This window comes from Burkholderia sp. Ed8 (genome assembly GCF_040761425.1).
Taxonomy (GTDB): Bacteria; Pseudomonadota; Gammaproteobacteria; order Burkholderiales; family Burkholderiaceae; genus Burkholderia; species Burkholderia seminalis.
Window position 1 is genome coordinate 735205 of the sequence record NZ_CP142885.1, and the last position, 56334, is coordinate 791538.

Here is a 56334-nt window from a genome sequence, read left to right on the forward strand (position 1 = left end):
AGAGCATCCGGATGAAACGCACGATGCTGCCGCGCAGGCGCCGGAACGCGTCGACGACATCCGTGACCTGCCGCGCCCGGGTGTCGCTCGACAGCGGCTTGAGTGCGCTGATCTTGCGTGCGAGCGCCTGTTCCCGGGCGGTGCGCGGCGGGGTGCGATCCGTCGACGTGCGGGCCATGCTGCTTCTCCGGGTGGGCAAGGTTTCGATATATTCTACGGAATATATCGAGGACGCAAAAAAAGACGACACCGTGCCGCAAGGCAGGGTGTCGTCAACGGCCTGAACGGCCGCGCTCATCGGTTGACCGTCGCCGGCTGCGGCCGCGCGCGCGTCACGGGCGGACGGCAGGCACGATGCCGGGCGTCTCGCCGACGGTCGTGCGGCCACCGTCGCGAAAGAACGCCTGCTCGGCGGCATTGTTCATGACGAGGATGCTGATGCGGCGATTGGTCGGCTCGTCCGACACGTTCCGGTCGAGCGGCAGCACATCCGCGAGCCCGCGCACCTGCAGCAGCTTCGCTTCCCGCAACCCGCCGGCGACCAGCGCGCGCCGCGCGGCGTTCGCGCGATCGCTGGACAACTCCCAGTTCGAATAGCCGGTCGGGCCGCCGGGATAGGGCGTCGAATCGGTATGGCCGGCGATCGACACGCGGTTGTCGACCTCGTCGAGCGCCGCGCCGACTTGCGCGAGGATCGCGGTCGCATAGCTTTCGGGTTGCGAACTGCCCGACGCGAACATCGGCCGCTTGAGCGAATCGACGATCTCGATGCGCAGGCCCTCGTGGGTGATCGCGATCCGGATCTGGTCCTGGTAGGCGCGCAACGACGGACTCCGTGCGATCGCCGCGGTCAGCTTTGCCTTCAGGCGCTCGAGTTTTTGCGTATCGGCGTTGTCGGCGACGGCTGCGGGCGAGCTGGCCGGCACCGGTGGCGCTTTCGTGTCGATGGCCGGCGCGGGGTCCGACAGGTCGCGGCCGCCACCCTGCACGACGCTCGGGCGCGGCGCCTGGGCGTCTTTCCCGCCGGACAGGAGCGTCGACAGCGGCGTATTGAAGTAGTCCTCGATCCCTTGTTTGTCATACTTCGAGACGGAGCCGAGCAGCCACATCAGCAGGAAGAACGCCATCATCGCCGTGACGAAATCGGCGTACGCGATTTTCCATGCACCGCCGTGGTGGGCGTCATGGTCGCCGCCTTTCTTGCGGCGCACGACGACGCGCGATGCCGAGGCGGGCTGCTTCGACGAACTGGAGCGATGGTCGGCCATGGCGTGTTCCGTTTCCTCGCGTATCCGTTATGCAGCCTTGGGCGACTTGGTCGCGCGGACGGCGTCGTCGAGCTCCTTGAAGCTCGGGCGATCGGCGGTGAACAGCACCTTGCGGCCGAACTCCACCGCAACCGACGGCGCGTAGCCGCTCATCGACGCGAGCAACACGGCCTTCACGCACTGGAACGGCTTGGCCGCGGCACGGCCTTTCGCGTTGAGCAGATCCGCGAGCGGACCGATGAAGCCATAGGAGAGCAGGATGCCGAGGAAGGTGCCGACGAGCGCGCCGGCGATCATCTTGCCGAGCACGGCGGGCGGCGCGCCGACCGAGCCCATCGTATGCACGACACCCATCACCGCGGCGACGATGCCGAACGCCGGCAGGCCGTCGGCCATCTTCTGGATGGCGTTGGCAGCGACCGACGCCTCCGCATGATGCGTATGCAGCTCTTCATCCATCAGGTCCTGCATCTCCAGCACGTTCACGTTGCCGCTCGACATCATCCGCAGGTAATCGACGATGAAGTCGAGCAGGTGATGGTCGGCGAGCACATGCGAATATTTCTGGAACAGCGGGCTTTGTTCGGGCGCATCGACGTCGGCCTCGAGTGCCATCATGCCGTCCTTGCGCGCCTTGTGCAGCAGCTCGTACAGCAGCGCGATCAGTTCGACGTACTGCTGTTTCGTATAGCCGCCGCCCTTGAAGCAGGTCGGCAGGGTCTTGATGGTCTTCTTCAGCGTCGTGACGGGATTGCTGACGACGAACGCGCCCAGCGCGGCGCCGAAAATGCACAGCAGCTCGAACGGCTGCAGCAAGGCAGGCAAATGGCCGCCCACGCCGACAAAACTGCCGATCACCGACCCGATCACGACGATCCATCCGATGGCTACAAACATGATTACCTCGTCCGCGACGTGCGCTGCTGGTTCCGTTGTCGATAAGCGGGCGGGACAGCCCGGCTGTCTCGCTCCATGCCCGCGACGCGATGCCGGTCGGCGGGTGTTGATGCAATAACGGCGCGCGTCGCGGCGGCTGAACCCGTGATTCCACGCATTCCGCGCGATTCGTGCGTGGCACACGTTTGCGGGCGCCGAAGCGCGCGATTTTGTTGATCGAGGTCAAAAAGTACGTGGCGATCGCGCGAGTTTCCGAGTGGAGGCGACCCGGAAACGTCCGCAGCCGAACGGCCTGGCCCGCACGCCGGCAGGGTTTTCATCAGGACATCCAACGCGCTGCACGATCCATCATGGAGAAAGCGCTGTCGCAGCCAACCGCAGGAGGGTGCCCCGTGAATTCCGATTCCACGCCTTCGACCGCCTTCGTGTTCGCCGGCGGCGGCAGTCTGGGCGCGATCGAGGTCGGCATGCTCCGTGAGCTGATCGCGAGCGGCGAACGGCCCGATTGCGTCGTCGGCGCGTCGGCGGGCGCGATCAATGCCGCCTATTTCGCGGGCCGGCCAGACAGGGACGGCGTCGCGATGCTCACCGCGCTGTGGTGCAGCATCCGCCGCCAGGACATCATGCCGTTCTCGATGCGCGGCATCGTCGCGATGCTGCTGCGCAACCGGCCCCATCTGGTCGAGGCCGACGCGCTGCGCCTGCTGCTGGAAAAGAACCTGCCGTACCGGCGGATCGAGCAGGCCGCGCTGCCGCTGCACATCGTCGCGACCGACGTGCTGAGCGGTCGCGAAGTCGTGCTGTCCGCCGGCCCGGTCGTGGATGCCGTGCAGGCCAGCGCGGCGATTCCCGGCGTGTTTCCGTCGGTCCGCATCGGCGGCGTGGAATTGGTCGACGGCGGCGTCGCGAACAATACGCCGATCTCCGTCGCGATCGCGCTCGGCGTCAAGCGGATCGTCGTGCTGCCGGCCGGGTTCGCCTGTGCGTTGCGCGTGCCGCCGCGCAGCGCGATCGCGCATGCGACGCACGCGCTGACGCTCGTGATCGCGCGGCAACTGGTGCGCGATCTGGAGCTGTACGCGGCCCGCGCGCACATCCATGTCGTGCCGCCGCTCTGCCCGCTCGAGGTGTCGTCATACGATTACTCGAAGTGCGCGCAACTGATCGACGCGGCGGCGCAACGCACGCGCATGTGGATCGATGCCGGCGGGCTCGCGCAATGTGCGATTCCCGACCCGCTGCGCGAGCACGATCACGCCGCGGCGCTGTCGCATTGAGGCGCGCTCGCGCGCCGCTCGAACGCGTGACCGGCGCACGCGGGCCGCCGGTCCTCTGCCCGGAAATCCGACGTGTACCTGAAAAAAGCGGCACCGTGCCATCCGCTCCGGTGCCGCCAACGGCCTGAACGGCCGCACGGGTCAGTCGATCGCGCGCATCGCGTGGCGCGGTTCCTGATAGCTGCGCAGCCCGGTGACGCCGAGTTCGCGGCCGATCCCGCTGAGCCCGAAGCCGCCCCAGCACACGTGCGGGTAGATCAGCTGCGGCGCATTGATCCACACGAGCCCCGCCCGCACGCGCTGCTGGAATTGCTTCGCGACGTCGGCATCGCGCGTGACGACGGTCGCGACGAGCCCGTAACGCGTGTCGTTCGCGAGTGCGATCGCTTCGTCGTCGGTGCGGAACGATTTCACGCAGGCGACGGGGCCGAATATTTCGTCGGTCCACAACGGGTTGTCGGCGGCCGGCTCGGCGATCACGACGGGCGCCATGAAAAAGCCTTCGCCGCCGGCCTCCGCGACCCGTCCGCTGAACGCAATGCGTGCGCCCGCGTCGATGCCCTGCTGGAGCATCGCTTCGACGCGCGCACGCTGCGCGGCCGAGATCAGCGGCCCCATCGCGACCTGTTCGTCGGCCGGCGGCGCGACGACGAGTGCGCGCACGGCCGTCTCGAACGCGGTCATGAAGCGGCGGTAGAGGCTGTCGTGCACGAGAATGCGCGCGGTGGCCGAGCACATCTGGCCCGCGTTCGTGAACGCGCCCGCAATCGCGAGCGGTACCGCGACGTCGAGATCCGCATCGTCGCAGACGATCAGCGACGACTTGCCGCCGAGTTCGAGCGTCACGCGCTTCATGTCTTCGGCCGCGGCCCGCATCACCTTGCGGCCGGCCGCCGTGCTGCCGGTAAACGAGATCTTGTCGATCAGCGGATGCGCGGTCAGTGCCGCGCCGACCTCGGCGCCGCCGTTCACGACGTTGACGACGCCGGCCGGCACGCCGGCTTCGGCGACGATGTCGAGCAGCGCGTGCTCGGTCGGCGACGTGAGTTCGGACGGCTTCAGCACGACCGCGCAGCCGGCCGCGAGCGCGGGCGCGAGCTTCCACGCGGTCGTGACCATCGGGAAGTTCCACGGCATCACCAGGGCGGCGACGCCGACCGCGTCGTGGAACCGCTCGGCCGTGACGGCGTCGCTCGGCAGTGCGACGGGCTCGGCCGCGAACAGCGCTCGGTCTTCGCACAGCTTCGCGTAGTACGCGAACGTCGCGGCGACGTCGCCGACGTCGGCGTCGGCCTCGAACGGCGGCTTGCCGCTGACCTGCATCTGCAGCGCGGCCAGCCGGTCGCGTGCGGCTTCGACGCGCTCGGCGATCGTCGCGAGCACGCGGCCGCGCGCGGCGGGCGGCGTGTCGCGCCAGCCGGCGAAGGCGTCGCGCGCGGCGCGCACCGCGGCGTCGACGTGCGCGGGCGTCGCGAATTCCTGCCAGCCGATCGCGTCGCCGGTCGATGCGTTGAAGATCGGCGCGCCGGCCGTATCGGAATGCGTGCGGACCGGCTGGCCGGCGATGCGCGCGGCGGGCAGCACGAACGCGGTTGCGGAACGGGAAAGTTCGGCGATGGACATGGGCGTCATCCTGTCGGTCGGGTTAGCGGTAGGCGACGCCCGGCATCACGCAGAGCATCTCGAACGCGAGGTTCGCGCCCGTGAGCGCGGTGGTGCCGGCCGGATCGTACGGCGGCGACACTTCGACGAGGTCCGCGCCGACGATGTTCAGGCCCTTCATCCCGCGCACGATTTCGAGTCCCTGCTGAATGGTGAGGCCGCCGATTTCCGGCGTGCCGGTGCCGGGCGCGAACGACGGGTCGAGCCCGTCGATGTCGAAGCTCAGGTAGACCGGCGTGTCGCCGACGCGTTCGCGCACCTGCGCCATCAGCGGCACGAGCGACTTGTTCCAGCATTCTTCCGCCTGCACGACGGTGAAGCCCTGCTCGCGGCACCAGTCGAAATCGTCCGCGTGGTAGCCGGTGCCGCGCAGGCCGATCTGCGTGACCTTGTCGCATTGCAGCAGTCCGTCTTCCACCGCGCGGCGGAACGGCGTGCCGTGCGCGATCTTCTCGCCGAACATCGTGTCGTTCACGTCCGCATGCGCATCGATATGCACGACGGCAACCTTGCCGTACTTTTTATGCAGCGCGCGCAGGATCGGCCATGCGATCGTGTGGTCGCCGCCGAGCGTGATCGGCCGGCAGCCGTTCGCGACGATCTCGTCGTAGGCCTCCTCGATGCGGCGCACCGAGTCCTTCAGGTCGTACGGGTTGGTCGCGACGTCGCCGATGTCGGCCACCTGCAGCGAATCGAACGGCGCCGCGCGCGTGGCCATGTTGTACGGGCGCAGCAGCACGGATTCGGTGCGGATCTGGCGCGGGCCGAAGCGCGAGCCCGAGCGGTTCGACGTGCCGAGGTCGAGCGGCACGCCGACGAAGCACACGTCGAGGCCGTCGGTCGTCGCGGCCTGCGGCAGCCGCATCATCGTGGCGATGCCGCCAAAACGCGGCATGTCGTTGCCGCCCATCGGTTGATTGAGTTCGCGGGGCATGGGGCCGTCTCCTTTTTCCAGGGTAAAGCGATCGGCCGATGGTAGAGGAGAACGCCTGCGCGAAGATTTTGAAGTCGCAACGTTTACATCGACGGGTCTCGATGCGAGTGGCGCCGCCGCATCGACGCCGCGCAACCGAAGGCGGCCGCGCGGCCGGCGCGGGCGGCGGGCGGTCAGCGGGAGAGGACGGGCGGCGTGGCGGCGTCGTGCGATCCGGCGGAAGGGAACGCGGTGGTGGCCGAGCCCCACGCGGCGAGTTCGCGTTTGGTCCGCACGCCGAGCTTCGCGAACGCGCGCTTCACGTACGACTCGGCCGACGCGACGCGCACGCCGAGGATGCCGGCGGTCTCGGGCACGGTCTTGCCGGAGAGCAGGTGCTTGCAGGTTTCGTATTCGCGTTTCGACAGCTTCACGCCGTCGGCGGCGATGCGCGCGTCGAACTGCGCGAGCGGATGGATCTCCGGTGTCGGATGCGCGACGCGCCGCACGGCGGTGGTCGACGCGTGGAGTTCGAGCAGCGGGAACAGCACGTCGCTGATGCCGCGGAAGCGGTTCATCTCGGCGAGCGTGAACGGCGGCCGGTCGCGGCCGCGCTCCAGCGCGATCGAGTGCTGCGAATAGCGCGTGCCGCGCGCGAGCACGCATTCGTGGCCGATCTGCACGTCGTCGAACAGCCGCTGACGGAATTCGCCGGGCGGGATCGCCGCGATGTCGCGCACGACGAGCATCGTGCCCGTCTTGCCGCGCAACCCGGCGAACAGCGGGTCGCTGTCGAGAAAGCGCTCGTAGTAGAGCGTCATCACGTCGGAGATTTCATGAGGGGCGGTGCCGATGCCGCTGCTGCCGATCCATTCGCATCGGTAGCCGGTGGGCATCGTGCCGTCGACGCGCGAGCGTTCGACGTGCGCGACGTCGAGCGGCACGACGTCGTTCAGCAGTTGCGTGAGGCGCGGCACGAAGTGAGGCGTGCCGACCGTCTCGATCAGCTCGCCCAGCGCCTTGAACGACACGTTGAAGCGGTCGTTGTCGCGGTGGAAGGGGTTCACGTTGAGCAGCATGCGGTTCCCCGGTGAAAAGCGGCGCGATTGTAGCGTCGGCAACGGAAAACGTCATTAGGGGGAAACACCGTCGGTTGTCCTGCCGACCTGCGCGCCCCCGCAAAACATCGTTTGTCCCCCCTGAAGGGGGGCATACCGGGGCAGTGTAAATGAGTAACTTTGTCTCTGCTTTTTTCAATCAAGAGACGAAAGATTCCGATGACCAAACTGATCAAGGACATCCTGCCGCTGGGCGCAGGCGTGGGCGAATTCACGAAGCTCGACTTCGGGATGGACGAAAGCGACTGGCGCGCGGCCGAAGGCAAGAGCGGCAACTACATCGTCGGCTGGTGGGAAGGCAAGGCCGGCTCGGTGGAGTTTCCGGAAACCGCGGCCGACGAAGCGGTGTGGCTCGTCGAGGGCCGGATCGCGCTGACCGACGTCGAAGGCAACCGCAAGGAATTCACGCCGGGCCAGGGCTACCTGCTGCCGGCCGGCTTCGCGGGCCGCTGGGAGACGATCGAGGACGCGAAGAAGTTCTACGTGCTGCTCGAACAGTCGTGATGTCCGAAGCCGCCGCCGGGGTGTCGTCGTCCGTGTGACGCGCATCCGGCGGCGGTTTCGTTTTTCGCGTGTGATGGCTGAGATCATGGAAATGGAAGTCAACGAAGCAAAACAGACCGCGCCGGTGCAGGCGCCGCGTGGCACGCCGGTCGCACCGGTCGCGCTGGGCGTCGCGGCGGCGCTCGCGAATACCAGGCTGTTCCCGTACTGGCTCGACAACCCGGCCGCGCCGGCCACCGAGCCGGAACTCGTCGGCGACGTGACGGCCGACCTGCTGATCGTCGGCGGCGGCTTCACGGGGCTGTGGTCGGCCGTGCAGGCGAAGGAACAGATGCCGCACCTGAACGTGGTGCTGATCGAGGCGGGCAAGGTCGCGCACGGCGCATCGGGCCGAGCGGGCGGGATCATCTCGACGTCGGTGATGCACGGGCTGCCGAATGCGGTGCGCGTGTTCCCGAACGACATCGCGGAACTCGAGGCGTTCGGCCATCACAACCTCGATGGCTTCGAGGAAACGCTGAAGCGCTACGACATCGACGCCGACATCGAGTGGAACGGCGAGATGACGGTGGCGGTCGATCCCGAGCACCTCGCGCACCTGAAGGGCGACTACGACCTGCATCGCGAGTACGGCCACGACGTCGTGCTGCTGAACCGCGAGGAAACGCTCGAACAACTGAATTCGCCGCTGTTCGCGGGCGCGCTGTGGTCGCGCAACCGCAGCGGCATCGTGCATCCGGCGAAGCTCGCGTGGGGGCTGAAGCGCGCGGCGCTGTCGCTCGGCGTGAAACTGTACGAGCACACGCCGCTGACGACCGTGACCGACGAAGGCGGCACGGTGTTCGTGACGACGCCGAAGGGCAGCGTGCGCGCGCCGCGTGTCGTGTTCGGCAGCGGCACCGCGAAGGTCGGGATTCCGGACATCAACCGCCGCGTGATGCAAGTGCGCGATCACGTGCTCGCCACCGAGCCGCTGACCGACGAGCAGCTCGCGCGGATCGGCTGGAAGAATCGCCAGGGCGTGTACGACACGCGCACGCAGCTCAACTATTTCCGGCTGACGAAGCACAACAACATCATCTTCGGCGGCCTCGTCAGCTATCACTTCGACGGCGATCCGGAGCCGCACCAGGACGGCCGGCGCGAAACGTACTACCGGCTCGCGGAAGCGTTCTACCGCACGTTCCCGCAACTGAGCGACGTGCGTTTCTCGCACGCATGGGGCGGCCCGATCGATTATTGCTCGCGCGGCTCGGTGTTCGCGAAACGCTATCTCGGCGGCAAGGCCGTGTTCGTCGCCGGCTATACGGGTTTCGGCGTCGCGGCGAGCCGGTTCGGCGCGTTCATGGGGCTGAACATCCTGTTCGACCGCGACAGCCCCGAGCGCAAGCTCGACATCGCGAACCAGAGCCCGAGCTACATCCCGCCGGAGCCGATGCGCTGGGTCGCCGCGAAGATCACGTTCCACGCGTTCGACGGCGCGGATGCCGAAGGCGGCTGGAAGCGCGCGTGGATCAGCGGCCTCAAGGCGATGGGCTTCCCGATGTAAGCGACACGGCGGCCCGGGCCGGGCCGCCGCCATATCCAACTCCCCCGAGGAGACGGTCCGCACCGCGGACACGGAGAGAGACATCGCATGAACGTTGTGAATCTGCAGGATGAAGCGCGGCAGGAAAGCGCGTTGTTCGTCGTCGTGATGCTGCTGCTCGGCATCCTCGGACCGACGGTCTTTCTCGGACTGCCCGCGATCGTCGGGCAGGTCGAGCGCCATTGGGGCTTCGGCGAAGCGGCGCTCGGGCTGTCGAGCTTCATCGAGGTGCTCGGCGAATCGACGGGCACGCTGCTCGTCGCGTTCGTGCTCGGCCGCCAGCCGGTCCGGCTCGTGCTCGCGGGCGCGGTGACGCTCGCGGCCGGCGCGAATCTCGGCACGCTCGCGACGCACGGGCTCGCCGCCTATTCGACGCTGCAGTTCGTCGCGGGCGTCGGCTCGGGCGGGCTGAACGGGATCGCGCTGCGCTACCTGTCGTATTCGCGCGCGCCGGAACGCAATCTCGGGATCATGCTGATGGGGCAGGTGATGTGGAGCATGGTGCTGCTTGCGTATGTCTTCCCGATGCTGAGCGGCACGTGGGGCGCGCGCGGCGTGTTCGGTTTCGTCGCGTGCGTGCTCGGCATGTTCGTGCTCGCGACACCGCTGTTCCGCCGCGGCGAGACAATGGCCGCGCCGACGCCGGTCGGGGTTGCCGGCCGCATCGACCGCCAGGGCGCGATGCTCGTGCTGTGCGCGCAGCTCGCGCTGTACGGCGGCGTGGGCGTCGTATGGACCTTCCTCGAGAAGATCGGCACCGATGCGGGCCTGAGCGGCAAGTCGGTGTCGCTCGTGCTCGGCATCGCGAACGTCGCGAGCCTCGTGATCTGCGCGGCGATGCCGAAGCTCGGTGCGGGCGCGGGCCTGCGTCGCTGGACGCTCGTGAACCTCGGCGGCTGCGCGGTCGCGGCCGTGCTGCTCGCGATGCCGGCGTCGGTCGCGACGTTCACGCTCGGCGCGATCGTGTTCATCGGCTGCTGGACCGGCGGCGCGCTGCTGATCTACGCGACGATTCCGCAGTACGACCTGATCGGCCAGTCGGCCGCGCTGTCGCCGGGCTGCGTCGCGCTCGGCTATGGAGTGGGCTCGGTCGCGGGCGGGTCGCTGATCGAGCGCGCGGGCACGCAGTCGGCATTGATCGCGGCGATCGCGCTGTGCGCGGCGGCGTTCCTCTGCTACGGGCGGCTGCGGCCGGCCGTGTTCGGCATCGCGCGCCCGCTCGCGGCGGTATCGGAGTGACAGGGTTGCGACGCGCGCCGCTGCCGATGGCGGCGCGCGTCCCGTTCGGTTCATCGGCGAAGGCGGCGGGCGGGGCGCGCGAGGCGCGCCGTGCCGGCCTGGCAACGCGCGTACGCGCAGCGGCTTGACGCATGTTTTCGAATACCACCGATCTCGATCTCCGGCTCATCCGGGTCTTTCTGGCCGTCGTCGACGCACGCGGCATCACGGCTGCCGAGGCGTCGCTCGGCGTGCGGCAGTCGACCATCAGCACGCAGCTGTCGGCGCTCGAGGCGCGCGTCGGCTTCAAGCTGTGCGATCGCGGGCGCGGCGGCTTTCGGCTGACGTCGAAGGGCGAACGCTTCGCGGCCACGGCGCGTACGCTCGTCGCGGCGACCTCCGAATTCGTCGCGCGCGTGCGCGACATCGACCGCAAGCTGGTCGGTACGCTGTCGATCGGCCTGATCGGCCAGGCGCCGCTCGTCGAGAACGCGCGGGTGGCCGACGCGATCGGCGCGTTTCGCCAGCGCGACCAGGCCGTCACGTTCTCGATGAAGGTCGCCTCGCCGCAGGAGCTCGAGGAAAGCCTCGTCAACAACCAGCTCGATCTCGCGATCGGCTATTTCTGGCATCGCGTGCCGGGCCTGCTCTATACGCCGCTGTTCACCGAGCAGCAGGTGATCTATTGCGGGCGCGGGCATCCGCTGTTCCATGCGTCGCGGCCCGTGACGGCGGACGATCTGCAGCTTCACGACTGGGTGTGGCGTACCTACCCGGTGCCGGAGGAGCAGTATCCGTTGCCGGAGCGCCGCGTGACCGCGAGCGCGGACAGCATCGAGGCCGCGACCATCCTGATCCTGTCGGGCGGCCATCTCGGCTATCTGCCCGCGCATTACGCGGAGCCGTTCGAGCAGCGCGGGCTCGTGAAGGCCGTCGGCCGCGCGACGTTCAGCTTCGACGTGCCGCTGCATCTCGCGATGAAGCGCAGCACGAGCGACAAGCCGATCGTCGACGCGTTCTGCGAGGACTTGCTGCGCGCCTTCAACATCAAGGCGGCCGCGCTGGCCGCGTAAATCCGGGCCGCGCGCTCAGCAGTCGACGAGCGTCCAGTCGAACAGCTCGCGGCGCGTGCGCACGCCGAGCTTCGCGAACGCGCGCTTCACGTACGACTCGGCCGTCGACAGCTTCACGTCCAACTGCTGCGCGGCCTCGGGCACCGAGCGCCCGCACAGCATCAGCCGGCAGATCTCGTGCTCGCGGCGCGACAACTGCACGTCCTGGCGTTCGAGGCGCGCGTCGAAGCTCGCCTGCGATCCGACGTTCACCGATACCGTTGCCACGCGCCGCGCCGCGCAGGTACGCGCATGCAGCTCGAACATCGGGAACAGCAGATCGACCATCTGCCGGAAATGGAACAGCTCGTCCGTCGTGAACGCGGCCCGCCCGACGGCGCGCGCGAGCCCGAGCGCGTACTGCAGGTGCGCGGTGCCGTGCACGAGCAGGCATTCCTGCGCGATGCCGGGTTCGTCGAAGATGCGCCGGCGGAACTCGCCCTGCGCGATGCCGTCGACATGGCGCTGCACGAGCAGCGTGCCGGCCTTGCCGCGCAGCGGCGCGACCAGCGGGTCGGTCTGGCAATAGTGCTGGTAGTAAATGTCCATCACGCGCAGCGTATCGGCCGCGACACGCAGGCTGCCGCTGCCGAGCCATTCGACGACGAAGCCCGACGTGCTGCCCGCGTCCGCGCGCCAGCGTTCGAGGTGCACGGCGTCGGCGTGGATGCTGTCGTTGACGAACGCGGTGACCGCGCCGACGAAATCCGGCGTGCCGACCGCACGCAGCGTCGCGCCGAGCGTGTCGGGGCGCACGCCGATCAGGTAGTGGCCGCGGGCGGCGGGGTCGGGCTGGAGCAGTCGCATGGTCGGGTGCAGGCGGTCAGGGGACAGCGCGACGTTACGCGAACGCCGCGCGTGCGTCAGCCGGGTATTCACCGGTCAACCCCGCGGATTTCGCGCGTTGTCCCCAAAACGACGACAAGACCGGGTACGCGGTGGCGTGAATTCGCCGAAGCCCCCGCGGCGGGGGGGCATACCGGTGTGAATCGTCTGTCTATAGTGAAAGCACTTCGAAAACCTGATGACCACCGAGGACAGGCAATGCAGATTCAACCGACGCAGGTCGCCGCGACGCCGGCGGATTTCGTTCTGACCAACGCGAAGGTCTACACCGTCGATCCGCACCGGCCGTGGGCGCAGGCCGTTGCCGTGCGCGACGGCCGGATCGTCCACGTCGGCGACGTGGCGGCCGTGCAGGCGTACGTCGGTGCGCGGACGAAGGTCGTCGACGCGGCCGGCCGGCTCGTGCTGCCGGGCTTCGTCGAGTCGCACTGGCACTTCGAGACGACCGCGTTCGCGTTCCAGGCGTTCGTGAATCACGAGGATCCGCAGAAGGTGCTGGGCGCGCTGCGTGCCTACGTCGAATCGCATCCGGACGAGCCGGCGATCACCGGGATGGGCTGGGTGCAGGCGACGATCCCGCCAGCCATGCTGCGCAAGGAGACGCTCGACGCGATCTGCGCGGATCGCCCGGTGTGCCTGCTGTCGACGGATTTCCATTCGATGTGGGTGAACTCGAAGGCGCTGGAGATCGCCGGTATCGACGCGTCGACGCCGCCCGTGCAGGCAGGCGCGAGCTGGTTCGAGAAGGACGCGGTGACGGGCGAGCCGACCGGCCTGATCGTCGACGGCGCCGCGTATTCGTTGCTGATGCAGCGGATCAGCGCGGCCGGCCTGCTGCCGACCGGCATCGACCTGTACCTGAAATCGATTCCGCCGTGGCAGAAGAAGCTGTGCGCGGCCGGCGTGACGACCGTGTTCGATGCCGGCTTCTTCGACGCGAGCGGCGACCAGTCGCTGCTGTACGAGACGCTGCAGACGATGGAGCGCGCGGGCGACCTGAAGCTGCGCGTGGTGGGCAGCGTCGCGGTGATCGGCGAGATCGACGATCCGGTCGGCACGCTCGTCCGGTATCGCGAGCAGTACGATTCGCCGCTCGTGAAGGCGCGCGCGCTGAAGCTGTTCCTCGACGGCACCGAGGCGAACCACACCGCCTACCTGCTCGAACCGTACGCGGATCGCCCCGACACCTGCGGCGCGCCGACGATGCCGGCCGACACGTTCAACCGCTATCTGGTCGAAGCCGATCGCGCGAACGCGAACGTGATGGTCCATTGCGTCGGCGACGCGGCGGTGCGAATGGCGCTCGACGGCTTCGACGAGGTCAACCGCGCGAACCCGCCGCGCGACCGCCGCCACGTGATCACGCACGCGTTTCTCACGCATCCGGACGACATCCCGCGCTTTCGCCACGCGGGCGTGATGGCGAACACGCAGTTGCAGTGGGGCGTGGTCGACGCGTACACCGAGCAGCTGCGCGACCACTACGGCCACGCACGCTGGAGCAACATGTACAAGTTCCGCACGTTCCTCGACGCAGGCGTGACGGTGTCGATCGGCATGGACGGCCTCGCGTGCCAGTGCCGCTGCCAGCACAAGCCGCTCGAGCACATCGAGTCGGGCCACACGCGCCAGCTCGCGGGCGAACCCGATGCGCCGGTGTTTCCGGACATCGCCGAGCGCCTGAGCATTCCGCAGCTGATCGCCGCGTACACGATCCACGGCGCGTACCAGCTCGGGATGGAGCACGAGGTCGGCTCGCTGACACCCGGCAAGCGCGCGGATCTCGTCGTGCTCGAGAACGACCTGTTCGAGGTCGGCCAATACGACATCGGCCGCATCGACGTCGGGCTGACGATGATGGGCGGCCGCATCACGCACGTGGGCAACGATTTCGGGGCACGCACGGGTATCCAGGCGTCCTGACCGGGCATCCCGGCTGACGACGCGGTGACGCCGGCTTTCAGGCGGCTTCCGTTTTCGCGGGCCGCCGCATCCCGGCCGGAACCGGATGCGCCGATTGTGACGCGTGTCCCCCTATTGGCAGGGCAGACCGGCCAATTTCCTCTGGCTACATTTTCCCGGACCGAAGCAACCACCGCTCGCCGGGAGCGGATCACGATACCGACGGAGGAAAACATGGCAGGGGAGTGGAAACGGCATCTGGGGACGGCATGCGCGGCGCTCGCGCTGGGCGGGTTCGCGTGGGCCGGCACGCCCGTCGCGCACGCGGCGGACGTCGTCAACGTGTACAACTGGGGCAACTCGATCGGCAAGGCGACGATCGCGAACTTCGAGAAGGCGACCGGCATCAAGGTCGTCTACCAGGAGTTCGATTCGAACGAGACGCTGCAGGCGAAGCTGCTGTCGGGCACGTCGGGCTACGACGTCGTCGTGCCGTCCGACATCTTCTGGGCGCGGCAGCTGCAGGCCGGCATCTACCGCAAGATCGACCGGAGCCAGGTGCCGAACTACGGGCTGCTCGATCCGGAAATCATGAAGGTGCTGGCGAAGGACGATCCGGGCAACCAGTTCGGCATTCCGTGGACGTGGGGCACCGACGGGCTCGGGATGAACGTCGAGAAGGTGAAGGCCGCGCTCGGCAACGATGCGCCGCTCGACAGCTGGTCGCTGCTGTTCGATCCGAAGGTCGTGCAGAAGCTGAAGCACTGCGGCGTGTCGGTGCTCGATTCGCCGGTCGATGCGTTCGGGATGGCGTTCGTGTACCTGAAGAAGGATCCGAACACGACGAACCCGGCCGACTACCAGGCCGCCTATGAGCTGCTGAAGACGGTGCGGCCGTACATCACGCAGTTCAACTCGAGCAGCTACATCAACGATCTTGCGGGCGGCGACATCTGCCTCGCGCTCGGCTGGTCGGGCGACGTGAACTCCGCGCGGATCGCGGCCGCTTCCGCGAAGAAGTCGTATCACATCAAGTACGTGATTCCGACCGAGGGCAGCGCGATGTGGTTCGACATGATGGCGATTCCGAAGGATGCGCCGCATCCGGACGCCGCACTGAAGTTCGTGAACTTCGTGCTGTCGGAGCAGGAGAGCGCGAACCTGACCAACGACACGTCGTATCCGTCGGCCGTGCCGTCGTCGAGGCATTTCGTGCGCGCCGAAGTGACGAGCGACCCGGCCGTGTTCCCGCCCGCCGACGTGATCCGCCGGCTGAGCCTCAGCAAGCCGGTTCCGCCCGAGCTAATGCGTCTGCAGAACCGTCTCTGGACGAAGCTGAAGACCGAGTAAGCCGGCCGCCGCCTCCCGCACTCCCGCATACCTTTCGCGCGCCCCGCCGCTGATCGCGGCGGGCGGGGGCGCGCTCGTCCCGACGACCACCCAGAACATGAAGATCAAACACATGACGGCGCTGTGCCTGCTCGCATTCGAAGCGGCTTCGGCGATGGCGCACACGGCGCCGCAGGCGACCGACGCGAGCAGGATGAAGGCGCTGCAGGCGCAGGTCACCGCGCTGCAGCAGCAGGTGAACGAGCTGCGCGCGAGCATGCTGGCGGCGCAGCCTGCCGGCGCCGCACCAACGGCCCATGCCGCCTCGGGCGGCGTGAAGATCGGTTCGATCAGCACGGCGGCGGCCGCCGCGCCGGCCGCCGATTCAGCGCCTGCCTTCACGAACGACGACCTGCAGCAGATGCGCGAGCAGATCGCGAATGCATCGCTGAAGGTCGACTCGCTGCAGGAAGCCGCGACGACTGGCCCGCTCGCGGGCCTGAGCATCACCGGCTACGTCGATCCCGTGTACCTGTTCAACCGCGCGCAGCGTACGTCGGGCTTCCAGTTCCTGAACCACGACCCGGGCGCGTACGATTACTACAACAGCACGATCGGCGACGTCTATCTCGACATCAAGAAGACCTTCGGCGTCGGCCCGATGGCGCCGTCCGCGGAGATCGTGATCCAGCCGAACCGCGGCTTCGGCAACGTGTTCAGCAATTCGCACGGCGGCGTCGGCAACAACATCGTCACGCAGGCGCAGGTCAACGTACCGCTCACCACGACGCGCACGTTCGAGATCGGCATGATGCCGAGCCTCGCCGGTTACGAAGTGCAGCCGTCGAACCAGATGCTCACGCTCACGCACGGGCTGCTGTACGACTTCAGCGAGCCGGGCAACCTGATCGGCATCGGGCTGAAGGGGTCCAACGCGGCGATGACGCGCTTCTGGCAGGTCGTGATCGGCAACGAGGTGCTGCGTACGGCCGGTGCGATCGCGAACGCGGCGAACAACACGACCAAGACCAACTGGACGCCGACGATCACCGCGCGCTTCGACAACGCGACGTCGACGGCCTTCGACTTCGGGATCTCCGGGATGCTCGGCCGGCAGTCGCTGTTCTCGCCGTGCGCGGTGGCGGGCGGCTACGGCTACCAGTGCAACGGCGCGTCGCCGACCGGCTTCTACAAGTACGTGGAAGCCGACATGACCTATACGCACGACAAGACGCAGGTCAACGCGCAGGTCGACTATGGCGAGCTGCAGAAGGGCGCGTGGAACGGCGGCACGGCCCGCTGGTACGGGATGTCGCTGCTCGGCCATACGAAGTGGACGACGTCGTGGGTCGGCCGCATGGGCGCGACGCTGCGCTTCGACTACCTGAACAACGCGTCGAACGGCGGCGGTGGCACGAACATCCAGTACGGGCTCGCGGGCGGCAACCCGTCGGTGAACGGCACGAGCGGCTTCGGCATCGATCCGGCGTGCTTCCAGGGCTCGGCGACCAACGGCACCGAATGCAAGGGCGCGCGGCGTTATGCGATCACGGCGGACCTGTTGTTCTATCCGACGCAGCAGATCACCGTGAAGGTCGAATACCGCCACGACGCGGCGAACCATCCGGTGTTCCTGAAGAGCAACGGCACGTACGCGCGCAGCAACGACCTCGCCGGGATGCAGTTCATCTACTCGTTCTGACGGCCGGCGCGTGCCGATTTGTTCGTATAGCGAAACACTTTACGGGCCGTGCCGGCCCGGGTCTCATTCGACACAGGAGGTTTGATCTTGAAGCTGCACACATTCGCGACCGACATCACCGATCCGCATGAGCGGGGCCGTCTGATCGGCGCGCGCTTCGCGCCCGCGATCCGCGATACGGTTGCGCGCTATCTCGCGTTCTTCCCGAAGCTCGGCATCGAGCCGCAGCGCGCGCGGGCGATCGGCGAAGCGAGCCTCGCCGCGCTCGACGCATGGTGCCCACGCCTGGCTGCCGAAGTCGAGGCGATCGCCGAGGGCGTCGACCTGCCGTACTGGCAGCTCGCGTGCCTGAACGCGCGCACCGAGATTCTCGCGACCGCGCCCGCGTCGGCCGAAGGCGAATGCTCGACGACCGTCTACGCGTCGGCGGGCCCGCACGCGCCGCGCACGCTGCAGACGTGGGACTGGCACGACAGCCTCGCGCCGCAGGGGCTGCTGATGCAGTTCGCGACGCCGCAGGGCCGCACGGTCAAGCTGTTCGCCGAATTCGGGATGCTCGCGAAGCTCGGCGTGAACAGCGCGGGGCTCGGGCTGCACTTCAACATCCTGCATCACGCGAGCGACGACGGCAGCGCGGGCGTGCCCGTGCATGCGATCGCGCGGCGTCTGCTCGAAGAGGCGACGACGGTGCAGGAGGCGATCGAACTCGCGCGCGCCGCGCGCGTGAGCGCATCGACGGTGCTGACCGTGTTCACGCGGCACGACGCGAACCCGCGTGCGGCGAGCATCGAACTGAGCCCGTCGGGTGTCGGTGTGGTCGTGCCGCGCCCGGACGGCTGGCTGCTGCACACGAACCACTTCCTCGATCGCGCGTTGAGCGGCGGCGAGTGCATGCCCGACAGTTCCACCACGCGCGAACGCTTCGCGTACCTGAACGAGGTCGTGACGGGCATGACGGGCGCCGATGTGCGCGAACGCGCGGCGGCGATGTGCGGTGCGGCCGGCGACGCGGCCGTCGTGTGTTTCCACCCGGATCCGTCGATGCCCGACACCGAGCGCTGGGAAACGCTGCTGACCGTCGGCATCGATACCGATGCGTGCGCGCTCGACTATGTGGCCGGCAATCCGCACGATCTCGCGCGCGACGGGTTCACGCGGTTCTGACGCGGCACGCGGACAGCGGCAAGGCCGGGACGGCTCGTATGGGCCGCCCTCGTGACGCTCATGCGTCGATGCGCTCGACCTTGCCGACGAGCAGCCCGTACGACAGGCTGCCGGCGAGCGCCATCGCGGCGATGTAGGTGATCGCACGCGAGAAGTCGACGCCGTCGACCAGCAGTCCGATCACGATCGGCGTCGCGATCGCGGACAGGTTGCCGATCAGGTTGAAGACGCCGCCCGTGAGACCGAGGAGCCGCGCGGGCGCGAGCCCCGATACGAGCGACCACGTGATCGACGCGAAGCCGTTGCCGAAGAACGCGATCGTCATGAACGCGATGACCCAGCCCGTCGACGACACGTAGTTCGCGCCGATGATGCAGGTCGAGACCAGCAGCCCCGAGATGATCGGCAGCTTGCGCGCGAAGCCCTGCGACGCACCGCGGCGCATCAGCCAGTCCGACAGCACGCCCGAGCACAGCACGCCGACGAACGCGGCGAGGAACGGCAGCGATGCGAGGAAGCCCGACTTGATGAAATCCATCCCGCGGTATTTGACGAGGTAGGTCGGGAACCACGTGAGGAAGAACCACAGCGTCGAGTTCAGCGCGAACTGGCCGAGGTAGATGCCCCACAGCTTGCGTCGGCCGAGCACGACGCCGAGGTCGCGCCACGTCGACGGCGCGCGTTCGCTGCGTGCCGCGATGCGGTCCTCCAGATCGACGAGCCCGCCGCCGTCACGGATCAGCGCGATCTCGGCCGCGTTGACGCCGCGAAACGCGCGCGGCTCGCGATATACCGCATACCAGATCGCGGCCCATGCGATGCCGGCGAGGCCCGTCGCGACGAACACCATGTGCCAGCCGAGGTGCACCTGCAGCCAAGCGAGCACCGGCGTGAGGAACGCGAGGCCGACGAATTGCCCCGACGTGTAGCCGCCGATCGCACTTGCGCGTTCGCGGGTTGGGAACCACGTCGTGACCACACGGTTGTTGATCGGGTAGGCCGGCGCTTCCAGCGCGCCGACCGCGAGACGCAGCACGATCAGCCCGACGAACGAACCCGCGAAGCCGAGCAGCAGCGTCGCGGCCGACCACAGCGCAAGCGCGCCCGCATACAGCACGCGCGGCGACACCTTGTCGACGAGCCAGCCGCCCGGGATCTGCATCAGCGCATAGGTCCAGCCGAATGCGGAGAACACCAGGCCCGCGCGGACCGGATCGATATTCAGTTCCTTGAACAGCGCGGGTGCGGCGATCGACAGGTTGCTGCGGTCGAGATAGTTGATCACGACCGTGACGAACAGCAGCGCGAGGATTAGCAGGCGCTTGCGGCTCGGCTGGGTGGTTGCGGTTGAGCGGGGCGTGGATTCGGGGGTGGTACCGCCATGCGCGGTCGAGCGCTCAGGCGGGGTTGCATGGGTGCGTGACGCGGATTGGGCCACGGTCGTCTCCTGTGTTCTCTGCCCGGCCGGCGCCCGCGAGCGGGGCGGCCGAATCGGATGGCGTTGGGGCGAACGTTAGAACCGTGGCGCGACGCGCGTCAACATTTGGACAGGTATCCCTATTAATGGGATGTTTGGCGTTCAGTATGTGGGAAAGGGCGGTGCGTGTCGCGTCGTGCGTCAGTCGGCCATCGCTTCCTTCGCCCTGACCCAGCCCTGCACCACACCCGCGTGCGGATTGCGATACCGCACCTTCAGCCACAGAAAATCATCGCTCGCGTCGATCACCTCCACCGTGTCGCCCGCGACGACATAACGGCGCGTGGGCGCATCGATCATTGCGTCGTGCAGCGGCAGGCGCGCCGGATGTACCTTGAACGTCACGTTGCCGCCGCCATACGCCTGCGGTCGGCGCGACACACGCTTGCCGTGCTCGTCGTAGGTCAGCAGCATCGACGCCGGGCCGTTGTCGTCGTCGAGGAGCGTGCGCAGGTCGTCAGGTACCGCTTCGCTGGACTGGTACAGATACATCTTGCCGGCGGTGTCGAAACGGTACGCATCGGTGTACCAGATCGGCCCGCCACGGCACGAACTGTACAGCGTGCGCTCCTTCGGTTTTGCATCGACATTGATCAGGTCGTCGCAACTGCCGTGCGGCAGGTTGCCCGCCGGCATCGAAAGCGGCGCGAACTGCTGGCGCGCGGCATCGTACAGGTAGATGCCGTAGCTTTCGTTGACCATGCCGAGCAGCGCATGCACCGCGAGATCGCGGTGGCCGTCGAAGTTGTAGTCGTCGGTCGCGACGTGATAGTGGCCCTCCTCGTCGGTGGCCGTGACGTCGAGCGTTTGCGTTTTCCCGCTCGGCAGGAAGCGGACCGTGATGTGCGCGCTGTCGGCGCGTTCGACGCGGGCCGTGACGGTGTCGTCGACCTTGAACGTGAGCAGCGGCTTGGCCGCATGCGCGGCGAGGGCGATCGATGCGCACGCGGCGAGCAGCAGCGCGGCGACGCGGGGAAGCGGGCGGAGCCGCGGCGAGTGCGTCACGAGCGGGTGCCGGAGCGAAGCGAAGGGGCGCATGCGGGCAGCCGGTCAGCGTTGCGTGCTGTCGTCGCGATAGCCGCTCTTGCCGACGAAGATCTCCTTCAGCGCGGCGCGCAGCGTGACCGGATCGTACTGGCCGGGCGCGAGATGGATCACGTAGCGCGTGCGGCCGTCGAGCCGCGCGGCGATGCCCGGTTCGATCTCGACGTCGATCGCATCGTCGGTCAGGCGCACCGACAGATCCTTGACGCGCAGGTTGACCTGGTCGCGCACCATCACTTCGATCAGCGCGTCGTCCGGAAAGCGCGACAGCGCGAAGCAGTAGTCCTGCTCCGCATCGTGACAGTAGAGGTTGGCGAAGCTTTCGTCGTCGTCGAGGTCGGACGTCGCCGCGCCGACGGTAGCGTGAAGTTCCATGAACGTCGGTTCCTGCATGAAGATTATCGGGGGGAATGCATGCGTGTTTCGATCGTGGCCGCGGTGTCGGGCGTCGGATCGGCCTGCTCGTCGCGCGCCTTCAGCCACAGCCCGAACTCGCGCATGACTTCGACGACCGGCCGCAGCCGGTCGCCGTCCGCGGTGAGATCGTACTCGACGCGCACCGGCACTTCGGGATAGACGGTCCGCTTCACGAGCCCCGCATCCTCCAGCGCGCGCAGGTCGAGCGTCAGCATGCGCTGCGAGATGCCCGGCATGTCGCGGCGCAGGTCGCTGAAGCGCCGCGGCCCGTCGAGCAGATACGACACCAGCAGCAGCCGCCAGCGGCCGCCGAGCAGGCGCATCGCTTCTTCAACGGAACATCCTGTCGCACTCGTTTTCATCGTGCTGAACCCTGGTCGGTAAATTTTTTGTGACTACGGCACAAACGACTGCCGTCTTCCCAGCCGTGCGCCGATGCGAGATATTAGCGCCCGCGTCGCGGCGAATCGATACCTGGACTACCCACGAAGGATACGCATGAAGCTCTATCACGCTCCCGGCAGCTGTTCGCAGGCGATCTGCATCGTGCTGCGCGAAGGCGGCATCGACGCGGAGATCGTCAGGGTCGACGCGCGCAAGCACGTCGTCGAAGACGGCCGCAACTACTACGACGTGAACGAACTCGGCTACGTGCCGCTGCTCGAACTCGACGACGGCACGATGCTGCGCGAAGGGCCGGTGATCGCGCAGTATCTCGCGGACCAGCGCCCGGAAGCCGCGCTCGCGCCGGCCCGTGGGACGCTCGCGCGTTACCGGCTGATGGAATGGCTCAACTTCCTCGGCACCGAGATCCACAAGGGCTTCATCCCGTTGCTGTATGCGGTGCAGGCGGGGAAGTACGTCGAGCCCGTCCGACAGAAACTCGACGGCCGCTTCGCATGGATCGACCGCCAGCTCGACGGCCGGACGTTCGTGACCGGCGACACGTTCACGGTCGCCGATGCTTACCTGTTCGCGCTGACCGGCTGGGGCAAGGCCGACTGGATGCGCTCGGTGTACAACGCGGATATCGACCTGAGCCGCCATGCGCATCTGCGCGCGTGGTACGAGCGCGTGCGCGCGCGGCCGGCCGTGCAGGCCGCGCTGGCCGCGGACGGCCTGCTGAAGTGAGCTGTGGCGGCGCGTCATTCTGCCGTAGCGACGCGCCGCCACGCAGCGACCGGCCGGGATATAATCGCCGCCATGAAACTGCTTCGGACCTTCATCCTGCTGCTGCTGTGCGCGGTGCTGCCCCTCACTGGGCTGGCAGCCAGCGGCCTGACCGGTGAATGTCCGATGCAGCACACGATGTCGACGGATCCGGATACCGGCATGAACCTGGCGATGTCCGCCGGCATGAGCGGCTGCGATTCGATGCAGCCGTCATCCGCCGATCACGCGAAGGCCAAAGCCAAGGGCGCGGCCTGCAAGGTGACGGCCGAATGCCAGTTCGGCAGCCTCTATCACCCGGTCGCTCGCGTCGACGTCAGCCGTCCCGCCGCATTCGCGAGCACGATCGTCTTCCATTACACGCAGTCCGTCCCGGCCCGCGACCCGAACGGGTTGTGGCGCCCGCCGCGCATCAACTGATCCCGATCTGACCGGTTCACCGCGCACGCGGTGAGGTTCGTCCTGTGCGCAGGACGTGGAATCCTTTTGGGTTCCGACCTGGGGTTACACCATGTCATTCGATTTCAGCACGCCGCGTACGCGGCGTGCGTGTCGGCGCGCGCCCGTACTGTGGGTCACGCTGCTGGCGGCGGGCGCCGTTCATGCGCAGCAGTCGCCTGTCACGCTGGACGCCGCGCTGCAATCCGCGACCGATCATTCCGCTTCGATGCAGGCCGCGCAGGCTTCCGTGCTCGCGCGTTCCGAAGTGGCCGTCAAGGCCGACCAGTTGCCCGACCCGATGCTCAAGGCCGGTATCGACAACCTGCCAGTCAATGGTGGTCAGCGCTTCACCGTCGGCCAGGACTTCATGACGATGCGCCGCATCGGCATCGAGCAGGAGTGGGTGTCCGGCGACAAGCGGCGGCTGCGCACGGCACTTGCCAACGAGCAGGTCGGCCGTGAGCGCGCGGGCCATCTCGCGCAGCTCGCCATCGTGCGCCAGCAGACCGCGACGGCTTGGCTCGACGCCGTCTACGCGAAGCAGGCGCTCGCGCTTCAGCAGGCGCTGCTCGGCCACATGAATCACGAACTCGACGCCACGCAGGCGTCGTATCGCGGCGCGAAGGCGGGTGCCGGCGATGTCGTGCAGGCGCGCGCGATGCTCGCGCAAACGCAGGATCAGGTGCTCAAGGCGCAGCAGGCATACCGCACCGCGCTTGTCGTGCTGGCCCGCTGGACGGCCGTTCCGGCGGCCGACGTGACGGGGGCGCCGCCTGCACCGGAATCCTTCGTGTCGTCGCTGCCGCCGGACGAGCTGCGCCTGTCGCAGCCGGCGCTCGTCGCCGCGGCCGACGACATCGCGGTGGCCGAAGCCGACACGGCGGTCGCGAACAGCGAGCGCAGCCCGAACTGGACATGGGAGATCGCGTACCAGCAGCGCGGCGGCGCGTATTCGAACATGGTGTCCGTCGGCGTCTCGATCCCGCTGCCGCTCAATCGCAAGAACCGCCAGAACCGCGACGTCGCCGAGAAGGCCGCCCTCGAGACGAGGGCGCGCCTGATGTACGAGGACACGCTGCGCCAGGTGCAGGCCGATATCCGTACGCAATCCGAGGCGCTGGCGAGCGGCCGCGAACGCATCGCGAACCTGAGCGCCGCGCTGCTGCCCGCCGCCGACCAGCGCGTGCAGCTCGCGATGGCCGCGTACCGGGCCGGCACGGGGTCGCTCGCCGATACGTTCGCCGCGCGGCGGGCGCAACTCGACGCGCAGTTGCAGCTGCTCGATCTCAGGCGCGACGTGTCGCGGACCTGGGCGCAGCTCGAATATCAGGTCGTGCCGTCGGCGCTGGCCGCCGCGCAGTGAAGGAGAACACCATGAACAAACAAGCACTCGCACGCGCGGTGGTGCTGACGTTCGCCGGCGCGGCGCTCGGCGGCGCCGGCTACTTCGCGGGCGTTCGCCATGCGGCGGGCGGCGCGGCGACGGCCGCCTCATCCGCTGCCGCGCCGTCCGGCACGCAGGATCCGCAAGCGGCACGCAAGGTGCTGTACTGGCACGACCCGATGGTGCCGAACCAGCATTTCGACAAACCGGGCAAATCGCCTTTCATGGACATGCAGTTGCAGCCCGTTTATGCGGACGAAGAGGGCGCCGCACCGGGCATTCGGATCGATCCGGGCCTGCAGCAGAACCTCGGCATCCGGTATGCGACCGTGCGGCGCCAGCAGACGGACGCCGGCTTCGACGCGGTGGGCACGACGCAGTTCGACGAATCGCGCGCGGACGTCGTGCAGTCGCGCGTCACCGGCTATATCGATCGCCTGTACGCGCGTGCGCCGATGCAGCGCATCGAGCGGGGCGCGCCGGTCGCATCGCTGTTCGTGCCCGACTGGCTCGCGCCGCAGGAGGAATATCTCGCGCTGAAGCGCGGCGGGATGGACGGCAGCCTGCTCGATGCGGCGCGCGCACGGATGCGGGCGCTGTCGATTCCGGACGGGATGGTCGCGGCCCTCGAGCGCACCGGCCGTGCGCAGACGCATGTCGTGCTCACGGCGCCGGAAACGGGTGTCGTGAGCGAGCTGAACGTGCGCGACGGCGCGATGGTGGCACCCGGTCAGACGCTCGCGAAGATCGCGGGGCTGTCGACGCTGTGGCTGATCGTCGAGGTGCCGGAAGCGCTCGCGCTGACCGTGCAGCCGGGGATGTCGGTCGACGCGACGTTCGCGGGCGATGCGGCACGGCACGTCAGCGGCCGCATCCGCGAAGTGCTGCCCGGCATCAGCACGGGCAGCCGTACGCTGCAGGCGCGCGTGGAGATCGACAACGCGTCGCTGAAGCTCACACCCGGCATGCTGATGCGCGTGCGCGTAGCCGCGAAGGATACGGTGTCGCGCCTGCTCGTGCCGTCCGAGGCCGTGATCGCGACCGGCAAGCGCACGATCGTCATCGTGAAGAACGGCGACGGCCGCCTTCAGCCGGTATCGGTCACGACCGGCAACGACGTCGGCGGCGACACGGAAGTGCTCGACGGGTTGCACGAAGGCGACACGGTCGTCGCGTCGGGCCAGTTCCTGATCGATTCGGAAGCCAGCCTGAAAAGCGTGCTGCCGCGGCTCGAACGCGCGTCGGAGGCAGGTACGGCCGCATCGTCCGCTGCGGCGACCTTGCCGGTCTACGAAACGACCGGCAAGGTCGAGAAGGTGACGGCCGACGACATCACGTTCTCGCATCAACCGGTGCCGGCGCTCGGCTGGGGCGCGATGACGATGGCGTTCGGCAAGCCGTCGGCCCGGGCGTTTCCCGACGTGAAGCCGGGTCAGACCGCGCGGTTCGCGTTCATGCAGACCGACGACGGCTACCGGCTAACGAAGGTCGAGCCGCAGGGAGGCGAACGATGATCGCGCGCGTCATTCTCTGGTCCGTCCGGAATCGCTTCCTGGTGCTGCTGGCTACCGTGCTGATCGCCGCGTGGGGTGTTCATTCGCTGCGGCAGACGCCGCTCGATGCGTTGCCCGACCTGTCGGACACGCAGGTGATCGTGAAGGCGTCGTATCCGGGCAAGGCGCCGCAGGTCGTCGAGGATCAGGTCACCTATCCGCTGACGACGACGCTGCTCGGCGTGCCGGGCGCGACGACCGTGCGCGCGTACTCGTCGTTCGGCGATGCGTTCGTCTACGTGCTGTTCGACGACCGCACCGATCCGTACTGGGCGCGCTCGCGCGTGCTCGAATACCTGAGCCAGGTGCAAAGCCGCCTGCCGGCCGGCGCGACCGTGTCGCTCGGGCCGGATGCGACCGGCGTCGGCTGGGTGTACGAGTACGCGCTCGTCGATCGCACCGGCCGTCACGATCTCGGGCAACTGCGCGCGCTCAACGACTGGTTCCTGAAGTTCGAGCTGAAGGCCGTGCCGGACGTCTCGGAAGTCGCGAGCATCGGCGGCATGGTGCGCCAGTACCAGGTCGTCCTCGATCCCGACAAGTTGCGTGCCTACGGCATCACGCAGGCGGCGGTCGCGGATGCGCTCGGCAAGGCCAACCAGGCATCCGGCGGCTCGGTCGTCGAGCTGGCCGAGTCGGAGTACATGGTGCGTTCGTCCGGCTACCTGCGCACGCTCGACGACTTCCGCCGCGTCGTGCTGCGTACCGACGACGCGGGCACGCCGGTGCTGCTCGGCGACGTCGCGCACATCCAGGTCGGCCCGGCGATGCGGCGCGGGATCGCCGAGTTGAACGGGCAGGGCGAAGTGGCGGGCGGCGTCGTCGTGATGCGCTCGGGCAAGAACGCCCTGACGACGATCGACGCGGTGAAGGCGAAGCTCGCCGGCCTGAAGCGTTCGTTGCCGCCCGGCGTCGACATTGTCACGACCTACGACCGATCGCAACTGATCGAGCGCGCGGTCGGCAACCTGAAGGACAAGCTGATCGAGGAATTCGTCATCGTCGGGATCGTCTGCGCGGTGTTCCTGTTCCATCTGCGCAGCGCGTTCGTCGCGATCCTGTCGCTGCCGCTCGGCGTACTGGCCGCGTTCATCGTGATGCGTTACCAGGGCGTGAATGCGAACCTGATGTCGCTCGGCGGGATCGCGATCGCGATCGGCGCGATGATCGACGCGGCGATCGTGATGATCGAGAACGCGCACAAGCATCTGGAAGCGTACGACCACGCGCATCCGGGCGAGCAGCCGACCGCCGCGCGCCGCTGGGAGCTGGTCGCGGCGTCGGCCGCGGAAGTCGGGCCCGCGCTGTTTTTCTCGCTGCTGATCATCACGCTGTCGTTCGTTCCAGTGTTTTCGCTGGAAGGGCAGGAGGGCAAGCTGTTCGCGCCGCAGGCGTTCACGAAGACCTACACGATCGCCGCGGCCGCCGGATTGTCGGTGACGTTGGTGCCCGTGCTGATGGGCTATCTCGTGCGCGGCCGCATTCCGCACGAGCACGCGAACCCGATCAACCGCGTGCTGATCCGCCTGTACCGGCCGCTGCTCGAGGCGACGCTGCGGCGCCCGTGGTTCGCGATCGGTATCGCGGTCGTCGCGCTCGTGCTGACGGCCGTGCCGTTGTCGCGGCTCGGCGGCGAATTCATGCCGCCGCTCGACGAAGGCGACCTGCTGTACATGCCGACCGCGCTGCCGGGCATCTCGGCCGACAAGGCGGGCGAACTGTTGCAGCAGACCGACCGGCTGATCAAGACCGTGCCCGAGGTCGACACGGTGTTCGGCAAGTCGGGCCGGGCCGATTCGGCCACCGATCCCGCGCCGCTCGAGATGTTCGAGACGACGATCCGCTTCAAGCCGCGCAGCACATGGCGGTCCGGCATGACGCCGGAGAAACTCGTCGACGAACTCGACCGGACGGTGAAGGTGCCGGGCTTGTCGAACGTGTGGGTGCCGCCGATCCGCAACCGGCTCGACATGTTGTCCACCGGGATCAAGACGCCGGTCGGTGTGAAGATTTCCGGGCCGGACCTGGCAGGCATCGACGCGATCGCGACGCAGGTCGAGGCGGCCGTGAAGCGCGTGCCCGGCGTGACGTCCGCGCTCGCGGAACGGCTGAACGGCGGCCGCTACATCGACGTCGATATCGACCGGCTCGCGGCCGCGCGCTACGGATTGTCGGTGGCCGACATCCAGTCGGTCGTGTCGTCGGCGGTCGGCGGCGACGATGTCGGCGAAGTGGTCGCGGGGCGCGAGCGTTTCCCGATCAACCTCCGCTATCCGCGCGAGATCCGCGATTCGCTCGAGAACCTGCGGCAACTGCCGGTCGTCACCGCGCGCGGCGCGCAGATCCGCCTCGGCGATGTCGCGCGCATCGGCATCGCCGACGGGCCGCCGATGATCCGCAGCGAGAACGCGCGGCTGTCCGGCTACGTGTACGTCGATCTGCGCGGCGTCGACCTGAGCACGGCCGTCCGCGCGATGCAGCGGGCCGTCGCGCAACGGGTCGCGTTGCCGCCCGGCTATTCGATCGCGTGGTCGGGCCAGTTCGAGTATCTCGAACGCGCGGCGGCGACGCTGCGCACCGTGGTGCCCGTCACGCTCGTCGTGATCTTCGTGCTGCTGCTCCTCACGTTCGACTCGGTGGCCGACGCGCTGCTGCTGATGTCGACGGTGCCGTTCGCGCTGGTCGGCGGCTTCTGGCTCGTGTGGGCGCTCGGTCATGCGGTGTCGGTCGCGACGTCGGTGGGCTTCATCGCGCTGGCCGGCGTGGCCGCCGAATTCGGCGTCGTGATGCTGCTGTACCTGAAAGGCGCGCTGCAGCGCCGGCTCGACGGCGGAGAACCGCTGACCGATGCGCTGCTGCTCGACGCGATCCGCGAGGGCGCGGTGCTGCGTGTGCGGCCGAAGGCGATGACGGTCGCCGTCGTGCTCGCCGGTCTCGTGCCGATCATGGTCGGCCATGGCGCCGGCTCCGAAGTCATGCAGCGCATCGCCGCGCCAATGGTCGGCGGCATGGTCACGGCGCCGCTGCTGTCGATGTTCGTCATTCCCGCCGCGTGGCTCCTGCTTCAGCGCCGTCGTGCGTACGGCGCGGGCCGGGCGCGGCATTCCGATGCAGTTCCTTCCGGCACGAACGTGCCACCCATCCCAACCGGAGAATCACGATGAAGATGAATCAATTGATCGCCGCCGCAACCGCCGTTGTCGCGCTCGGCGCTGCCGCCATACCGGCGTTTGCCGCCGGCGAGATGTCGGGCATGGACATGTCCGGCATGAAGATGGCGCCGGACGGCGCGGCCGATTCGCATGCCGCGCTGACCGACGCCGAGGTGAAGAAGGTCGATGCCGCGAGCGGCAGGATCACGCTAAAGCACGGCGCCCTCGACAACGTCGGGATGCCGGCGATGACGATGGCGTTCAAGGCGAAGGATGCGGCGATGCTCGCGCACGCGCAGGCGGGCGACAAGGTCAAGGTGCGGATCGAGAAGGTCGACGGCACGCTGACGATCGTCAAGCTCGTCAAGGGTTCCTGACCGTCGTCGGCAGGTGCGGCGGTCGCCCGCATCTGCGCAGTGAAGCGCGCCGCGCCGACGTGTCCGTCGGCCGGCGCGCCCGGTCCGCGCATCGGCGCATTCAGCGCGTCAGCGTCAGGACCAGATACCCCGCATACCCCGCACCGTTCGCGAGCAATGCCCAGATCGCGAGCCCGCGCGTCCGCGCGTTGACGCGCAGCCACGCGGCCGCCGCGAGCGTGATGATCACGCCGGTCAGCACTTCGGGGCGCGGCTCCCACGGCGTCAGCATGATGCCGATCGCCGGCAGCAGCGTGCCCTGGAACACCATCGCGCCGGTAATGTTACCGAACGCGAGCGTGTCCTTCCTGCGGCGGATCCACAGCACGCTGTTGACCTTCTCCGGCAGCTCCGTCGCGATCGGCACGATGATCAGCGACAGCAGCAGCGCCGAGATGCCGAGCGCATGCGACACGCCTTCCACGCCGTGAATGAAGCCCTTCGCCCCGCCGACCAGCAGCGCGACGCCGATCAGCAGTTGCAGCGCGATCGTCGCGAGGTTGGTCGGCAGGCCCGCGCGCGACAGGAACATCGCATGCGGCGCCTCGGTGCCGTGCCCGGCATCGACGAGCCGGGTCGACGCGCGGAACGTCATCACGACGTACATCACGTAGAGGCCGACGAGCATCGCGGCGAGCAGCGCGCGCACGGCCCAGTTGTGATGCGGGACGAACATCGCGGCGGTCGCCAGCGAGAACGCGGCGAGGAAGTAGTTCATGTCGCGCACGAAGCCCGTGCGTTCCGGCGCGATCGTGCCGCGCAACCCGCGCGAGCGGATCACGGCGAGCGTCATCAGGAACGTGGTGAGCGTCGCGAGCATCAGCGGCGCGCCGAGGATCGCGCCGACGCCGATTTCCTCGTTCACGGCCTGGTTCGCGGTGCCGCCGGCCAGCGCGAGCAGCGGCACCATCGTTTCGGGCAGCGCCGTGCCGACGGCCGCGAACAGCGAACCGGTCACGCCTTCGGAAATCTTCAGGCGTTCGCCGAGATGTTCGAGCGCATTGGTGAAGACTTCGGCCGCGACGAGGATGACGATCAGCATGAACGCCAGTTCGAGGAACATGAACGTCATGCGGCACCTCCGCGGGCAACGGTGGCGTATGGAGAGAGAGCGGGGAGGAACATGGGGACTCCGTGGTCGGACGCTGACGAACCATGGCGCATCCGCCGCCGTCCGACCAGGAACGACGCGACGCGCCCATGGTCTCGCCAAGCCGATCAGGCCGAACGCGCCACGGCCGCAGGCCGAGTGTGTTGACGCGTTCGCTTTCCGGGGACGGAAAGCAGGCTACTCCCCAAAGACGAAGGGCAGTCTAGCCGAGCGGGTTGCTTTCGACAAGCCTTCATCTCGAAAAAATGTCTCCCTCCACCCTATGGGGAAACCGTCGTGGATATATACTCCCCTACCCTATACAGGAGCCATCGATGAGTCATACCGTTCGCGACAAACAGAAGCTGCTGAACCGCGTGCGCCGTATCAAGGGTCAGGTCGAGGCGATCGAGCGCGCGCTCGAGGACGAGCGCGGCTGCAACGATGTGCTGCAGCAGATCACGAGCTGCCGCGGCGCGATGAACGGCCTGCTGGCCGTCGTGCTGGAAGACCACATCCGGTCGCATCTCGTCGACGCGGACACGCCGGACGCGCATGAAGGCAGCGCGACCGAGCAGCTCATCGACGTCGTCCACAGTTATTTCAAGTAACCGGATCGGAACATGAGCAAACTCGAGGGGAGTGCCGCCGACGGCTGGCACAGCCATGCGTTTCTCGGCGCCGCGCACGCGCGGAACGAGCGGAAGACCTGGATGGTCATCGGCCTGTGCACGGCGATGATGATCGCCGAAATCGTCGGCGGCACGCTGTTCGGCTCGCTAGCCCTGGTCGCCGACGGGCTGCACATGTCGACGCATGCGGGCGCGATGCTGATCGCGGCGCTGGCCTACACCTACGCACGCAGGCATGCGGACGATCCGCGCTTCGTGTTCGGCACCGGCAAGCTCGGCGATCTGGCCGGGTTCACGAGCGCGATCGTGCTCGCGATGATCGCGCTGCTGATCGGCTACGAGGCGATCGCGCGCCTTCTGTCTCCGGTGCCCATCCATTTCGGCGAAGCGATTCCGATCGCGGTGCTCGGGCTCGCGGTGAATCTCGCCAGCGTGTGGCTGCTGAGCGGCGATCATCATCACGGGCATGGTCATGCGCATGTCCACGATCACGACCATGACGACGCGCATCACGACCACGGCTCGCTCGCGGCGGCGCATCGCGACCACAACATCCGGTCCGCCTACGTTCACGTGATCGCCGACGCGGCCGTGTCGGTGCTGGCCATCGTCGGCCTGCTGCTCGCGCGGGCGTTCGGCTGGGTCTGGATGGATCCGCTCGCGGGGATCGTCGGCGCGCTGGTGATCGCCAACTGGGCCTACGGGCTGATGCGCGACACGGGCGGCATCCTGCTCGACGTCAACGTCGATCGCAAGCTGACGGACAACGTCCGCCGCGCGATCGAGGCGCTTGGCGACAAGGTCAACGATCTCCATGTGTGGCGCGTGGGCCCGGGGCACATGAGCGCGATCGTGTCGGTCGAAACCGGCGATACCGCGCGCGATGCGCGTTTCTACCATGCACTCGTCGCGCGCTTCGACGGCGTGTCCCACGTGACCGTCGAAGTGACGACGCGTGCGAAGGCGGCCTGATCGTGGCCCTGAAATCGCCGTGTATCGACCTGTGCGCGTTCGACGGCCGGACGGGCTTTTGTGCCGGCTGCCTGCGCACGCGCGACGAGGCACGCGACTGGAAGAAGATGACCGATCACCGCCGGCACCAGATACTGAATGACCGGTCGCGCCGCGAGGCGAAGCTGCGGCGCGGAACGGACGCGTGAGCGGGCGGGCGGATTACCCGTCCGTGCCGCGCGGAAAATAAAGCGCGAACGTCGTGCACCCGTCGCGGCTCACGACCTCCACCTTGCCGCGATGCAATTCCATGATCGACTTCACGATCGCGAGCCCGAGCCCCGCGTTGCGCGCCGCGCCGTGCCGCGACGAATCGATGCGGTAGAAGCGCTCGAAGATCCGTTCGACCTGTTCGGGCGGAATCGCGGCACCGCGATTCGTGACCTCGACGACCGCATCATTCCCTTGCACCGAAACGGCCAGTTCGATCGCCGACGCGGCTTGCGCGTGTTCGAGCGCATTCGATGCGAGGTTGCTCACCGCTCGCCGGAACAGCGTCGCGTCCGCGACGACCGGTGCTTCGCCGCGCACGTCGATGCGCACGCCGGCTTCGTCGGCCAGCGCCTGGAAATACGACGCGAGCCGGCGCAACTCGCTGCCGGCGTCCAGCTCGGCGGTTTTCAGGTGCTGACGCGCATTGTCGGTGCGCGCGAGAAACAGCATGTTCTCGATCATCCGCTGCAGCCGCTCGCATTCCTCGATGTTCGAATCGATCAGCGTTTCGTATTCCTCGGTCGTGCGGGCACGCGACAGCGTGACCTGCGACGAGCTGATCACGTTCGCGAGCGGCGTGCGCATGTCGTGCGCGAGATCGGACGAGAACTGCGACAGCCGCACGAACGCGCGTTCGAGGCGGTCGAGCATCCGGTTGACCGACGTCGCGAGTTCGCGCAGCTCGACGGGGCCGCCGCGCGCGTCGAGGCGCGCGTTCAGGTTGTGCGCCTCGATGCGCGACGTCTGCCGGCCGAGGCTCTCGACCGGGCGCAGGCCGCGCGATGCGACCGCGTAGCCGAGTGCGCCGACCAGCAGCGCGCCGACGGCCGCCGCGAGCCAGATGTCGACGCGATAGCTTTCGAGCAGCGACTGGCGATCGGTCGCCGTGCGTGCGAGCGCGACCTGGATCGCTTCGCCGGACGGCAGCGTTGCACGCGCATACACGCAGCGGGACGTGCCGATGCCCGATGGCGAGCAGGAGAACGGCCCGGCGGCGCCATCGGCTGGATGCGGTGCCGTGATCACCGACGCCAGCGTGTTGCCGGCCGCGTCGGAGTGCTCGACGAGCGGGCGGTCCTGCGCATCGTAGATGCCGAGATAGACCCCGGGGTGCGACAGCAGCACTTCATGGAACACGGCCGGATCGGCGCGCAGCGCGGCTGTCGATCCGCTCGCGTGCGCGAGCTGCAGGAACTGGTTGAGCTTGCCGGAGATCTCGATGTCGTCGCGCCGCGTGAGTTCGGCGGACAGCGAGCGGTACAGGTATGCGCCGGTCAGCGCGAATACGAGCGCGGCGACGACGGCGAACGCGAGCGTCAGGCGCCGCAGCAGCGAATACGAAGCCGGGCTCGCGCTCACGAGCGATCCTCGAGCACGTAACCCATGCCACGGATCGTGTGGATCAGCTTCTTCTCATATGCGTTGTCGATCTTCGCGCGCAGCCGCTTGATTGCCGCATCGACGACGTTCGTGTCGCTGTCGAAATTCATGTCCCAGATCTGCGACGTGATGAACGTACGGGTCAGCACTTCGCCTTCGCGTTCGGCGAGCAGCTGCAACAGCGCGAATTCCTGCGCGGTCAGGTCGATGCGGGTGTCGGCGCGCCGCACGCGGCGCTTGAGCAGGTCGACCTCGAGATCGGCAACGAGCAGGATGTCGCGCGCGTTGCGCGGCGCGCGGCGCAGCAGCGAGCGGATGCGCGCGAGGAATTCGGCGTACGCGAACGGCTTGAGCAGGTAGTCGTCGGCGCCGAGTTCGAGCCCGGCCACCTTGTCCTCGATCGCGTCGCGGGCCGTGAGCAGCAGCACGGGCGTCTGCTTCTGCGCGCGCAGCCGCCTGAGCACCTCGAAGCCGTCCAGCGCCGGCAGCATCACGTCGAGCACGACGAGGTCGAAATCCTCGTGCAGCGCGAGGAACAGCCCGTCCTGGCCGTTTTCCGCGATGTCGACCGTGTAGCTCGCCTCCATCAGCCCCTTGCGGAGGTACGACGCCATCTTGGGTTCGTCTTCGACTATCAGTATCCGCATGGTGGGGCAGGCTGTCCGTATTTCCAGCCGGTCAGTGTAACGCCTGAGCTTAAGGTGCCGCGCGTGCGCGAACGATGACCGCCGGATGACGGGATTGTCATGCATCGCCCAGGCGCCGCGTCACCCGCGTTTCATGAAAATCCGGTCATGTTTCGGCCATGTCGTCGTCACCGCGGCGGCGATAACCTGCAGCCGTCTTGTCCCCGGAGCGCGCCGTCGCGGCGCCGCGCCGGCCCAACCGGTCGTTGCCTGCCCGATTCCGCATCCATGTCGTATTGGCGCAAATTCCTCGTCGTCGTGCTGCTGGCGCTGAGCCTGCCGATCCAGTCGTTCGCGGCTGTGTCGATGCAGTGCGCGGGCGCTGCCGTCATGCCGGCGGAGGCGGCCCCGCACGCGCAGGAGGGCCGTCACGATCATGACGGTCACGCGCGGCATGCGTCGTCGTGTTCCGCGTGCGTGTCGTGCTGCTTCGGCACGGGCATGTCGGGTGCCGGGGCGGTGCCCGCCGTCACGAGCGTCGGCGTCGCGATCGCCGCGCCTCCCCCATCGGCCGGCGGCGTGTCGTTCCTGACCGGCGGCATCGACCGGCCGCCTCGCGCGATACCCGTCTAGTTCCCGCCCGTGGCCGACAGGCCGCGACCTGCAATTCACGCTGGCGGCCGCACCCGGTCCGCCGGACGACTCACGACGAGATATTTTCATGCGACTGATCACTGCGGCGCTGTTGAGCGCGGCGGCCTTCATGCCGTCGCTCGCGCCTGCGCAAACCCCGTTGCCCGATCCGGCGGACGCCGCCGCGTCGGTGCCGGACGTCACCGTGACGTCCGCGTTCGACGGCTACCGGCCGTATCGCGACGACGAAGGCCCCGGCTGGAAACAACTGAACAGGGACGTGACGGAGCGGCCCGCGAAGCCCGGCAATGCGGCGCGCAACGGCGGCGCACATGCGACGCACGGAGGGGCCGCGCGATGACGAACCTGGCGATATCGCCGAGGATCGGTGCGGCCGCGGTCGCGCTGGCGTTCCTTGCGGGCTGTACGACGTTTTCGAAGGATGGCGGTTTCGACGCCGTGTCGTCCGCCGCATCGGAACGCATCGGGAAAGACGCGGTGGTCGTCAGGACCGATGCCGACCGCGAGGCCGTCGACAGGCGGACGCAGGAACTGCTGGCTAGGCCGCTGTCGATGGACGATGCGGTGCAGGTCGCGCTGCTGAACAACCGCGGCCTGCAGGCGTCGTACGCCGAACTCGGACTGTCGGAGGCCGACCTCGTGCAGGCCGGCCGGTTGCCGAACCCACGCTTCGCATTCAGCCGCACGCGCGCCGGCGACGGCGAACTGACGCTCGGTCGCACGTTGTCGGCGAACGTGTTCGCACTGCTGATGATGCCGCTCGCGACGAACATCGAACGCCGCCGCTTCGAGCAGACCAGGCTCGAAACGGCCGATGCGATACTGAAGGTGGCGGCCGACGCGCGCCGCGCCTACGTGGAAGCCGTCGCCGCCGGGCAGGCCGCGAACTATGCGCAGCAGGTGCGCGACGCCGCGAGCGCGGCCGCCGAACTCGCGCAACGCATGCGGCAGGCCGGCAACTTCAGCCGCCTCGATTACGCGCGCGAACAGGCGTTCCAGGCGGACGCGGTCGCGCTGCACGCGAAGGCGCGCCAGCTGGCGCTGGCCGCACGCGAGAAGCTCACGCGCGCGATGGGGCTGTGGGGCGAGCGCACGCGGTACGCGCTGCCCGAGCGCTTGCCCGACCTGCCGAAAGCGCGCCCGAACCTGCCCGATCTCGAACGCTTCGCGATGAGCAACCGCTTCGACATCCAGGCCGCGAAGCTGCGGACGCAGGGCGTCGCGTCGTCGCTCGGCCTGAGCAAGGCGACACGCTTCGTCAACGCGGTCGATCTCGGCTACGTGAACAACTACGAAACCGGCAAGGGCCACGAGCACGGCTACGAGATCAGCGTCGAGATTCCGCTGTTCGACTGGGGCGGCGCGAAGGTCGCGCGCGCCGAGGCCCTCTACATGCAGTCGGCGAACCGGCTCGCGAAAACGGCGATCGACGCGCGCTCCGAAGTGCGCGAATCGTACGCGGCGTACGTGACGAGCTACGACGTCGCGACCCACTATCGCGACGAAGTCGTGCCGCTGCGCAAGACGATCTCCGACGAACTGCTGCTGCGCTACAACGGGATGCTCGCGAGCGTGTTCGAGCTGCTGGCCGACGCGCGCGAGCAGGTCGGCGCGGTCAACGGCTACATCGATGCGCTGAAGGACTACTGGCTCGCCGAAACCGATCTGCAGATGGCCGTCGGCGGTCGCTTGCCGTCATCAGGCGCTGCGCCGCGCGCGGCGAATGCCGCCGAACCGGCACCCGAACCCACGCCCAGGGCCGACGCTGCCGCGCAGCCGGTCTCCACTCCCGCGGCGCCACCGGCGCCCGCGACGCAAACGCATCCGGAAGGTCATTGACATGGTGTCCCGTCGACAATTTCTCAGCGGCTCGGGCGCCGCGCTGCTCGGTGCGGCGATGGTCAGCAAGGCCGGCGCCGCGTCGCTGCCCGAAGCGCCCACGATGGCGAAGACCGGCACGCAGCCGCCGCTCGTGCCGCCGAACGGCCGCCCGTACACACCCGTCGCGACGCTGAACGGCTGGTCGCTGCCGTGGCGGATGAAGAACGGCTGGAAGGAGTTCCACCTGACGGCCGAGCCCGTCGTGCGCGAGATGGCGCCCGGCATGAACGCGAACCTGTGGGGCTACAACGGCCAGTCGCCGGGCCCGACGATCGAGGCCGTCGAAGGCGACAAGGTGCGCATCTTCGTGACCAACCGGCTGCCCGAGCATACGGCGATCCACTGGCACGGGCTACGGCTGCCGAACGGGATGGACGGCGTCGGCGGCCTCACGCAGCCGCACATCCCGCCCGGCAAGACCTTCGTCTACGAGTTCCAGCTCGAAGCGCACGGCACCTTCATGTATCACCCGCACGCCGACGAGATGGTGCAGATGGCGATGGGGATGATGGGCATGTTCATCGTGCACCCGAAGGATCGCGGCACGATGCCGGTCGATCGCGATTTCGTGTTTCTGCTCGCCGCGTACGACATCGACCCGGGCAGCTACACGCCGCGCGTGAACGAGATGACCGACTTCAACATGTGGACTTTCAATTCCCGCGTGTTCCCGGGCATCGATCCGTTGCCGGTGCGCGCCGGCGACCGCGTGCGGATTCGTTTCGGCAACCTGACGATGACGAACCATCCGATCCACCTGCACGGTTACAGCTTCGAAGTGACCGGCACCGACGGCGGCTGGATTCCGCCGGCCGCGCGCTGGCCCGAAGTGACGGCCGACGTCGCGGTGGGGCAGATGCGCGCGATCGAGTTCATCGCCGATCGTCCGGGCGACTGGGCGTTCCACTGCCACAAGTCGCACCACACGATGAATGCGATGGGCCACCAGGTGCCGAACCTGATCGGCGTGCCGCAGAAGGATCTCGCGCAGCGTATCGGCAAGCTCGTGCCCGACTACATGGCGATGGGGAGCACGGGCGGCGCGATGGGCGGGATGGAAATGCCGTTGCCCGACAACACGCTGCCGATGATGACGGGCACGGGCCCGTTCGGGCCGCTGGAGATGGGCGGCATGTTCACGGTCTGCAAGGTGCGGCAGGGGCTCGGCCGCACCGACTATCGCGATCCGGGCTGGTTCCGGCATCCGAAGGGCACCGTCGCCTACGCATACACCGGCGAATTGCCGGACGGTTGAGCAGCAGCATGCGGCGGCCGTGCGTATGCGGCCGCCGGTTTCCATTCACTCACACGGGAGTCGACACGATGAAGAAGGGACTGGTTTTGATGGCAACGGGTTGCGCGCTGGCGTTTTCCGCCGCGTCGTACGCGGCCGGCGACATGGCCGGCATGGACATGAGCGGCGGCGCGAAGCAGGGCGCCGACGCGGCGCAGCGCATGTCGCACGGCGAAGTTCGCAAGGTCGATGCGGCCGCGGGCAAGCTGACGATCAAGCACGGCCCGCTCGAGAACCTCGGGATGGAGGCGATGACGATGGTGTTCAAGGTGAAGGACCCGGCGATGCTGTCCCAGGTCAAGTCTGGCGACAAGATCGACTTCGTCGCAGAAGAGGTGGGCGGCGCGCTGACCGTCGTCGAACTGAAGAAGCCGTGACGCGGAGCGCGAACATGACGATCACGATGCTCAAGCGGCTGGCCGGCTTTGCCGCGGCCGGCGCGATCCTCGCGGCCGCGCCTGTCACGGCCTCGGCGCACGGCAAGCTGGAAAGCGCTGCACCGGCGACGGGCAGCACGGTCGACGTGGCGCCCGACACCGTGCGGCTCGCGTTCAACGAAGACCTCGAACCGGCATTCAGCTCGGTGAAGGTGTCGGACGCGAACGGCAATGCCGTCACGCAGGACAAGGCGAAGGTCGATGCGTCGAACCCGCGCGTGATGACGGTCGCGATGCCGAGGCTCGCGCCCGGCGCATACACGGTGCAATGGGTGGCGATGACCGCCGACGCGCATCGCACGAAGGGCACCTATACGTTCCGGGTGAAAGGATGAACGACGGTATCGTCGGCCTGCTGCGGCTCGTGGCGGTAGCGATCCAGAATGCGGGGTTCGCCGTCGTCGTCGGTGCGCTGCTCGGCGGCCGCTGGCTCGCGCTTGGCGCGTCGGCATGGCAGCACGGGATCGGGCGACGGCTCGTCGCGACGCTGCGGATCGCGTCCGCCGTGTCGCTGCTCGCGAGCGTCACCGCGTTCTGGGCGCACTGCGCGTTGATGAGCGAAGTGCCTTTGTTCGAAGCGGGGCCGGCCGTCCGCGCGATGCTCGCGGGCACGGGCTTCGGTCATGCATGGCTGGCCGGCGCCGTGTTCATGCTCGTCGTCGTGCTGCTGGCGTTCGTCAGGCGCGCGAACGACACGCGTTTTCCGTTCGCGATGTGGGCCGCGCTTGCCTGCGTCGCGCTTGCGCGCAGCAACGGCGGGCATCCGGTGGACGCAGGCCTGTTCAGCGTGCCCGTGTGGATCGACTGGCTGCATCTGCTGGCGATCAGCGCGTGGGTCGGGCTCGTGCTCGTGACGGCATTCGGCGTGATGCCGCGACTCGCCGGCATGCCCGCGAGCGAACGCGCGACGGGCGCATCGTTCGTGCAGTCGCTGTCCGATGCGTCGACGTATGCGCTGGTCGTGCTGTTCGCGACCGGCGCGTACAACGGCTGGCGCGGCGTCGATACGCCGGCCAACCTGCTCGTGTCGACGTACGGGCAGATCCTGCTGCTGAAGCTTTCGCTCGTGTTGATCGCAGCGGCGCTCGGTGGCCATAACCGCTTCTTCGGGATGCCGAAGCTGTTGGCCGCGCTGCGGGACCCGGCTGCCGCGATGCCGGCCGTCTCGTTGAAACGGTTTGGCGCCGTGTTGCGGATCGAGGCGGTCGTGCTCGGCGGCGTGCTGATGGTGGCGGCCGTGCTCGTATCGAGCGCGTTGCCGGGAACGGCCTAGCGCGGCGATGCGGCGGCGACGGCGCGGGGGAATCGTCCGGAGCACGGAGGCGTTCCTGCCAGCCGATTGCCCCGCATTTCCGGGCCCGAACATGCGATCGGTGGGGATCGCGGCGGGATGACGGGCATTACGTCGGCCTGTCTGTTCATTACCAAAAACTGTCATTGAGCGCCGCTAAGCTTTCGCCACCCTCACAACCGGGATTCCCTGTCATGCGCTCGACAATCCGCCTGTTTGCCCCGCTATTGTTGCTTCCGACGCTTGCCGCGCCGGTATTTGCCGCTCCCGTCAGCCCGAACTGCGGCGGCAGCACGACGCCGATCGCCGATATCCAGGGGCCGGGCGCACCGTCGCCGCTCGCCGGCCAGAACGTGTCGGTCGAGGCGGTCGTCACCGCCGATTTCGGCGGCACGGACGGCTTCGGCGGCTTCTTCGTCCAGCAGGCCGACGCGCAACGCCGCAACCAGCCGGGCGTGTCCGAAGGCCTGTTCGTCTATGCGCCGAAAGCGCGCGCGAAGGCCGGCGATCTCGTGCACGTGACGGGCAAGGTCGAGGAGAAATACGGCCAGACGCAACTGACGCTGTCGGGGGCGATCGCGGTGTGCGCGAACGGCCAGACGGTCACGCCCGCGACGCTCACGCTGCCGGTCGACAGCCCGAACGCGTTCGCCGCGTACGAAGGGATGCGCGTGCGCCTGCCGCAGACGCTGAACGTGACCGACAACTACGAGCTCGGCCGCTACGGCAGCGTGATGCTCAGCAACGGCCGCTTGCGTACGCCGACGAGCGTCGTGCCGCCCGCGCAGGCGCAGACGCAGATCGATGCGAACGCACGCAACCGCCTGATCCTCGACGACGGCTCGAACAAGCAGAACCCGGCGACCGTGCCGTATCCGGCACCGGGCCTGTCGGCCGCGAACACGCTGCGCGCGGGCTACACCGTGCGCGACGTCGAAGGCGTGCTCGAAGTGCGTTACGGCGCGTGGCGCGTGCAGCCGCTGCCCGGCGCGGCCGTGCCGGCGTTCGACGCGCGTCCGAATCCGCGCACCAACGCGCCCGCGCGCGATCCGAAGTCGAACCTGCGCGTCGCGTCGTTCAACGTGCTCAACTATTTCAACGGCAACGGGCTCGGCGGCGGCTTCGACGATCCGAACAACCGCGGCGCGAAGACGTTCCAGGAATTCCAGCGTCAGGAAGCGAAGATCGTCAGCGCGCTGAAGGCGATCGATGCCGACGTGATCGGGCTGATGGAAATCCAGAACAACGGCTACGGCGAACTGAGCGCGGTGCGTCAGCTCGCGGCGAAGCTCGGCAGCCACTGGCGCGTCGTCGATCCCGGCTCGTCACGCCTCGGCGGCGATGCGATCGCGGTCGCGATGATCTACGACAACCGCAAGGTCGAACCGGTCGGCCGCGCGGCGACGCTTGCAATCGACGACAAGAACCGCCAGCCGCTCGCGCAGTCGTTCCGCCTGGTCGACGGCAACAAGCAGACGCTGACGGTGGCCGTCAATCACCTGAAGTCGAAGAACTGCCCGGACGCCGCGAACGACGATCTCGACCAGGGCGACGGCCAGGGTTGCTGGAACCCGACGCGCACGCGCGCGGCGACGAAACTGGCCGACTGGCTGGCCGGCAACCCGACGGGCGTCGCGGGCCAGGGCGTGCTGCTGATCGGCGACTTCAACAGCTATACGTACGAGGACCCGATCCGCGCGCTCGAATCGCGCGGCTACCGCAACCTCGTCGCGCGCTGGATTGGCGCGAATGCGTACAGCTACGTGTACAACGGCGAAGCCGGCTATCTCGATCACGCGCTCGCGACGCTGCCGCTCGCCTCGCACGTGAAGGCCGTGCACGAATGGCACATCAACGCGGACGAGCCGCTCGCGCTGCAGTACACGCTCGCGTACAAGTCGGCCGAACAGCAGAAGACGTTCTATGCACCGGACGCCTATCGTTCGTCGGATCACGATCCGGTGCTGATCGATATCGCGCTCCCGGGCGGCAAGAAATAATCGACTATCGACGTGCCGCAACCGACGACATGCGGCGAGGCCGCATGTCGTCATCCGCCCGGAAATGCCGGCCGGATATCGGGTAAATAATGCCGTCGAATCGAATTGAAATTAACGGAGTCGGTATTTTATGGACGATGCGGTACGTATCGGCATGGCGATTGAAGAAAGGTTGAAGCGAATCGAATCCCGGCGTGAGGGGTGAAGGTTGCCGTGCGGTATTAATCGATCACGGATAATAAAAATGAAAGAAAAATCCTGTCGATCTGAAGGTTTCGTCATCGTCGAGTCAATGCAGGCAGGGCTTCCGGGTTATGCGAGAAAAGTAAAATATTCGGCCCGGTATTACCGATAAAGCGCAGCTTGCACGAATAATTCCGTTTTCTTTCAAATGCCAGACACTGTCCGCCCTTCGCATCATTGCGGGATTTTTAATATCCGAATGATCTTTGACAACGCGGCGCAGCACCGCCTATTTTGTCGATGTCGTAAATTTCGGTAATCAGAATAGAAGTCCAAACTGCAGGGGGCGGTTCAAGCACGATTCTCGCCAGCAGTTTGCTGTGTCTGTATCACGTTCAGTCTCTTGAAGCAGTCCGATCCCAACCGCCTTTTGCGCGAGTGGCGGGTGTTGCTGCGCGTCTCGTCGGCGAAGGCGGCCTTTGTGAAGCGGTATCCGAACCAAAGGACAGAGATGAAACCAGACAGGAGCTGTACCGGCAGCCGCCGTGCTCGTCACGGCCGGATGGCCGGGCTGGGCGTAGTGACCGTCATGACACTGGCGCTCGCGGCCTGCGGCGGCGACGATTCGTCGTCCGTCGGCGCGTCGAGCCTCGCGCAGGCCACGGCCAGCCAGCAGGCCAGCGCGCAAGCGGCCGGCAATCAGGCGCCGGCGGCCAACCAGCCGTACATCGACCCCGTCGCCTACTCGATGAACGCGACCGACGGTCTCGCCGCGGCGCAGGTATCCGAGAAAGCGGCCGTCATGCATTACCAGTGGAAATCCGGCGGCACGACGGTCAACTACACGACGACCACCGGCCACCTGACCGCGCAGGATGCGAACGGCAATGCGGAAGCGTCGATGTCGTACGTCGCGTACACCGCGCCGAGCACCAACGGCAAGCCGCGCCCCGTCACGTTCGTCTATAACGGCGGCCCCGGCTCGTCGTCGATCTGGCTGCGGCTCGGCTCGTTCGCGCCGACACGGGTGGCCACGCCCGATCCCGGGTTCGGCACCACCTGGCCGAACTATCCGCTCGTCGACAATGCCGAGAGCCTGATCGACACCACCGACCTCGTGTTCATCGACCCGCCCGGAACGGGGCTGTCGGAAGCCGTGTTGCCGAACACCAACCAGAAGTACTGGGGTTCCGACGCGGACGTGAACATCATGCGCGATTTCATCCAGCGCTACCTGAACGTCAACAGTCGCGGCACGTCGCCGATTTATCTGTACGGCGAATCGTACGGCACGCCGCGTACCGACATGCTGGCGCTCGCGCTCGAATCGGCCGGCGTGCACCTGACGGGCATCGTGCTGCAGTCAGCCATCCTGAACTACTTCGCGGATGCGGTGGAAGCGGTGGCGATCACGCAGTCGACGGAAGGGCTGCTGCTCGAAACCGATACGGTGGCCGGTTACCTGCCGGGCTATGCGGCGGTCGCGGCGTATTTCAACCAGGTCTCGCCGGCGCCAGTGAACCAGGGGTTGTACGCACTGCAGACGGAACTGTTCACGACGCTGATCTACAACCAGCTGCAGAAGTACTCGCAGTCGTGGGTGTTGAGCCAGCTCGGCATTCCGGATGCGCTCGGCACGCCGGTGTTCCCGAGCGATGCGACGCTCAGGCTGTGGTCGATCCCGTCGAGCCTCACGCAACAGGCGCTGCGCGGCTACTTCAACGCGAATCCGTTCGGCACGAGCCTGCTGCCCGGCACGACGATCGGCCGGTACGACGGACGCGTGTCGTTGCCGAATTCCGATCCGCGGCTGCAGGACGACGGCGACCCGTCCGACATCCTGATCTCGCAGCCGTTTACGAACGCGCTCGCGACGCAGATGCCGGATTACCTCGGCTACTCCGCGCCGAACGCGACGTACCTGCCGTTGAACGACAACATCATCGGCGTCTGGGACTTCTCGCACGACGGCCAGCCGATGCCCGACACGATCCCCGATCTGCTCGGTGCGCTGCAGTTGAACCCGAAGCTTCGCGTGCTCGCGGAGAATGGCTATCACGATCTCGCGACGCCGTTCTTCAACACCGAGAAGCAACTCGCGCGGTTGCAGACGGTGAAGGGCCTCAATCCGAAGCTGCAGGTGAACTTCTTCCAGGGCGGCCACATGATCTACCTGGACGACGTCGCCCGGCCGGAGATGAAGCGGGACCTGAAGACGTTCTACAAGGGCGCGCGGATTCCGACGGCGCTGACGCTGCACACGCTGCCGCCGCCGTGGCCGGACGAGAATCCGCCGAGCGTGCCGACCGGCAGCGTCCCGGGCGCGACGGCCGGAACGACGCTGGCGGCGGCGCCCTGAGCGACGGACTCCTTGTCAAAGGAACCCTCTATTCATCCATTGAATGCGAGTGATCATGTCCCTAATCAAATTGATGCGGCGTATGTCTCCGTTGATCGTCCTCGGTGCCGTGACGAGCAGTGCCTATGCGTTGCCGCCGCAAGCGGTGGCGCCGGTGAAGCTGCCGCACGGCGGGCGCGGCGTCGACGGCCCGTTCTTTCCCGCCACGCGGGCGGCGCCGGTGTTGCCGTCGACCGGCGCGGCGCTGCAGCAGCAGGCGCAGCAGCGCGTCGACGCAAGGCTTGGCGGCAATACCGTGCTGAGCAACGGCGCGGCCGTGACGAAGGCGCAGGCGCAGAGCAGCGGCCTGGGTTTCGTGTCGAAGCACTTCGACGAGATCGATGCGAAGCACACCGGGCGTGTGACGATGAGCGACGTGCGGCAGTTCATCCAGCAGCGGCAGGTGCAGGCGCAGCAGGAGCAGCAGGACGAGTGACGTAGCAGGCGACGCGGCGGCCGGTGCGATGGAGAATCGCATCGGCCGCCGAATCTTGGGCGACGCGGGTGCGGGATCGTCCGGCTTTATCAGATTTCGGCGGCGTAGTGAAAATCCGGAAGCGTGCGCCGGATGCGAGCAGCGTCGCGTTCGCGCAAGGGTGGGACGCTCATGACGTGCGCAGCGGCGTGTCCGGCGAGAAGGTGCTCGTGCATGCGCAACGCGGCACGCAGCGCTATGAGTACGCGACGTTTCAGGCGAACGACGATCCCGCGCTGAAACTGGCGATCTACACACCGATGAATGACGGAGAAGGGGGCTGATGCTGCGTTGGCCGGCATCACCTCGCGGTCATGCAACGCAGCATCGGCTTCGTGCGTGAACGCGGGTGACGCGGTATAGCGGGGATGTGCGCGGGTTCAGGCCGTGCGTCGCGCGGACAGGCGATTCCACAACAGGCCGGAGCGGCTGCCGCTTCGGCAATACGCGAGCACCGGCTTCTGCAGCGTGTCGACCAGTGCGCCGAACGCGTCGATCTCCGCGTCGCCGATCTGGTCGCGCTCGACCGGCAGGTAGCGTGCCTCGAGGCCCAGTTCGCGGGCGGCGGCGGCGATCTCGTCGAACGCCGGCTGATCGTCGCCTTCGCCGTCGGGCCGGTTGCAGATGACCGAGCGGAAGCCGGCATTGCGGATCGCCTTCAGGTCGGCCGGCGTGATCTGGCGCGACGCGGAGAACCCGTTCGCCGCCGTCGCGCGGCACTGCTCGATCGCCTTGCGGAAACACGCGATCGCGAAGTCGACGTCCTGCTCCGTCGTGAAGCGGCCGAAGCTGATGCGCACCGTGCGGCCGGCCGTTTCCGCATCGAGGCCGAGCGCGGTGAGCACGTGCGACGGTGCGCCGCTGGTCGAGTTGCACGCGGAGGTCGACGAGACGGCGAGCGCTTCGCCGAGCATGAACGGGAAGAAGCCCGGGGCGTTCACGGTCAGGCTCAGCGTATGCGGGATGCGGCGCGCGGCGGCTGCATTCTGCGTGACGTCGCCGAGCGCGAGCAGCGCGTCGGTCAGGCGTGCGCCGAGCGCGGCGATCCGTGCGGTTTCGCCGTCGAGCTTGTCGGCGGCGAGTGCGCATGCGACACCCATGCCGACGATCTGATGCGTCGCGAGCGTGCCCGAGCGCAACCCGCGCTCGTGACCGCCGCCGTGAATCTGCGGTGCGATGCGATCGGCGATCTCGCGGCGCACGAACAGCGCGCCGATACCCTTGGGCCCGTAAACCTTGTGCGCCGACATCGACATCATGTCGATGCCGAGCGCGCGCACGTCGATCGGCGTCTTGCCGAGCGCCTGCGCGGCGTCGACGTGGAGCAGCGCGCCCGCGGCGTGCACGAGGCGGGCGATCGCGCCGATGTCGGTCAGCGTGCCGATCTCGTTGTTCACGAGCATCAGCGACACGAGGCCCGTCTCGGGACCGATGGCGGCCGCCACCGCGTCGGCGGTGATCTCGCCGTCGCGCGTGGGCGTCAGGAACGTGACCTGCGAGCCGTGCTTCGCCAGGCTGGCCATCGTGTCGAGGATGGCCTTGTGCTCGATGCGGCTCGTGATCAGGTGGCGCTTGCCGGCCGCGTTTTCCGCATAGCCTTTCAGCGCGAGGTTGTTCGATTCGGTGGCACCCGACGTCCAGACGATCTCGTCGGCATCCGCGCCGATCAGTGCGGCGACTTGCGCGCGTGCGTGCTCGACCTTGTCTTTCGCCAGCCGGCCGGCGGCGTGCGAACTCGACGCGGGGTTGCCGAAGATGCCGTCGAAGCCGAGGCAGGCCGTCATCGCGTCGATCACGCGCGGATCGGCCGGCGTCGTGGCGGCGTAGTCGAGGTAGTGCAGCGGGTGGGTGTCGCTCATTTCCGTCTCTTGCTCATTGCATGGTGACGGAAATGATACGGGGGACAGAAGGGAAAAAGGATCCAAAGTTGGCTGGTAATTCGGTCTGATATGAAATGACGTTTTATCCTGATGCCAAATTGGGGAATTTGGTTCTCATTCGATGCGAGGGCCTTTCTGTCCGGATGAGACGCGCGCCCTCCCGCGTTCCCGGGTGGTGCTGTATCCGGGCGCTTGCAAGTCCATGAGGGATTCCCCGATGCGGCGCGCGTGAGCGCCGCTTCAACACGGCGTCGACGCGCGCGACGCTTCCCTGCCGGTCCTTCCTGCCCGCCGTTCCCGATTATTTGCGTTTCGCGAATGGCGCGTTCGCCGGTTGTTCCATACCCGATTCGCGGCCATACCCCTATCGTGGCGACGTCGGCCGGGCGAATTCGACGCGTCGAATCCGGGCGCCGGCCGGCACTTCATTGCGATTCGCATCGCACACAAAAACCATCGGACCGGACCCACGCGCAGGCGCTGCGGCGCGCGCGGGCGAACCGGCGTCCACGGAGACGGACATGAAAGCAAACGAGTGGGATACCGCATACGAGTGGAGGGCAGTCACGCTGCTGGCGCTCGGTTTCGGGCTGGTCGGCCTCGACCGCTGGCTCATCGCGCCGCTGTTTCCTTCGATCATGAAGGACCTGAACCTGACCGCGCAGGACGTCGGCAACTGCATCGGCGTGCTCGGCCTGTCGTGGGGCATCTTCGCGGCGCTGATGGGCGGCATCTCCGACAAGATCGGCCGCAGGAAGGTGCTGATTCCGGCCATCATCGCGTTCTCGCTGCTGTCGGGGTTCTCGGGGCTCGCGGGCGGGCTGCTCGGCCTGATGGCGATTCGCGGGCTGATGGGCGTCGCGGAAGGCTCGTTCTGCCCGACCAGCTTCGCGGCGACGGCCGATGCGTCGCATCCGCGGCGGCGCGGCCTGAACCTCGGGCTGCAGCAAAGCGGCTTCGCACTGTTCGGTCTCGCGCTGTCGCCGATCATCGCCACGCAACTGCTCGGCTTCGTGTCGTGGCGCTGGGTCTTTGCGCTGGTGGCCGTGCCCGGCCTGGTGCTCGGCGCGATCATGTTCTTCGTGATTCGCGAGCCGAAGGTGGTAAAGGAAGTCGCCGCGGAACATGCGCCGGCATCGCTCGGCCATGTACTCAAGAGCCGCAACATCCTCGTCGCGATGGCCGCACTGTGCTGCGCGATGACGGGCGTCTTCGTGCTCGGCGCGCTGCTGCCGCTGTACCTGACCGATTACCTGGCGCTCGGTACGCAGAAGATGGGCCTCGTCGTCTCGGCGATCGGCTTCGGCGGTTTTCTCGGGCAGTTCGGGTTGCCGGGTCTTTCCGATCTGGTCGGCCGCCGCATCGCGAGCATCGTCGGTTTCGCGGGAACGGCCGCGATGCTCTACCTCTTCCGTGGTCTCGGCCCGCAGCCGCTCGCGCTGTTCGGCGTGCTGTTCGTCGCATCGTTCTTCACGCTCGGGCTGGTGTCGCTGCTGTCCGGCCCGGTCGCGACCGAAGCCGCACCGGTCGGCCTCGTGTCGACGTCCATCGGCGTGGTGGTCGGCGTCGGCGAGATCTTCGGCGGCGGCATCGCGCCGGCGCTGGGCGGTTATGTCGCCGCACACTTTGGCATCCAGAACATTCTGTGGTTGCCGATGTGCGCGGTCCTGCTCGGTATCGTGGTCAGTCTGCTGTTGAAGGAAACCGCGCCGGCCGTGTTGCAGCGCCGCGCGGTCGTGCCGCCGGAGCTGGCGGCCGGAGAGCAATCGCGGTAACGCGCGGTGCGCCGCGCAATTGACATCGATTCGGCGACACTGTGACGCTTTTCACATGACACAGCCCGATTCCCGCGCGGGTAGACTGCCGGTTTCGCTGTCGAAAAAGGGCGCGGTATGGACCGGTTCCTGAGCATCGAGGCATTCGTGAGAGTGGCCGAGGCGAGCAGCTTCGCGGAGGCCGCGCGGCAGCTGGGTGTGACGAGTTCGGTCGTGACGAATCGCATCCAGCAGCTCGAGAAGTTCGTCAACGCGCCGTTGTTCCATCGCAGCACGCGCCACGTGCGCCTGTCGGACGTGGGCGAGACGTTCTATCGCGAGTGCGCGGAGGTGGTCGGGCGCGTCAACGAGCTGACGGACCAGATGCGCGAGCTTCGCGCGACGCCGACCGGGCGGCTGCGTATCCAGATGCTGCCCGGCTTCGCGCTCGATCACTTCGGCGCGCCGCTGGCGGCCTTCAATCAGCGCTACCCGGGCATCCAGCTCGACATCATCGTCAACGACCGTGTGGTCGACCCTGTCGAAGAAGGGTTCGACATCGCGTTCCAGATCTTCCCGCCGATTTCCGAATCGCTGATCGAGCGACGGCTGTTCACGGTCCGGCGTCTCTTTTGCGCGGCACCCGCCTACGTCGACGCGCATGGTGCGCCACAACATCCGCGCGAATTGCTGCAGCACACGACGGCGCTGTATTCGGGCTATCCGTCACGTAACCGCTGGACCATGACGCGCGGCGACGAGGTCGTCGAAATGGAGCTGCCGGGCATGATCCGCTCGAACTCCGTCCACCTGCTGCGCGAATACGCGCTGACCGGCGGCGGGGTCGTCTGTTTGCCGACGCTCGTGGCGAGCGACGCGCTCGTCGCGGGCCGCCTGGTACCGATCCTCACCGACTACCAGCTCGCGCCGCTGAGCTTCGCCGCCGTTTATCCCGCAACGCAGCGACAGGCGCTGAAGGTCAAGGCGCTGGTCGAATTCCTCGCCGAATACATCGGCGACGAATCGCCGTGGGATCTCCCGCTGCTGGCGCGCGGCTGGGTGCGTTGAGCCGCGCGGATTATTCGCGAAACGCAAATGCCGTAATCGCCGTCCGTTGCCTTGTTGCTGCCGTGCGTTGCCCCTAGAGTGGAATCCAACAAGCGGTTCAACTCAGGAGACAGCAATGACCAGCACGGCATTCCACACCGTCTTCGGCTCGCTCGACGGTTACCGGAAGGGCGAGATCGAAATCACCAGCGGCAGCGCGCAGCACTACGCCTTCTCGAACGTCTTCGAGGTGGCATCGAAGTCGGCCCCTTATGAAAAGGTCGTCGCCGGCAAGAATCTCGAATACGTGATCGAAGTGTTGAGGACCGACGGCCAGTCGCCGTGGTTCGCCTGTGCGCACGACGAGTTCACGATCCAGATGGACGGCGAAGTCCGGATCGATTTCATCAAGCTCGACCACCCGCCGAGATCGGGCCGCGGCACCGTGAGCGCCGGCCCGCAGCCGGCCGGCCGGAACATGGGGTACGTCGTGTTGCGCCAGGGCCATCAGGCGCTGCTGCCGGCCGGCTGCGCGTATCGCTTCACCGCGAGCCGGCCGGGCGTCGCGCTCGTGCAGACCGTCCTCGGCGAACTGTCCGTCGAGAAGTGGGCCGAGATCTGCCTGCACTGACCTTCCGACCTCATTCGACTATTCCAGGAGACACGTTATGGCCACCCTCGACACCCTCGACACCCTCGATCCGTCCACGGGCTTTGCCGCCGATCTGGTGCGATCGACCGACGCCGATGCCGTGACCGGCTACCGCCGCTTCCAGCTCGGCGAATTCGAATTCCAGCGCGACGAATACTTCGTGAAGATCAGCTGGCCCGCGAAAGGCCAGACGCGCACGCATGCGATGCCGGCGGATGCGTTCCTGCGCGCGATGATGCGTGACGTCGCCTGGGGCTTCTTCTACGGCTGGGTGAACTTCGACCACGTGTTCGGCACGCGCAATCACTACGGAAAGGTCGACATGTATGCGGGCACCTTCAACGGCATCCTGAAGGATGCCGGTGTCGACTATACCGAGACCTTCGACACGCCGACGATCATGGCGACCTTCAAGGCGATGCTGCACGACTGGACGAACGAAGGCTTCGATCCGTTCGCGGCGCCCGAGGAAACGGGGACCGCGTTCGGCCGCAAGCACGGCGACAACGGCTCGGCGATCGAGCGCACGCGTATCGCGACGCGCCGCATGCCGGGCCTCGAAGGCGATTCGCCGCTGCGCGACGCACTGCCGGTCAACCGCGCGTTCCTCGACGTCGCGCATGACGAGCCGGACGTGCACGTCGAGCCGGGCTTCGAAGGCGAGCTGCACGCGTTCAACCTGTTCAAGTACCTGTCGCGCTCGGACGTGACGTGGAATCCGTCGGTGACGTCGGTGTGCGGGCGCAGCCTGTTCTGCCCGACCACCGAGGAATTCATCCTGCCGGTGTTCCACGGCAACGACCGCGTCGAATGGTTCCTGCAACTGTCCGACGAAATCGTGTGGGACATCGGCGACAAGAATACCGGCGCGCCGCGTGCGCGCATCACGATGCGCGCGGGCGACATCTGCGCGATGCCGGCCGACATCCGCCACCAGGGCTATTCGACGAAGCGGTCGATGCTGCTGGTCTGGGAAAACGCGACGCCGGACCTGCCGCGGCGCTACGAGAGCGGCGAGCTTGCGCCGTACCCGATCGCGTTCTGAGCCGCGCGCCAGCGACGGCTTCCGCTTCAGCCCTACACCGAGGACGATTCATGCAAACCCAACTCTTCATCGACGGGCGTTTCGTCGACGCCGTCGAGCGCGGCACGATCGACGTGCTGAACCCGCACGACGGTGCCGTCATCGCGAAGATCGCGGCGGCCACCGCGGCGGACGTCGATCTGGCCGTCGAAGCCGCGACGCGCGCCTTTCCGACATGGTCGGCGATGCCGGCGGCCGAACGCGGGCGTCTGCTGCTGCGCCTGGCCGATGCGATCGAAGCCAACGCGGACGAACTGGCGCGGCTCGAATCGCTGGATACCGGTCACCCGATTCGCGATTCGCGTTCGCTCGACGTGCCGCGCACGGCCGCATGCTTTCGTTATTTCGGCGGCATGGCCGACAAGCTGCAAGGCTCGGTGATTCCGGTCGAGACCGGTTTCCTGAACTACGTGCAGCGCGCGCCGATCGGCGTGGTCGGCCAGATCGTGCCGTGGAATTTTCCGCTGATGTTCACGAGCTGGAAGATGGGCCCGGCGCTGGCGGCCGGCAACACGGTGGTGCTCAAGCCGTCGGAAATCACGCCGCTGTCGACGCTGCGCATCGTCGAGCTGATGGCGGAAGTCGGGTTTCCCGCCGGCGTCGTCAATATCGTGCCCGGTTACGGTCATACGGCAGGCCAGCGGCTCGCCGAACATCCGGGCGTCGGCAAGATCGCGTTCACGGGGTCGACCGCGACCGGCCGGCGGATCGTCGAAGCGTCGCAGGGCAACCTGAAGCGCGTGCAGCTGGAGCTGGGCGGCAAGGGCGCCAACATCGTGTTCGACGATGCGAACCTCGATGCGGCGATCAACGGCGCTGCGTGGGCGATCTTTCACAACCAGGGGCAGGCGTGTATCGCGGGCTCGCGTCTCGTGCTGCACGAACGGATCGCGGATGCGTTCCTCGAGCGCTTCGTCGCGCTCGCGTCGTCGATCCGCATCGGCAATCCGCTGGATGCGAATACCGAAATGGGGCCGCTCACGTCGAAGCAGCACCTCGAGCGCGTGCTGTCGTATGTCGACGTCGCGCGCGAGCAGGGCGGCCGCGTGCTCACCGGCGGCAGCGCGCCGCAGGATCCGGCGCTCGCCAACGGCTACTACGTGCGCCCGACGGTCATCGAGGCGAAGCGCGCCAACGATCGCGTCGCGCAGGAGGAAGTGTTCGGCCCGTTCGTCACCGTGTTGCGCTTCGGCAGCGACGAAGAGGCGCTCGCCATTGCCAACGCGACGGAATACGGGCTCGGCAGCGGCCTCTGGACCCAGAATCTGTCGCGTGCCCACAAGATGGCGTCGCGGATCAACGCCGGCATGTGCTGGATCAACTGCTACAAGCGCGTCAATCCGGGCAGCCCGTTCGGTGGCGTCGGCAAGTCGGGCTACGGCCGCGAGATGGGTTTCGAGGCCATGCACGACTACACGGAAGCGCGATCGGTGTGGGTCAACGTCGACGGCAACGTGCCGCCGCACTTCAAGCGCTGAGGTTCGCATGGAGCGCTTCGTCTATCAGGGCACGCCCTCCCGCGTGGTATTCGAATGGGGGGCGCTCGACAGGCTGCCGGACGAGCTGGCGACGCTCGGCGCCCGCCGCGCGCTCATCCTGTCCACACCCGAACAGCGGCCTCTCGCCGACCGGGTGACGGACATACTGGGCGAGCGCGCGGCCGGCGTGTGCGCGCAGGCCGTCATGCACGTGCCGATCGACGTCGCGCGCGCGGCCCGCGAGATGGCCGCCGAACGGGGCGCGGACTGCTGCATCGCGATCGGCGGCGGGTCGACGATCGGGCTGGGCAAGGCCATCGCGCTCGAATCGCCGCTGCCGATCCTGGCCGTGCCGACGACGTATGCCGGCTCGGAGATGACGCCGATCTACGGGCTCACGGAAGGCCGCTTGAAGCGCACCGGGTGCGATGTGCGCGTGCTGCCGCGTACCGTGCTGTACGACCCGTCGCTGACGGTGTCGCTGCCGCCGGGCATTTCGGCGGCGTCGGGCGTCAATGCGATCGCGCATGCGGTCGAGGCGCTCTATGCGGAAGATGCGAACCCCGTGATCAGCCTGATGGCCGAAGAAGCGATTCGCGCGCTCGGCGAAGCGCTGCCTGGCGTGGTGCGCGATCCGGCGGACCGGCCGATGCGCAGCCGCGCGCTGTATGGCGCGTGGCTCGCCGGGACCTGCCTCGGTGCGGTCGGCATGGCGTTGCACCATAAGCTCTGTCACACCCTCGGCGGCACGTTCAACCTGCCGCACGCACAGACGCACGCGGCGATGTTGCCGCATACCGCGCATTACAACCACGCGGCGGCGCCGGATGCGTTGCGTCGCGTCGCGCGGGCACTGGGCGGGAACGACGCGGCCGACGCCGGCCCGTTGCTGTTCGGGCTGAACGAGCAGCTCGGCATCGCGCCGGCGCTCGCCGCGATCGGGATGCCGCGGGAAGGGCTCGACGAGGCGGCCGATCTCGCATGCAAGAACCCGTATGCGAATCCGCGGCCGATCGAGCGCGCGGCGATTCGCGCGCTGCTTCAGGACGCATGGGAAGGCCGTGCGCCGCGTTGAGCGGCGTGATGCGCCAATGGAGAAAGACTGATGAATGACTCCATCGACCGGAGCTGATCGTCATGGCTCGATTTTTCGCGGTATTGGCGACGGACCAGCCCGGCATGCGCGACGTGCGCGATCGTGTGCGGCCGATTCATCGGACCTATCTGCGTGCGGCTGCCGAGCACGGCGTGGTCGTGCGGCTCGGCGGCCCGACGCTCGACCCGCAGGGCGACGCGATGAACGGTACGCTGCTCGTCGTCGAGGCGGACGACATTCATGCGGTGATGCGGTTCGTTGGTAACGACCCGTACGTGAAGGAGGGGTTGTTCTCGCACGTGGAAGTGCGCCCGTGGGACTGGAGCCTCGGCAACCCCGAGCAGCGGGTGTGAGCGATGGAAGCGAGACGACTCTGCCGCGTTTCCGAGGTGCCCGACGGCGGCGCGCGCGTCGTCGACGAAGCGTGCCTCGGGCGTCCCGTCATCGTCGTGCGGCGTGGCGAGCAGGTATGGGCGTACGTGAATCGATGCCCGCACTTTTCCGTCCCGCTCGATTACGTGCCGGGCAATGTCTCCTGCTATCGGTCGCAGGTGCTGATGTGCGCACATCACAGCGCGCTGTTCCGCTTCGACGACGGCGTGTGCATCGACGGGCCGTGCACGGGGGCCGGACTGGAAGCCGTGGCGGTCGACGTGGATTCCTCGGCGTGGGTCATTTCTCGAGAGCCGTGAATCACGGATCCTGATCGGCTCGGGTGCGACACCGGTTCACGTAAAGAATTTCACGATAATCAATCAGTAAAACTAATCATGATTTTGATGGTGATGTAGCAGCCCGAATCAGGGCGATTTTACACGAGGCAACAAGCGAGCACCCGCCGCCTGGCGCGGTGACGGGCTCGTATTTCCATAAAAAAGACGGAGACAACATGAAACTCAGGTTTGGCGTATTCGCGGTGCTTGCCGTCGCGCAGGGCGCATGGGCGCAGAGCAGTGTGACGATGTTCGGTCTGATCGACGCCGGCATCTCGTATGTCAGCAACGAGGGCGGCGGCAAGAACGTCAAGTTCGACGACGGCATCTATGCGCCGAATCTGTTCGGCTTGCGCGGCACCGAAGACCTCGGCGGCGGATATCGCGCCGTGTTCGCGCTCGTGAACCAGTTCTCGATGGCGAACGGCAGCATCGTCGGGACCGGGATCTTCGGGCGCAACGCGTACGTCGGCCTCGACAGCGACCGGTTCGGCAGCATCACGCTGGGAAATCAATACGACTTCATGGTCGACGCGCTTTTCAACAAGGGGAATGCGATCGGGCGGGACATCTCGGGGCTGTACGGTTTCAGGAACGGGCCGTTCCAGCGTCTCGCGCTGCCGGGCAATCCGACCGGCGCATTCGACTGGGACCGCACGGCAGGCAGCAAGCCGATCGCGAATTCGGTCAAGTACACGTCGCCGACGGTCTCGGGCTTTTCCGGCGGCGTGATGTATGCGTTCGGCGGGGTGGCCGGATCGATCGGTGCGGACAACGCCGTCAGTGCCGGCGTGAACTACGAGATGGGCGCTTTCGGCGTGGGCGCGGCATACACGAACGAGAAATATGGCTCGGCGCCGGGTGTGCCGTCGACCAGCGTGCGCAACTGGGGCGTCGGCATGCACTACGACTTCGGTGTCGTGAAGGCGACGGCACTGGTGACCACCGTGCGGAATGCGTTCAACGATGCCGGTGTGTGGATGGCGGAAGCAGGCGGCCTGTGGCGGATCAGGCCGGACGTCGTCCTGGGCGCGAAGTACATGTACATGAAAGGCAACGAAGCGGTGAACGACAACCACGCGCATCAGGTCAGCGTGGCGCTTCAGTACCTGTTGTCGAAGCGGACCATGGTGTACGTGTCGGCCGATTACCAGCGCGCCAATAGCGGCGCGAATGCGCAGGTGAATGGCGTGCTCGATCCGAACGGTGCGTCGAGTTCGGCAAGTCAGACGGTGGCTCGGCTCGGGTTGCATACGGTGTTTTGAGGGAGCGGAGCCGACGCCGCACGACGGTGCGCGGGTCCGGCTCCGTCGCGTGCGACGGTTCCCGGCGTCAGCCGGCCGATGCGGCGGCCGCCTTCACCTTGTCCTGCTCCGCCGCCAGCGCCGCATCGGCCGCCTGTGCGCGCTGGATGGCGGGGCGTGCGAGCACGCGATCGAGATAGTGGCGCACCGCCGGCGTCTCGGGCATCAGTTTGAACATCGTGATCCAGTTCAGCGCGGACGCCCACA

54 protein-coding genes and 1 riboswitch (2 of these 55 cut by a window edge) are annotated in these 56334 nt (G+C 67.4%); of the genes, 38 read left to right on the top strand and 16 right to left on the bottom strand.

All coding sequences use genetic code 11. The features are described from left to right. The 3 genes from VXM69_RS03455 to motA form a co-directional block, all read right to left on the bottom strand. On the bottom strand, positions 1 to 178 hold the 5' portion of the coding sequence (locus VXM69_RS03455) for a hypothetical protein (protein ID WP_367188998.1). Its footprint begins 362 nt before the window's first position; the window shows 178 of its 540 coding nt (coding positions 1-178); the start codon lies at positions 176 to 178; its stop codon lies beyond the left edge, outside the window. Positions 179 to 332: 154 nt separating this feature from the next. Next, positions 333 to 1268 carry a flagellar motor protein MotB gene (gene motB, locus VXM69_RS03460; RefSeq protein ID WP_367188999.1) on the bottom strand — a complete coding sequence of 312 codons (936 nt, stop codon included), beginning with the start codon at positions 1266 to 1268 and terminating at the stop codon, positions 333 to 335. A gap of 27 nt (positions 1269 to 1295) precedes the next feature. Further along, positions 1296 to 2165, bottom strand: coding sequence for a flagellar motor stator protein MotA (gene motA, locus VXM69_RS03465; RefSeq protein ID WP_034188508.1), 870 nt, complete (start codon positions 2163 to 2165; stop codon positions 1296 to 1298). 350 nt (positions 2166 to 2515) lie between these two features. On the opposite strand from motA, the gene VXM69_RS03470 reads away from it, so the two are divergent. Further along, complete coding sequence (locus VXM69_RS03470) at positions 2516 to 3442, top strand: patatin-like phospholipase family protein (protein WP_367189221.1); 927 nt, start codon at positions 2516 to 2518, stop codon at positions 3440 to 3442. A gap of 141 nt (positions 3443 to 3583) precedes the next feature. On the opposite strand, the gene VXM69_RS03475 is transcribed toward VXM69_RS03470, so the two are convergent. From VXM69_RS03475 to VXM69_RS03485, 3 genes are all read right to left on the bottom strand, one after another. Then, a complete protein-coding gene (locus VXM69_RS03475; protein WP_367189000.1) occupies positions 3584 to 5065 on the bottom strand; it encodes an aldehyde dehydrogenase family protein in 1482 nt (493 codons plus the stop codon). 22 nt (positions 5066 to 5087) lie between these two features. Next, positions 5088 to 6038: an agmatinase gene (gene speB / locus VXM69_RS03480; RefSeq protein ID WP_034188505.1), complete on the bottom strand. Its 951-nt coding sequence runs from the start codon at positions 6036 to 6038 to the stop codon at positions 5088 to 5090. 173 nt (positions 6039 to 6211) lie between these two features. Beyond that, on the bottom strand, positions 6212 to 7096 hold the full coding sequence (locus VXM69_RS03485) for a helix-turn-helix transcriptional regulator (RefSeq protein WP_034188504.1): 885 nt from the start codon (positions 7094 to 7096) through the stop codon (positions 6212 to 6214). 198 nt (positions 7097 to 7294) lie between these two features. Between VXM69_RS03485 and VXM69_RS03490 the strand changes: the two genes are divergently transcribed. From VXM69_RS03490 to VXM69_RS03505, 4 genes are all read left to right on the top strand, one after another. Next, the gene (locus VXM69_RS03490) at positions 7295 to 7639 is read left to right on the top strand and encodes a cupin domain-containing protein (protein WP_006484551.1); all 345 of its coding nucleotides are present in this window, start codon (positions 7295 to 7297) and stop codon (positions 7637 to 7639) included. Between the two features lie 85 nt (positions 7640 to 7724). Beyond that, positions 7725 to 9188 (top strand): FAD-binding oxidoreductase, encoded by a 1464-nt coding sequence (locus VXM69_RS03495; protein WP_034188503.1) that lies wholly within the window; start codon positions 7725 to 7727, stop codon positions 9186 to 9188. 87 nt (positions 9189 to 9275) lie between these two features. Further along, positions 9276 to 10466, top strand: a complete 1191-nt coding sequence (locus VXM69_RS03500; RefSeq protein WP_301741221.1) for an MFS transporter — start codon at positions 9276 to 9278, stop codon at positions 10464 to 10466. Positions 10467 to 10597: 131 nt separating this feature from the next. After that, entirely contained in the window at positions 10598 to 11518 is a 921-nt protein-coding gene (locus VXM69_RS03505; RefSeq protein ID WP_034188501.1) for a LysR family transcriptional regulator, read from the top strand. A 15-nt stretch (positions 11519 to 11533) separates the two neighbouring features. Here the strand turns inward: VXM69_RS03505 and VXM69_RS03510 are convergent, their stop codons facing one another. Beyond that, a complete protein-coding gene (locus VXM69_RS03510) occupies positions 11534 to 12364 on the bottom strand; it encodes a helix-turn-helix transcriptional regulator (protein WP_034188500.1) in 831 nt (276 codons plus the stop codon). 237 nt (positions 12365 to 12601) lie between these two features. On the opposite strand from VXM69_RS03510, the gene VXM69_RS03515 reads away from it, so the two are divergent. The 4 genes from VXM69_RS03515 to VXM69_RS03530 all read left to right on the top strand — a co-directional run bounded on the left by VXM69_RS03515 (position 12602) and on the right by VXM69_RS03530 (position 18500). Further along, the gene (locus tag VXM69_RS03515) at positions 12602 to 14326 is read left to right on the top strand and encodes an amidohydrolase (protein ID WP_301741220.1); all 1725 of its coding nucleotides are present in this window, start codon (positions 12602 to 12604) and stop codon (positions 14324 to 14326) included. Between the two features lie 213 nt (positions 14327 to 14539). Then, on the top strand, positions 14540 to 15655 hold the full coding sequence (locus tag VXM69_RS03520) for a polyamine ABC transporter substrate-binding protein (protein ID WP_367189001.1): 1116 nt from the start codon (positions 14540 to 14542) through the stop codon (positions 15653 to 15655). A 97-nt stretch (positions 15656 to 15752) separates the two neighbouring features. Next, positions 15753 to 17336 carry a DUF3138 family protein gene (locus VXM69_RS03525; RefSeq protein ID WP_367189002.1) on the top strand — a complete coding sequence of 528 codons (1584 nt, stop codon included), beginning with the start codon at positions 15753 to 15755 and terminating at the stop codon, positions 17334 to 17336. A gap of 87 nt (positions 17337 to 17423) precedes the next feature. After that, entirely contained in the window at positions 17424 to 18500 is a 1077-nt protein-coding gene (locus tag VXM69_RS03530) for a C45 family autoproteolytic acyltransferase/hydolase (protein WP_367189003.1), read from the top strand. Positions 18501 to 18558: 58 nt separating this feature from the next. On the opposite strand, the gene VXM69_RS03535 is transcribed toward VXM69_RS03530, so the two are convergent. From VXM69_RS03535 to VXM69_RS03550, 4 genes are all read right to left on the bottom strand, one after another. After that, a complete protein-coding gene (locus tag VXM69_RS03535) occupies positions 18559 to 19938 on the bottom strand; it encodes an MFS transporter (protein WP_367189004.1) in 1380 nt (459 codons plus the stop codon). A 180-nt stretch (positions 19939 to 20118) separates the two neighbouring features. Then, positions 20119 to 20982: a hypothetical protein gene (locus VXM69_RS03540; protein WP_367189222.1), complete on the bottom strand. Its 864-nt coding sequence runs from the start codon at positions 20980 to 20982 to the stop codon at positions 20119 to 20121. A 45-nt stretch (positions 20983 to 21027) separates the two neighbouring features. Continuing rightward, positions 21028 to 21396 (bottom strand): hypothetical protein, encoded by a 369-nt coding sequence (locus VXM69_RS03545; RefSeq protein WP_367189005.1) that lies wholly within the window; start codon positions 21394 to 21396, stop codon positions 21028 to 21030. Positions 21397 to 21419: 23 nt separating this feature from the next. Beyond that, positions 21420 to 21800 (bottom strand): helix-turn-helix domain-containing protein, encoded by a 381-nt coding sequence (locus tag VXM69_RS03550; protein ID WP_124608144.1) that lies wholly within the window; start codon positions 21798 to 21800, stop codon positions 21420 to 21422. A 136-nt stretch (positions 21801 to 21936) separates the two neighbouring features. Between VXM69_RS03550 and gstA the strand changes: the two genes are divergently transcribed. The 6 genes from gstA to VXM69_RS03580 all read left to right on the top strand — a co-directional run bounded on the left by gstA (position 21937) and on the right by VXM69_RS03580 (position 29515). Next, positions 21937 to 22569 (top strand): glutathione transferase GstA, encoded by a 633-nt coding sequence (gene gstA, locus VXM69_RS03555; protein ID WP_367189006.1) that lies wholly within the window; start codon positions 21937 to 21939, stop codon positions 22567 to 22569. A 72-nt stretch (positions 22570 to 22641) separates the two neighbouring features. Next, a complete protein-coding gene (locus VXM69_RS03560) occupies positions 22642 to 23028 on the top strand; it encodes a hypothetical protein (RefSeq protein ID WP_034188493.1) in 387 nt (128 codons plus the stop codon). A gap of 91 nt (positions 23029 to 23119) precedes the next feature. Further along, the gene (locus tag VXM69_RS03565; RefSeq protein ID WP_367189007.1) at positions 23120 to 24412 is read left to right on the top strand and encodes a TolC family protein; all 1293 of its coding nucleotides are present in this window, start codon (positions 23120 to 23122) and stop codon (positions 24410 to 24412) included. Between the two features lie 11 nt (positions 24413 to 24423). After that, positions 24424 to 25947, top strand: coding sequence for an efflux RND transporter periplasmic adaptor subunit (locus tag VXM69_RS03570; protein WP_367189008.1), 1524 nt, complete (start codon positions 24424 to 24426; stop codon positions 25945 to 25947). After that, the gene (locus VXM69_RS03575) at positions 25944 to 29150 is read left to right on the top strand and encodes an efflux RND transporter permease subunit (protein WP_367189009.1); all 3207 of its coding nucleotides are present in this window, start codon (positions 25944 to 25946) and stop codon (positions 29148 to 29150) included. Before VXM69_RS03570 ends, VXM69_RS03575 begins: the two co-directional genes overlap by 4 nt. Then, entirely contained in the window at positions 29147 to 29515 is a 369-nt protein-coding gene (locus tag VXM69_RS03580; RefSeq protein ID WP_034188490.1) for a copper-binding protein, read from the top strand. The genes VXM69_RS03575 and VXM69_RS03580 overlap by 4 nt, the downstream gene beginning before the upstream one ends. A gap of 100 nt (positions 29516 to 29615) precedes the next feature. Here VXM69_RS03580 and VXM69_RS03585 read toward each other — a convergent pair whose 3' ends face one another. Continuing rightward, positions 29616 to 30626: a sodium:calcium antiporter gene (locus tag VXM69_RS03585; protein WP_049035875.1), complete on the bottom strand. Its 1011-nt coding sequence runs from the start codon at positions 30624 to 30626 to the stop codon at positions 29616 to 29618. A gap of 102 nt (positions 30627 to 30728) precedes the next feature. Next, positions 30729 to 30863: riboswitch (yybP-ykoY riboswitch) on the bottom strand. Between the two features lie 116 nt (positions 30864 to 30979). On the opposite strand from VXM69_RS03585, the gene VXM69_RS03590 reads away from it, so the two are divergent. Genes VXM69_RS03590 through VXM69_RS03600 form a run of 3 tightly spaced genes read left to right on the top strand, consistent with a single transcriptional unit; the run spans position 30980 to position 32436 of the window. Further along, on the top strand, positions 30980 to 31255 hold the full coding sequence (locus VXM69_RS03590; RefSeq protein WP_034188488.1) for a metal/formaldehyde-sensitive transcriptional repressor: 276 nt from the start codon (positions 30980 to 30982) through the stop codon (positions 31253 to 31255). Positions 31256 to 31267: 12 nt separating this feature from the next. Beyond that, on the top strand, positions 31268 to 32248 hold the full coding sequence (gene dmeF, locus VXM69_RS03595; RefSeq protein ID WP_069704430.1) for a CDF family Co(II)/Ni(II) efflux transporter DmeF: 981 nt from the start codon (positions 31268 to 31270) through the stop codon (positions 32246 to 32248). Between the two features lie 2 nt (positions 32249 to 32250). Continuing rightward, entirely contained in the window at positions 32251 to 32436 is a 186-nt protein-coding gene (locus VXM69_RS03600) for a DUF1289 domain-containing protein (RefSeq protein WP_367189010.1), read from the top strand. A gap of 13 nt (positions 32437 to 32449) precedes the next feature. On the opposite strand, the gene VXM69_RS03605 is transcribed toward VXM69_RS03600, so the two are convergent. After that, positions 32450 to 33859 carry a heavy metal sensor histidine kinase gene (locus VXM69_RS03605; RefSeq protein ID WP_367189011.1) on the bottom strand — a complete coding sequence of 470 codons (1410 nt, stop codon included), beginning with the start codon at positions 33857 to 33859 and terminating at the stop codon, positions 32450 to 32452. Continuing rightward, the gene (locus VXM69_RS03610) at positions 33856 to 34527 is read right to left on the bottom strand and encodes a heavy metal response regulator transcription factor (protein ID WP_049035872.1); all 672 of its coding nucleotides are present in this window, start codon (positions 34525 to 34527) and stop codon (positions 33856 to 33858) included. Before VXM69_RS03610 ends, VXM69_RS03605 begins: the two co-directional genes overlap by 4 nt. Before the next feature lie 267 nt (positions 34528 to 34794). Here VXM69_RS03610 and VXM69_RS03615 point away from each other — a divergent pair, with 267 nt between their 5' ends. The 11 genes from VXM69_RS03615 (at position 34795) to VXM69_RS03665 (ending at position 45403) form a co-directional block, all read left to right on the top strand. Beyond that, positions 34795 to 35139 carry a hypothetical protein gene (locus VXM69_RS03615; RefSeq protein ID WP_367189012.1) on the top strand — a complete coding sequence of 115 codons (345 nt, stop codon included), beginning with the start codon at positions 34795 to 34797 and terminating at the stop codon, positions 35137 to 35139. A gap of 88 nt (positions 35140 to 35227) precedes the next feature. Further along, a complete protein-coding gene (locus VXM69_RS03620) occupies positions 35228 to 35500 on the top strand; it encodes a hypothetical protein (protein WP_059559876.1) in 273 nt (90 codons plus the stop codon). Further along, positions 35497 to 36999 (top strand): TolC family protein, encoded by a 1503-nt coding sequence (locus VXM69_RS03625; RefSeq protein WP_367189013.1) that lies wholly within the window; start codon positions 35497 to 35499, stop codon positions 36997 to 36999. The genes VXM69_RS03620 and VXM69_RS03625 overlap by 4 nt, the downstream gene beginning before the upstream one ends. A gap of 1 nt (position 37000) precedes the next feature. Then, positions 37001 to 38296 (top strand): multicopper oxidase family protein, encoded by a 1296-nt coding sequence (locus VXM69_RS03630; protein ID WP_367189014.1) that lies wholly within the window; start codon positions 37001 to 37003, stop codon positions 38294 to 38296. Positions 38297 to 38364: 68 nt separating this feature from the next. Next, positions 38365 to 38712, top strand: coding sequence for a copper-binding protein (locus VXM69_RS03635; RefSeq protein WP_226226989.1), 348 nt, complete (start codon positions 38365 to 38367; stop codon positions 38710 to 38712). Positions 38713 to 38726: 14 nt separating this feature from the next. Next, a complete protein-coding gene (gene copC, locus VXM69_RS03640; RefSeq protein ID WP_226226988.1) occupies positions 38727 to 39107 on the top strand; it encodes a copper homeostasis periplasmic binding protein CopC in 381 nt (126 codons plus the stop codon). Further along, complete coding sequence (locus VXM69_RS03645; RefSeq protein WP_069704437.1) at positions 39104 to 40045, top strand: CopD family protein; 942 nt, start codon at positions 39104 to 39106, stop codon at positions 40043 to 40045. The genes copC and VXM69_RS03645 overlap by 4 nt, the downstream gene beginning before the upstream one ends. Positions 40046 to 40257: 212 nt before the next feature. Then, positions 40258 to 42063, top strand: coding sequence for an ExeM/NucH family extracellular endonuclease (locus VXM69_RS03650; RefSeq protein ID WP_124608134.1), 1806 nt, complete (start codon positions 40258 to 40260; stop codon positions 42061 to 42063). Positions 42064 to 42757: 694 nt separating this feature from the next. Further along, on the top strand, positions 42758 to 44605 hold the full coding sequence (locus tag VXM69_RS03655) for a peptidase S10 (protein ID WP_049033867.1): 1848 nt from the start codon (positions 42758 to 42760) through the stop codon (positions 44603 to 44605). Between the two features lie 43 nt (positions 44606 to 44648). After that, positions 44649 to 45080, top strand: coding sequence for a hypothetical protein (locus VXM69_RS03660; RefSeq protein ID WP_049033869.1), 432 nt, complete (start codon positions 44649 to 44651; stop codon positions 45078 to 45080). Positions 45081 to 45187: 107 nt separating this feature from the next. Beyond that, entirely contained in the window at positions 45188 to 45403 is a 216-nt protein-coding gene (locus VXM69_RS03665; RefSeq protein WP_049033871.1) for a hypothetical protein, read from the top strand. Positions 45404 to 45499: 96 nt separating this feature from the next. Here VXM69_RS03665 and VXM69_RS03670 read toward each other — a convergent pair whose 3' ends face one another. Further along, complete coding sequence (locus tag VXM69_RS03670) at positions 45500 to 46978, bottom strand: aminotransferase class V-fold PLP-dependent enzyme (protein WP_034188471.1); 1479 nt, start codon at positions 46976 to 46978, stop codon at positions 45500 to 45502. Positions 46979 to 47520: 542 nt separating this feature from the next. Between VXM69_RS03670 and VXM69_RS03675 the strand changes: the two genes are divergently transcribed. The 9 genes from VXM69_RS03675 to VXM69_RS03715 all read left to right on the top strand — a co-directional run bounded on the left by VXM69_RS03675 (position 47521) and on the right by VXM69_RS03715 (position 56088). Next, the gene (locus tag VXM69_RS03675; protein ID WP_069704442.1) at positions 47521 to 48774 is read left to right on the top strand and encodes an MFS transporter; all 1254 of its coding nucleotides are present in this window, start codon (positions 47521 to 47523) and stop codon (positions 48772 to 48774) included. 117 nt (positions 48775 to 48891) lie between these two features. Next, the gene (locus tag VXM69_RS03680) at positions 48892 to 49821 is read left to right on the top strand and encodes a LysR family transcriptional regulator (RefSeq protein ID WP_034188469.1); all 930 of its coding nucleotides are present in this window, start codon (positions 48892 to 48894) and stop codon (positions 49819 to 49821) included. A gap of 115 nt (positions 49822 to 49936) precedes the next feature. Continuing rightward, complete coding sequence (locus VXM69_RS03685; protein ID WP_034188468.1) at positions 49937 to 50431, top strand: hypothetical protein; 495 nt, start codon at positions 49937 to 49939, stop codon at positions 50429 to 50431. 37 nt (positions 50432 to 50468) lie between these two features. After that, positions 50469 to 51497, top strand: a complete 1029-nt coding sequence (locus VXM69_RS03690; protein WP_367189015.1) for a hydroxyquinol 1,2-dioxygenase — start codon at positions 50469 to 50471, stop codon at positions 51495 to 51497. Positions 51498 to 51547: 50 nt separating this feature from the next. Beyond that, on the top strand, positions 51548 to 53014 hold the full coding sequence (locus VXM69_RS03695) for an aldehyde dehydrogenase family protein (protein ID WP_034188466.1): 1467 nt from the start codon (positions 51548 to 51550) through the stop codon (positions 53012 to 53014). A gap of 7 nt (positions 53015 to 53021) precedes the next feature. Beyond that, positions 53022 to 54089, top strand: coding sequence for a maleylacetate reductase (locus VXM69_RS03700; RefSeq protein WP_367189016.1), 1068 nt, complete (start codon positions 53022 to 53024; stop codon positions 54087 to 54089). A gap of 62 nt (positions 54090 to 54151) precedes the next feature. Continuing rightward, positions 54152 to 54463: a YciI family protein gene (locus VXM69_RS03705; RefSeq protein WP_034188464.1), complete on the top strand. Its 312-nt coding sequence runs from the start codon at positions 54152 to 54154 to the stop codon at positions 54461 to 54463. Positions 54464 to 54466: 3 nt separating this feature from the next. Beyond that, positions 54467 to 54802 (top strand): Rieske 2Fe-2S domain-containing protein, encoded by a 336-nt coding sequence (locus tag VXM69_RS03710; RefSeq protein ID WP_069704446.1) that lies wholly within the window; start codon positions 54467 to 54469, stop codon positions 54800 to 54802. 197 nt (positions 54803 to 54999) lie between these two features. Continuing rightward, positions 55000 to 56088, top strand: coding sequence for a porin (locus tag VXM69_RS03715; RefSeq protein WP_059559853.1), 1089 nt, complete (start codon positions 55000 to 55002; stop codon positions 56086 to 56088). Positions 56089 to 56155: 67 nt separating this feature from the next. On the opposite strand, the gene VXM69_RS03720 is transcribed toward VXM69_RS03715, so the two are convergent. Further along, positions 56156 to 56334, bottom strand: partial view of a glutathione S-transferase family protein gene (locus VXM69_RS03720; protein ID WP_367189017.1) — the final stretch only. It continues 481 nt past the right edge of the window; the window shows 179 of its 660 coding nt (coding positions 482-660); its start codon lies beyond the right edge, outside the window; it ends in the stop codon at positions 56156 to 56158.

Bases quoted from the DNA above. Each gene is read 5' to 3' on its own strand.
- motB (WP_367188999.1), bottom strand. From the start codon at position 1,268: ATGGCCGACCATCGCTCCAGTTCGTCGAAGCAGCCCGCCTCGGCATCG.
- motA (WP_034188508.1), bottom strand. From the start codon at position 2,165: ATGTTTGTAGCCATCGGATGGATCGTCGTGATCGGGTCGGTGATCGGC.
- VXM69_RS03470 (WP_367189221.1), top strand. From the start codon at position 2,516: ATGGAGAAAGCGCTGTCGCAGCCAACCGCAGGAGGGTGCCCCGTGAAT.
- VXM69_RS03475 (WP_367189000.1), bottom strand. From the start codon at position 5,065: ATGTCCATCGCCGAACTTTCCCGTTCCGCAACCGCGTTCGTGCTGCCC.
- speB (WP_034188505.1), bottom strand. From the start codon at position 6,038: ATGCCCCGCGAACTCAATCAACCGATGGGCGGCAACGACATGCCGCGT.
- VXM69_RS03485 (WP_034188504.1), bottom strand. From the start codon at position 7,096: ATGCTGCTCAACGTGAACCCCTTCCACCGCGACAACGACCGCTTCAAC.
- VXM69_RS03490 (WP_006484551.1), top strand. From the start codon at position 7,295: ATGACCAAACTGATCAAGGACATCCTGCCGCTGGGCGCAGGCGTGGGC.
- VXM69_RS03495 (WP_034188503.1), top strand. From the start codon at position 7,725: ATGGAAATGGAAGTCAACGAAGCAAAACAGACCGCGCCGGTGCAGGCG.
- VXM69_RS03500 (WP_301741221.1), top strand. From the start codon at position 9,276: ATGAACGTTGTGAATCTGCAGGATGAAGCGCGGCAGGAAAGCGCGTTG.
- VXM69_RS03505 (WP_034188501.1), top strand. From the start codon at position 10,598: ATGTTTTCGAATACCACCGATCTCGATCTCCGGCTCATCCGGGTCTTT.
- VXM69_RS03510 (WP_034188500.1), bottom strand. From the start codon at position 12,364: ATGCGACTGCTCCAGCCCGACCCCGCCGCCCGCGGCCACTACCTGATC.
- VXM69_RS03515 (WP_301741220.1), top strand. From the start codon at position 12,602: ATGCAGATTCAACCGACGCAGGTCGCCGCGACGCCGGCGGATTTCGTT.
- VXM69_RS03520 (WP_367189001.1), top strand. From the start codon at position 14,540: ATGGCAGGGGAGTGGAAACGGCATCTGGGGACGGCATGCGCGGCGCTC.
- VXM69_RS03525 (WP_367189002.1), top strand. From the start codon at position 15,753: ATGAAGATCAAACACATGACGGCGCTGTGCCTGCTCGCATTCGAAGCG.
- VXM69_RS03545 (WP_367189005.1), bottom strand. From the start codon at position 21,396: ATGGAACTTCACGCTACCGTCGGCGCGGCGACGTCCGACCTCGACGAC.
- VXM69_RS03550 (WP_124608144.1), bottom strand. From the start codon at position 21,800: ATGAAAACGAGTGCGACAGGATGTTCCGTTGAAGAAGCGATGCGCCTG.
- gstA (WP_367189006.1), top strand. From the start codon at position 21,937: ATGAAGCTCTATCACGCTCCCGGCAGCTGTTCGCAGGCGATCTGCATC.
- VXM69_RS03560 (WP_034188493.1), top strand. From the start codon at position 22,642: ATGAAACTGCTTCGGACCTTCATCCTGCTGCTGCTGTGCGCGGTGCTG.
- VXM69_RS03565 (WP_367189007.1), top strand. From the start codon at position 23,120: ATGTCATTCGATTTCAGCACGCCGCGTACGCGGCGTGCGTGTCGGCGC.
- VXM69_RS03570 (WP_367189008.1), top strand. From the start codon at position 24,424: ATGAACAAACAAGCACTCGCACGCGCGGTGGTGCTGACGTTCGCCGGC.
- VXM69_RS03575 (WP_367189009.1), top strand. From the start codon at position 25,944: ATGATCGCGCGCGTCATTCTCTGGTCCGTCCGGAATCGCTTCCTGGTG.
- VXM69_RS03580 (WP_034188490.1), top strand. From the start codon at position 29,147: ATGAAGATGAATCAATTGATCGCCGCCGCAACCGCCGTTGTCGCGCTC.
- VXM69_RS03585 (WP_049035875.1), bottom strand. From the start codon at position 30,626: ATGACGTTCATGTTCCTCGAACTGGCGTTCATGCTGATCGTCATCCTC.
- VXM69_RS03590 (WP_034188488.1), top strand. From the start codon at position 30,980: ATGAGTCATACCGTTCGCGACAAACAGAAGCTGCTGAACCGCGTGCGC.
- dmeF (WP_069704430.1), top strand. From the start codon at position 31,268: ATGAGCAAACTCGAGGGGAGTGCCGCCGACGGCTGGCACAGCCATGCG.
- VXM69_RS03610 (WP_049035872.1), bottom strand. From the start codon at position 34,527: ATGCGGATACTGATAGTCGAAGACGAACCCAAGATGGCGTCGTACCTC.
- VXM69_RS03615 (WP_367189012.1), top strand. From the start codon at position 34,795: ATGTCGTATTGGCGCAAATTCCTCGTCGTCGTGCTGCTGGCGCTGAGC.
- VXM69_RS03620 (WP_059559876.1), top strand. From the start codon at position 35,228: ATGCGACTGATCACTGCGGCGCTGTTGAGCGCGGCGGCCTTCATGCCG.
- VXM69_RS03625 (WP_367189013.1), top strand. From the start codon at position 35,497: ATGACGAACCTGGCGATATCGCCGAGGATCGGTGCGGCCGCGGTCGCG.
- VXM69_RS03630 (WP_367189014.1), top strand. From the start codon at position 37,001: ATGGTGTCCCGTCGACAATTTCTCAGCGGCTCGGGCGCCGCGCTGCTC.
- VXM69_RS03635 (WP_226226989.1), top strand. From the start codon at position 38,365: ATGAAGAAGGGACTGGTTTTGATGGCAACGGGTTGCGCGCTGGCGTTT.
- copC (WP_226226988.1), top strand. From the start codon at position 38,727: ATGACGATCACGATGCTCAAGCGGCTGGCCGGCTTTGCCGCGGCCGGC.
- VXM69_RS03645 (WP_069704437.1), top strand. From the start codon at position 39,104: ATGAACGACGGTATCGTCGGCCTGCTGCGGCTCGTGGCGGTAGCGATC.
- VXM69_RS03650 (WP_124608134.1), top strand. From the start codon at position 40,258: ATGCGCTCGACAATCCGCCTGTTTGCCCCGCTATTGTTGCTTCCGACG.
- VXM69_RS03655 (WP_049033867.1), top strand. From the start codon at position 42,758: ATGAAACCAGACAGGAGCTGTACCGGCAGCCGCCGTGCTCGTCACGGC.
- VXM69_RS03660 (WP_049033869.1), top strand. From the start codon at position 44,649: ATGCGAGTGATCATGTCCCTAATCAAATTGATGCGGCGTATGTCTCCG.
- VXM69_RS03670 (WP_034188471.1), bottom strand. From the start codon at position 46,978: ATGAGCGACACCCACCCGCTGCACTACCTCGACTACGCCGCCACGACG.
- VXM69_RS03675 (WP_069704442.1), top strand. From the start codon at position 47,521: ATGAAAGCAAACGAGTGGGATACCGCATACGAGTGGAGGGCAGTCACG.
- VXM69_RS03680 (WP_034188469.1), top strand. From the start codon at position 48,892: ATGGACCGGTTCCTGAGCATCGAGGCATTCGTGAGAGTGGCCGAGGCG.
- VXM69_RS03685 (WP_034188468.1), top strand. From the start codon at position 49,937: ATGACCAGCACGGCATTCCACACCGTCTTCGGCTCGCTCGACGGTTAC.
- VXM69_RS03690 (WP_367189015.1), top strand. From the start codon at position 50,469: ATGGCCACCCTCGACACCCTCGACACCCTCGATCCGTCCACGGGCTTT.
- VXM69_RS03695 (WP_034188466.1), top strand. From the start codon at position 51,548: ATGCAAACCCAACTCTTCATCGACGGGCGTTTCGTCGACGCCGTCGAG.
- VXM69_RS03700 (WP_367189016.1), top strand. From the start codon at position 53,022: ATGGAGCGCTTCGTCTATCAGGGCACGCCCTCCCGCGTGGTATTCGAA.
- VXM69_RS03705 (WP_034188464.1), top strand. From the start codon at position 54,152: ATGGCTCGATTTTTCGCGGTATTGGCGACGGACCAGCCCGGCATGCGC.
- VXM69_RS03710 (WP_069704446.1), top strand. From the start codon at position 54,467: ATGGAAGCGAGACGACTCTGCCGCGTTTCCGAGGTGCCCGACGGCGGC.
- VXM69_RS03715 (WP_059559853.1), top strand. From the start codon at position 55,000: ATGAAACTCAGGTTTGGCGTATTCGCGGTGCTTGCCGTCGCGCAGGGC.